Source organism: Bacteroidota bacterium (assembly GCA_016714535.1).
Lineage (GTDB): Bacteria > Bacteroidota > Bacteroidia > AKYH767-A > OLB10 > JADKFV01.
In genome coordinates, this window is record JADKDR010000009.1 from 115,343 (window position 1) to 173,013 (window position 57,671).

Sequence of the window (57,671 nt, forward strand, 5' to 3'; positions counted from 1 at the left end):
ATCGGTATGCTGAACTTTGCATCGAATGGTTAGTGTTCTTTGCTCCTCAACAGGATTTGGAAATACTTCCCAAGATTCATCAGTCTTAGTTTCTAGTATTGCACTCGAATTGCAATTAATCGGGTTGCCGTTTTGTGAGTTGAAAGCTCCTGCGTTTACACTCCAGTTAAGCCAGGTACCACCGGCACCTGTTTTCCAATCGTTTAAATCAAAAGTATTTTGGCCTGAGGCATTGCCCTTTACTTGATAAACTCTCAATGCTTCGCCACCAAGATTCCATGTTAGCGGGTTTCCACTACTACAATTTTCAGGCGCCTGATTTGTAAGTTCACAATTGGTTTGAATAAAATATGCGTTATCGTCATAGGCAGGATATCCTCCAAATACTTTTGCATTTCCGGTGGTGTCTATACACACTGCCGTATATTCATCGCAAGCTATAGCTTTGCCATATATGCCGTAGTCAGAAAAAATGCGTGCAAGAAAAACACACAACCTGCCTCTTCGGTCTGGATTATCAAAGTGTGTGTCGGTGACAACATTATTTAATATTGCATGTGAAATAAATGCTGCAGAATCAACCGTAACCATACTATTAAATGGATTGGCAAGTGCTGCTGTTGATGTAACTGTTCCATTTTGTGCAGAAAAATAATACTTCCCTTCAATGGCCATACCTGCACTAGTGCCACCAATAACTATATGACGTTGCTTTATGCCATCATTTATTAAACTATCAACGGGAGTGTTGCGCCAATAGCTAATATATTTCCATTGATCGCCACCGGCAAACCATATTGCTTCGGCTTGCTGTATACGTTGTTGCACATACGCATCATTACTTGCGGCTGCACTATTGCAAACGATAGTTTCAACAGAATTAACCGGAATACCTAAACCGGAGTACAAGTAATTATTGTATCCATTGGTTCCCGAAGTGCGCAATACCAAAACATCTCCTCCATTGGTATTTTGCAGAAACCATTTCATTGCATTATCGTCTTCAGTTGCTCCTCCCATCAGGCAAATTCCCCCCGAAGGCATGGTTACCGTATCGACTATATTGCCTGTAAAATACGATGTGTAATTTTGTGCTATTACAATCAACGGAAAAAAGAGAATAAGCACAGCTAAGCGTTTCATTTTTCTTGCTATTAGTTTTTAACTTGCATAAATACGTAAGGGCAATATTAATGCAAAAATCTCAATTATCTGTTTAATGATACTAATCTTACTATAACATTTTGTATAATTTGGCTTTAAAACTTTCACCTTAAATAACCAATTTTTCAATTTGCAGAACTGCAAACTGTTTCAGTCAATTTAATCACAATGATAATCACCCAAAAAATTAAGATAACCCACAACAATGCAAATCAACTGAAAATGGCTAAACTGATATTCCACTTAATCCAAAAAAAGTGCCTTACTGGAATTTTATTACGTTTTGATATGAATACAAAATTACTTGCATTGGTAGATTGAATAGACTACCTCTCTATTGCCATCATGTGCTTTTAAAACATGAAGATTAATAATCGAAGTATCCTTATCCAACATCTCCTTAGTTAAGCCGCATTCAACTATCGAAAACCAATTTTCCCAAATTATTATATCGCCCGATTGAATATGCTTTTTATAAAATGTATTTAGCTCTAAATGCTTTGTTGTATCAAAATGATCTAACATTAGTGATTCGCTTAAATATGGATGCGTATAAAAAAACCGGGCACCGGAGTTAGCTTTTGTTTTAACTAGTAATGCAGCTTGCTTTGCAAGCTGCTGATCTGCACTAAGTGACATATCTTTCTGCCAATTAATTGCTGCCCTATTAGGTGTAAATGGAAACACAACGATATAGCTAAGAAGTAAAATGGTAATAATAAGAAGTAACGTTTTTTTCTTTTGAAAAAAACCAAGAAGGAAATTGTATCCAGCTAAAGCAATTATAGAAGACAAAGGCGCCACACAAATCAGAACCCTTTTTAATCCCATCGAATTGAAAATTCCATAATACCAGAAAACAGTATGTGCAATAAAGAATGTAAAGAAGCCCATGAAAATAAAAACAGCGAATTTGATATTAATTTGCCTTCTTACTGCATGTATTATGGTTGCCAGCACACCAATCCAGAAAAGAATATAAATGGGAACACCTACTACGTAAATCATCTGATCAACAAAATGCATCAGTTTTCCACTTCCGTAATTGCTGCTAAATCGCGCATACGGAATTTTATTAACTACCCACAGCAAATTACCATAAACAAAGTAACCGGCTATCGAGTACAACACATGCCCAACAAGTAATAGCGGAAGCATTTTCCATTTTTTTGCAATAAGAAAATAGAAGGCAAAAATAAATAGGTAGAATAAGCCTTCGGTTCTAACAAATGGCAGAAAAGAAATTAGCAAACTTGATGCAACTGTTTTGTCAGAAACCAAAAGATAGATGCTACCTATCAGCACTAATGCAAACAATGGCTCGGTAAGTCCCGAAAAAGTAAGCACAAAAACGAGGGGCGAAAAAATTAATATGACTGCACCAATTAGGGGGTTGTTAAATTTTAATTTCGCGCACGTTTTGAAAGTAAAGTATGCAGTGAGTAGCATGACTAACACATTGAACCACTTTATTCCATTCGTACCAAACTGTGCAAAGGGACTTGCCAATAACACATAAACCGGTTTGGCCCAATGATTAAAAAACAATTCAGGATGATGAAAGGAGTACTTTGCATACATGTAATGCATTACACTATCGCCCTCATAGCCTATGCCATCAAATTGACAAATGATAAAAAGTGAAACTATAAGTTGACAAAACAATAGAAAATATAAGCCTGATTTTGCGCTTGCAAACAAATTAAAATGCTTCAATCTATTTGAAAGTTAAAAATTTGAAATTAACACAATGAACCATTTTTATTTAGTTGTTATACTTCCAATTTGAATACCTAGCTTTTCAAACTCAACATCGTTTGGCTCCCACAATTCAATTTTATTTCCTTCCACATCCATTATATGTACAAACTTGCCATAGTCGTATGTCTCGATGGTATCAGTTACGGTTACACCTTCCTTTTTTAATGTTTCAACAAGAGCTGTTAAATTATCGACCCGATAGTTAATCATAAACTCTTTAGTGGATGGCGCAAAATAAGTTGTGGTTTCTTTAAACGGGCTCCATTGCGAAAAGCCTTTGCGCGAGCTATCGGCCCCTTGATACCATTCGAATACACAACCATATTCGTTTGTACTTAGACCAAGATGCTTATGATACCATTCGCGTACTTTTGCAGGGTCTTTACATTTGAAAAATATTCCTCCTATACCTGTAACTCTTTTCAATCGATCCGGTTCTTCGCCCTTATTATCTAAAAAAGATTTAAAGGTAAAGCCAAAGCAAAATGATGCACCAAGTGCCAAGGCGATTAAAGATAGTCTTTGCATAAAATATTAGTTTTAATGAATTACTTTATTTGAAATAAATTAGGAATAACTGTTGGATATAGCTGCGAAATTAAAATAAGTAATCGTTTTCAATATATTCTTTTGAAAGAAATTTAAACAGAGCTAAGCGTTTGGTTGAGCTTTTAATAAAAACCCTATTTTTTTATTTAAGTGTTCAAGAAGAATAAAACTTCTGATTACACTGCATTAGTTGCAACGAGAAACAGAAGCTCTGCAAACTTTTGTAGTTGCTTGTATTACCAATAACATAAATTGCAAAAGGCACTGTAATTAATACAATGCCTTTATTACTGTTGGAACACTTTTTATAGCTAAGTGTACTTTATTAATCTAACTAAGCAGTTTGTTGTACAAAATGCTCATTGCAAAAAATAATCACAATGCAGACCGATTAATATTGCTCAAGCATATACTTGATAACATCGGTAGTGGTTACTATGCCTCTGAGTGTGTTGCCTTCAACTACTGGTAGCGCATGAAATTGCTCGGTTGCAAATATTTCGGCTATTTCTCTGATAGCATCTTCAGGATGCACAGTGCGTGGATTGGGAGTCATCACTTGTGGTACTGTAAGCATATCAAGTACTGCCTCATCTGAATGCGCCTGATTGTCGAACAATGCACCAAAGGTCAATCGGTTTAAATCTGTAGCGCTAATTATCCCAATCACCGTTTCGCCTTTTGTTACAGGCATATGCCTTATTCTTTTATCCCTAAATGTTGCCATAACATCTTTTAACGAAGCCAATTCATTAACTGAGCTCACATCTGAAATCATAATCTTACTTACCGGTTCTCTTTTTTTCATAATTTGTTTTTTTTATATTACGTTTTTGGCAAAGCTAAAAGCACCCTGCTATTAAAATCATGACAATTATCATCTTTTGAAGAGATATTTGTTATTCGTTATAAATGGAATTCGTTGCTGCTATGCAAGATTGCATATTTTAATTTTGTTCTAGTGGTCTTTTTGCTTAACAAACTCGTCTAATTCAATTGTGCGAAACATCCATAGGGACATAACTATGCGCCATTTTACTTCCAACTGCATGCGGCACAAATCCTTTAGGAGCATGGATGTGCGGTATTTTTTTTTCAAAACAATAGTTGTTATTAAGTTTCGCAATACAAACGCGCATTAGGCATTTTGCTAAATCAATACACTTTTTTTAAAGTAAGTAAGGGTACCGAAGTTTGAAAAGCCATTTGACGGGTAACGCTATCAGCAAAAAGCCTGTCGATAAAAGTAGTGTTGTGGGTAAACATCGCCAGCATATCTGCTTTTATAAAAGCCATGTAAGCTTCAAGTGCAGCTAAAATATCATCATCCACAGATACACGAAATGTAATTTTATCATAGTTCATTTCTTTAATAATATCCTGAGTTATCTGTTTAGCATCCATCTTTGTTTGCGAACTTGGCGAAACAACATGTATAATATTCAGTGTTGCATCAAATAGTTCAGCCAAAGGCACAAGTACTTTCATTTCATCGCTCATGTTTGCCAAGTCTGTTGCATACACGATATGCTTCATACTGCTTACATGAGCAAACTCCGGCACTGTAATCACAGGTATTTCGCTTTTGTTAATTACGGCAGCTGCATTACTTCCCATAAAAATTTTCTGCAACCCGCTTGCTCCTTTGGTGCCAAGCACAATTAACGACACATTATTTTCCTTTGCAAAATCAGTGACTTCAGCTTCTAAAGGGTATCCTTTTTTTACATAATAGGAAATGCTCAGGCTTTCGTTACCCTGCGATTTAATTTCATTGATTAGTTCTTTACAATCATGTTCAGCATTTTCAACTAAGGTATCTTCGAGGCTATTGATTTTTTACGGCAAGACTTGCGTGGGCTGAATCTACATGCACTAAATGTATCAAGGTAAGTTCGGCATTAAGTTTATTGGCAAGACTTACTGCATAGGAAACAGCTACTCTTGATAAGGGAGAAAAATCGGTTGGTGCTAGAATTTTCATAGGTATTATTTTCAGTTAGATTTTACAGTAGATTTCCTGATAGAAAGCAATGGTACATTTAGCTGATAGGCAAGTTCTTCGGTTTTGCTGCCAAACAAAAACTTTTCGAACCATGATTGTTTGGTTGGAAACATGGCAATAATGTCCGGCTTATGCTTTTCTACATATGTTTTAATTAGATTTAACATGGGTTCGTCTATGCTTGCCTTTTGCTCAATGACTTTAATGTTCTTATATGTCCAGGATTTTATCTGCTTTTCAAATGCCTTTTTTACTTTGGTATTTTCATGCCAACCATAATCTATGAATAAGATTTGCACAGTTGCATTGAGCGCTTTGGCTAAAGGAAGCAAAAGCTTTAACTCATTGGCAGGATTTTTAAGGTCGGTTGAATAAAGAATGGTTTTAATTTCCTGCAAGTGAAATCCTTGCGGGACAGCCAACACAGGCAATTCAGACTTTGCAATTACTTTTGCAGTATTGCTGCCAAAAAGCACTTTTCGCAATCCACTTGCACCATGTGTTCCCATCACTATGAGATCTGCATTACAATTTTGAGCTCCACGCAGAATTTCTTCAATCGTATCACCCACTGCTACTGATTCAACAATCTGTAAGGTATCCAACTTCTTGCTTAAAGCGTTTAATTTCTTAATGTTCTCATTTGTCGCGTCTGCATTCTCTTCGGCAACCAAGCCGGGTATACTGTTATAGCTACCTATCAATGGTTTGTGAGCGTGAAACAAAACAAGTTTACAATCGGCTGCCTCTGCAATACTTGTGGCAAATTTTAGTGCATGATTTGCATTCACTGAAAAATCAGTAGGAAAAAAAATTGTCTTCATATTTTAAAGATAGTTTAAGAGGTTATTCTAAATCATGTAAGTCCATAGCATCAATTCTATCTTCGCCATTGCTTGCGGTTTTCTCCATTCCTTCCTTATTCTGCTCTGCAAGCGTCCAGCTATCGGTGGCGGTAGTTTGTAACCATAATGTGCCTGACTTTCTAAAAACCTGAGCCGATAATCTAAAGGTTTGACCAAAGGCATTTTCCAACTCAGCTACGGTCATTAATCCATGCACTTTAAACACTTCTGTTACATTACTTCCACCCACCTCTCCTATTGTTTGCTCTGTGTTTAGTGTGCTATTTTTCGTTGAGCCTTCGCCTTGTGCATGTCCCTTTTTATAAAATTCAATTTTCAAAAATGGAAATCGCTTTTGAAATTCTGCCTGTATTTCGATTAGCTTTTTCGATTTGTCTATTAAAATATCCATAATTGTTTTTATAACATTTATTATACTGACAAAACAATTCATTTATGCATTTCAAAAAAATGACAAATGCTTGTAAAAAACATGATAAAAATTAGTTTTTACCAGATATATATAATTTGAATTGATGCTTAACCAAACACTTGGCTCCTTCTTAGTTCCGCCCATATTAACTATGTGGCCAATTGCGTGCTATAAAATTATAGCTCATCAAAATGGTATTTATCCTGCATCTATCAGTCACTCAGACTATAATAATAATTCAACGAAATGCCTTATAAAATTATAATAGGCTATCCAAAACGTTTGAAAATTTCGCGGTCAAGTTCTTCGCGGTTATCGGGATGCGCTATCTGCAGTAAGGCTTTGGCTCGCTGTTGCAAATTTTTTCCAAATAAATAAGCTACACCATATTCAGAAACTACATATAGTGTACATGTGCTCTGGTGGTGAAACCACTCCGGCACCTTGCTTTAAGAAAGGTACAATTTTAGAAAATCCTTCTTTAGTAGATGACTTAAGCGCAATTATTGGTTTTCCACCGGGAGAAAGTGCAGCCCCACGAATAAAATCCATTTGCCCTCCCACACCTGAATATTGATACGTGCCTATTGAATCGGAGCATACTTGTCCGGTTATATCAATTTCAATAGCCGCATTAATGGCTACCACCTTTGGATTATTTCGTATCACATTCGTGTCGTTTACATAATCAATATCTAAAAAAGCTACTTCCGGATTATCGTCTACAAAATCATATAGCTCTCTGGTACCTAAGACAAAACTGGTTACTATTTTTCCACGATGTCTGGTCTTGTATTTATTGGTGATAACTCCATTCTTAACCAGAGGTATAACACCATTCGAAAACATTTCGGTATGTATTCCGAGGTCTTTGTGATTATTAAGGCAAGTGAGCACAGCATCTGGTATAGCACCTATGCCCATTTGAATAGTTGATCTGTCTTCTATCAAGTTTGCAATATTCCTTCCTATGGTCAAGGATTTCTCGTCCATTTTATTCAGATAACTAACCTCGGGCAAATGTTGGTCTACTTCAACAAGCGTATCAATTTTATTAATGGAAATTATACCATCGCCCAATGTGCGCGGCATGTGTTTGTTAACTTGTGCAATAACATGCTTTGCATTTTCCAGAGCCGAGCGCGCTATATCTACCGATGTGCCTAACGAGCAATAGCCATGCTTATCGGGGGGCGATACATGAATGAATGCAACATCTATCGGCAAAATGTTATTTCTGAAAAGAAGGGGGATTTCACTTAGAAAAACCGGAACATATTCTCCAAACTCAGAATTAACAATTTCGCGCACATTATTCGAAACGAATAATGAATTAACAAAAAAACTACCGCCAATATCTGCAGGTTTAAACAGGTCTTCACCCAAAGTGGTAATGCTTACCAACTCTACATTTTTTAATTCCTGTTTGCGCTTGAACAATGCCTTGAGCAAAACCGAAGGAGTGGCTGCACTGCCTTGTATAAAAACACGGTTACCACTTTGTACCACTTTCACCGCTTCATCTGCTGATAGATAATTCATATAAAATAAAAATTTTAAGATGGCTCCCGTTTTTTTCCAACCCTCTTCCTTGTCGCTTAAACTAAGAATTATGAGGATGCAACTGCACCAGCCTGTTTGAAAAAAAAGATTTTTTCTCTTGCGCAAAAGTAAAAGGAATTATGATGCTAGTAATCTATATTATAATGGATAAAATAAATTCTGTAAACTGTGCTATTTGTAAATCCACATAAGCACTGGTTTAGCGCTTTCTTTTAGCATCGGGTCTAAAATACGAAAACTATTATTTGAAATAGTTGGGCATCCCCATCCTTCAGGAGTTCCGTCAGGAAAAACTTCCTCATCAGCGACTACCTCCCAGGAATGAAAAACAATATAACGCTTGCAGGCATTATTGTTAGTGCTTTCAAGACCATGCAATAGATATTTTATATTGACGCCCCAATCGCTATTTCCCCTTTCGCCAATTTTATACTTGCCTAAGGATGAGCAATGACTTCCATCTATATTGCTGAATGATGGATTATCCTTTGAATCGTCTTCGTTCCATGGATTTTTGCAACAGCCGTGCCCAACTAAAAAACGGTGTGTTATACTATCAGTTTCAAAATTCCATACCACAAACCTGTTAACACCTGAGTGCAAACTAATATCAATTAATATGCAGAAGTCGGTATTGAATTTATTAGCTCTGCAATATTGCAAAGCCTGTTCGGCCTTTATTCGGGCTGTTGTAAGGTTTAAGGCCGGCTTGTTTTTTTTTACTTCTTCTGCAAATGGATTACTACACGATACTAAGCTTGCAGCAATAATTAATGTGATGTTTTGAATGAGGGTCATGCTAAATATTCCTTCTGTTTTTTATAATGCTACAATTAGTGTATGCTTTGTATTGCAAACATGGCGACTACACAAATCAATGAAAATAATGTTCTTAGTAATAGCCTATACGATACTTACACTTGTTTATTTCGTTTAACGAAATAAAATTTTCTTGAAATGGCTCCGATTATAGCGGCTGACACTACTGTCACAATAGATTTTTAGCTTCGACATTAACTGAAAAGTAGAACCGATTATAAGGAGTAGTAATTGGTGTTGGGATTCGAATAAGGGTTGGTTACATGTTGCGATGTGCCCTTTCGTTTTCCGCGAGCTGACATTGGTCAATTCCATTTATGATACAAGTCAGTTTTTTACAAGATTAAATGTCAGAGTTTTGGCTCATGTTTAAATCTATCAGTGTTATGCTGTTTGCCTGCCTTATAATTTCCTGCAACAGCAAGGTTAAAAAATTAAAACCCGCCTTTCAATCAATAACAGAGTCTATCTATGCATCGGGCGTGGTGAAGAGTGAAAATCAATATCAGGCATTTTCTACAGTAAACGGAATAATCAATCAAGTATTTGTGTCAGAAGGTGATACCGTAAAAGTGGGCACACCCATACTATCCATCGCAAATGATATACAGCGCATAAATAAAGATAACGCGGAACTTACTGCGGCATTTGCTGACATTAAAGCTAATCAGGGCAAGTTGAGCGAAGCAAAATTGATGGTTGATTTTGCATTCAAGAAAATGAAAAGCGACTCGCTTATGTACTACCGACAAAAGGCATTGTGGGAACAGCAAGTAGGTACACGCATTGAACTCGAACAAAAGGAGCTTGCATTTCAAAATGCGGTAAACACATATTACTCATCAATTGTAAAACTTAAAGACCTTGAGAGACAATTAAATTTTAACTCAAATCAGTCGAAAAAAAATCTCGCTATATCCAACAAAATTACCGATGACTATATAGTACGAAGCGAAATTGAAGGAGTTATATACAGCCTTACAAAAACCAAAGGCGAAATGGTAGGTATTCAATCACCTTTATGTGTAATTGGAAATGCAAGCGAATTTATACTTGAGATGCAGGTTGATGAATTTGATATTTTTAAAATTCAAACAGGTATGGAAGTAGCTGTAACCTTAGATAGTTATAAAGGAAAGGCATTTAAAGCCAAGGTAACAAAGGTAAACCCGCTTATGAATGAGCGTAGCAAAACTTTTTTGGTAGAAGCTGAATTTATTGAGCAACCCGCATTACTCTATCCAAACATTTCGTTTGAAGCCAATATTGTACTTGCTTCCAAAGAGAAGGCATTACTAATTCCACGAAACTATCTGATAAACGATTCTATGGTTATTAAGGGTAATGGAGATAAAGTAGCTGTTAAAACTGGATTAATGGATTATCAAAAGGCAGAAATTATATCAGGCATTACAGCTGACGACTATCTTATAGAGCCCACACAGTGAAGTACAAACTGATATATCGCATTTCTTTTTCGCTATTAATGGCAAGATGGAGACAAACTATGGTGGCAGCCATTGGGGTAACATTTAGTATTACCATGTTTATAAGCCTGCTAAGTTTTATGGCCGGCTTAAATGATTTACTTGATGGTCTTATTCTTAATCGAACTCCACACATACGTTTGTACAATGAAATAAAACCATCCGAAGAACAGCCCATTGATAGAGTACCTGCTTTTAGAGGAGCCTATCATTTTATCAATTCGGTAAAACCAAGAACACAACGCTTAGAAATATATAATAGCGCAGCCATTACATCGGCATTAACAAAAGATGCGCGCGTGTTGGGAGTAGCACCAAAAATTACTACGCAAATATTTTATAATGTTGGAATGGCTGACCTCAATGGAGTAATTAATGGTATAGATGTGGAGGCTGAGAACAAATTATTTTTATTTGAAGATTATGTAGTTGCGGGCAGTTATATCGATTTAAAAAACACACCCAACAGCATAATTCTTGGTAGCGGTATAGCTGAAAAAATGTTGGTTCAGTTAGGCGATGCCGTGCAAGTGACTACCTCTCGTGGCGAACAGTTCAAGTTAAAAGTAGTGGGCTTTTTTCAATCAGGGCTTCGCGATCTTGATAATGTGCAGAGCTATTGTTCAATAACTACTACACAAAAACTAATTGGAGAGTCGTCAAATTATGTTACCGATATTCAGATTAAACTGAAGGATATAAATACGGCCCCAGCCGTTTCAAAAGAATTTGAGAAGATATTTGATGTGAATGCAATAGACATTCAAACAGCAAATTCGCAATTTGAAACCGGAAGCTTTGTGCGAACATTGATATCCTATGCTGTTGGTATAACGTTACTCATAGTTGCCGGTTTTGGAATTTACAATATCCTGAATATGATGATTTACGAAAAAATGGATTCAATTGCCATTTTGAAAGCCACCGGATTTTCGGGAAGCGATGTAAACAAGATTTTCATAACCATAGCTGCTTCTATAGGTATAGCAGGTGGTGCTGCAGGGTTGCTTTTTGGTCTTGGTGTTTCTTACATGATTGACCTTATACCTTTTAATACGGCTTCATTACCCTCGATAAAAACGTATCCCATCAATTACAATCCAAAGTTTTATATAATTGGTGCAACATTTTCCATTGTTACTACGTATCTGGCAGGATATTTTCCTTCGCGCAAGGCAAGTAAGATTGATCCTGTCATAATTATTCGCGGCAAATAATATGAGTGGGCCAATACTTGAAGCGCGAAACATTACCAAATACTTTCACGACCCTGTTTCGGTAAAAGTGCTGAAAGAAATTTCTTTCAGCATAAACAAAGGCGACTTTGTTTCAATCATTGGCAAATCGGGTTGCGGCAAATCAACCTTACTCTATATCCTCTCTACTATGGATACAGCCTACGAAGGTGAGCTATACATTGATGGCATTGCCATGCGTAATAAAAAAGAAAGCGAACTTGCCATGGTGAGGAATCAAAAAATTGGTTTTGTATTCCAGTTCCATTACCTACTAAATGAGTTTTCGGTATTGCACAATGTAATGTTGCCCGGCTTAAAATTTGGAAACATAACCGAACAAGAAGTAGAACACCATGCTTACGAAAAGCTTAAAATACTTGGGATTGAAAATGAAGCGCTTAAAAAGCCTAACCAATTATCAGGAGGTCAAAAACAACGTGTAGCCATTGCGCGAGCGCTAATCAATAATCCAATTATTATAATGGGCGATGAACCAACAGGTAACCTGGATAAAAAAAATAGTCAAATTGTTTTTAATATTTTTGAGGAGATATGTGCCGAACTTCAGCAATCATTATTGATAGTAACACATGATATGGAATTTGCTGAGCGCACAAATCGTATTATCGAAATGGAAGATGGCAATATAATTAAGCATTAATAGCAAGTGCAATGCTACTACCTTAGTTGGCAAGTATTGAATCTAGCGGGCAACCATCGCTTGCAATTATTTTTATTTAGGTAGTAAGAGCTTAGCAAATTATTTTTCTAAATAATTATGCAGCTCAGTTTTTATTCAATCTATCTGTTCTGCAATTGTAATTTACAAGGAAAGCTTGATTGAAAAAAAAATGTGATATTAAATGTTTCAATTGAAAAAATCCGCTAACACTGAGCGAAAAACAACCAAACTAAAATAAAACGAGAAATCATGCGAGCCGCAAAAAATATTTTTCGACAAATTATTATACTTCGTAGATAAGCCAATATTTTACCTGCATCTATAAATTAAACCCAACCCTTATAATCGGATTGTTATACAAAGAAGGACGTGTACCATCCTGCAATACATTCCAAAGTATCATCACATTTACAGACGATCGGTTTCCTATTTGTTGCGAATACCCTCCACCTACCAGCAGTGCCGGAACCCACTGCCGGCTGGTATTATCGGCATACAAGGGAAAATTAAGCACCTCATATTCTCCATGCAAAAACAGATTACTAATCACCATATATCTGGCAAATAATCGTCCTCCATAAACGCTAATCTGACTTCTATTACCATCAAAGTCGCGCCACGAGTTGTAAATATACGTTGCCCCTATACCGGGCATAAACTTTTCATTTACCCTATACCCCAACGTTGGCGATACATCAATCAATGTTGGGTTTCCAAACTGCAAACCCAAATTACCACCTACGCTAATTTTGTCCTTCCATGGCGATTTGGTTTTTTCCTTTTTTTCTTGTGCCGCACACACTTGCATCAGTACAACCAAAAATGCTATCCCTATTAAATGTTTCATTCAATTATAAATTAATTTTTATACAACACATTTCTTGCCTTATCTAAAATCACATTCAGCATGTTTACATCCGCAGCATTTAATTTAAGCAACTCACCTTCCATACGCCTCATTGCTTTACTCGCCTGATCAATCTTCAACATACCTGATGCCGTAATACACACAGCAATATTTCTTTTATCTGTACTATCCTTTTTCCTGTACACCAGGCTCTTGGTTTCAAGCCGGTCAACTATGCGCGAGCAATTACTGCTTCGCTCAATCATCCTGTTCTGTATTTCGGTTATACTAAGTGGATGACCATATTGCCCATTTAAAATACGCAGAATATTAAATTGCTCCAGCGTAAGTCCATGCAATTTTAATTCCGTTTTCATACGCAATTTCAATTCGTAATTCAATTGCATTAAATTTACAATCGCACGGTGATGGTCATTCTCAAAACCGCGTGTCTTTATTATGTCTTCCAGTTGCATAGGAGCGCAAAAGTAGTACTATAATCACGCTGATTAAAACGAAGCAAAAAAAATATGCCGCATACCAAATTAACAAATCCATTTTCAACCTTGTTTACTTTTACCCTGTATACAATCTCACATATCCCTTATTTGGGCGGCACACGGGCTTTACGTTCCTACTCCTCACATTTTTTTTATCGCTTTTTATTTTTTTTACACTAAGGCAAAAAAAAATGTTTGCGGGGTATCCACTACAATCCCTGCCGCAATGCCGCATGCTCACGTGCGTTTGCTATGGTTGTAATTTGTGTTATGCATGCAATCAGCTTCTTCAATTCATTGTAATTTATTTATCCAAAAAAAAACATCCATCTGCATTCGCAAATAGATGTTTTGTATATACTACAAGTTACAATTATTATACTAGAATAATTACTTTAATCATTTCTATTTCTAACCATTCATAGACACCAGAAACTCTTCGTTACTCTTGGTACCTCTCATACGATCGAGCAAAAATTCCATAGCCTCACTTGGGTTCATGTCAGAAAGATGATTACGTAGCACCCACATTTTTTGCAACATATCTCTTGGCATTAATAAATCTTCGCGTCTTGTGCTGCTTGCTACCAAATCAATAGCAGGATAAACCCTCTTGTTAGCTAACTTACGATCGAGCTGTAACTCCATGTTACCGGTTCCTTTAAACTCTTCAAAAATAACCTCATCCATTCTTCGAGCCTGTATCAATCAATGCAGTTGCCAGTATGGTTAGCGAGCCACCATTTTCTATCTTGCGTGCACTACCAAAAAATCTTTTAGGCTTATGCAGTGCATTCGCTTCTACCCCACCCGACAACACTTTTCCCGATGCAGGTGCAACCGTATTGTAAGCTCGCGCAAGGCGCGTAATACTGTCAAGCAATATGACCACATCATGACCGCACTCTACCAGGCGCTTGGCCTTTTCAAGGACAATGTTTGCAACCTTCACATGCCTATCCGCAGGCTCATCAAACGTGGATGCAATAACTTCGGCATTCACACTTCGCGCCATATCAGTAACTTCTTCGGGACGCTCGTCTATCAATAACACAATCATGTAGCACTCCGGATGATTTTTTGCAATAGCATTTGCTACATCTTTTAGTAGCACTGTTTTACCCGTTTTTGGTTGGGCCACTATCAATCCGCGTTGCCCCTTACCTATTGGAGTAAACATGTCCATCACACGTGTCGAGTTAGACTTTACTCCTGTACTTAAATCAAATTTTTCCTGCGGAAAAAGTGGTGTTAAATATTCAAAAGGCACCCTATCGCGTATAAACGCAGGCTCCTGTCCGTTGATATGCTCAATTTTAATAAGTGGAAAATATTTTTCGCCTTCGCGTGGTGGACGCACCATACCCGTTATGGTATCTCCCGTCTTTAACCCGAACAGTTTAATTTGCGATTGACTCACATAGATATCATCGGGCGATGCCAGATAATTATAATCGGAACTACGCAAAAATCCAAAGCCTTCGGGCATTATTTCGAGTGCTCCTTCGGCAGCTACCGCTCCATCTATATCTGTATTAATCTCATGAATTTTGCGCTCTCGCTGACTATTATAACCACCGCTGTTTGGCTGAAAATCAGAAGGTGGTCTTCGTGGCATTTCGGTTCGTGGCTGATTTAACTGAATCACAGGCTGCGAAAGCGATGGTGGCTTTATAAGCGAACGGCTGCTTTCTGCCGGTTTCGGCTCGTCATTATTTTGTACATTGTTTGTGGCTGTTGTTGCCGGGGGCGCATCATCCATATTTTCAAGCGCCACGCTTATGCGTTGGCGTTGTCTGGGTTTATTAGCATCTGTATTAGCATCTTCTGTTGATTCTACAGCCGGTGGTGGTGTATTGGCTATGGTCTCTTCTGTCTCAATAGTTGCCGTGGCAAATAAATCGGGCGCTGCCGCTTCTGCTTCCGGCTCACTCGCAGACTCTACCACTTTGCGGGTTCTTGGTTTTTTCTCTGAAGGATCCTTGGCTTCTTTTTTTGTAACACGCTTACGCTTTGGGGCTTCGTCTCCCTGAATTTCGTTTTCTAACATAATTCTTTTTTAATGTTTCTGATTATTTTTTTATTGCTGTGCTTAAACACAATAAAACGTTTATTTTTTACAGGATTAGCTTTTTAAGGCTATTGCTTACTACGCTGCTTTAGGCTGATAACTAATTGTCATGGATTTAATAGTTTAAAATTTGGCTAAGGTTTGAGTGGCTCCTGTACCACCCTCATGCTCACAATTTTATCAATAAATAACGCTTTGTTTTTAGTCCTTTAATGCAGGCTTAATTCGAGTTTTATTGTTTAGTAATTTTTCACTCATTAATTTACTTCGTACATCTTAAAAAAAATAAACTTTAAGATATAAAAACCCGAAACGAACTAAATAAATACTTTTTTGATTTATATTTTCAATAGGAATTGAATTTTGGATTTAGTTTCCTGCAGTTAAAATGTAATTAAAGGAAACCGAATTGAGAGTTAAATCGGTTGCAATAATAGTATATCATTTTAGAGTACCAAAACATTTTGCAATTTTTTTTGGGTAAATGCTGCTTAATTAAACTTTATGATATCCATAATCGCAGTATTGCCCTTTGTCAGGCTATTAATATCTAACGATCATACTGATCGTTTTTCTTTTCTAGCTTAAGGTCACGCAGCATGCTTGACTTAACATTGATAGAAAAAAAATAGCTTTGTTGAAAACCACTGGGCACCCAGTTAAATCGCATCTCCCAACAATGCAGGTCTTTTGCAAATCCAACCGAGGTATAGGTTAACCCTCTATTAATAAAATCATAGCCACTGCTTAAGTTTATTCGCCAAGTTGGAGTAAGACCTATATCGCTAGAGAAATTCAGCGTTTGTGTCAATTCTTTCTTTTTGCCACAACCACAATATCTAAGTTATAGTTAGTTGTAACACTCCAAATAATAGGTACTATGCCAACCGGTTTGTTTTTCTCCTGAGCTTTACGCTTCTCTTCGCTCTTAAATGATTGATTATTCAATGTAAAAGATAAGCCCATGCTGCTATTGGTAAAACGCAGCCATTGTTTGGTTACCTGACTGTGAAAGTATTTAATACGCCTGCCCAGAGAATCGGCACCGTAAAAATCATAATTTGCATTGGCATATAAATTAACCATTTGTTTAATGGTGGTGCGCGCAGTTATAGACAAGGGTGACCATTGCATGCTATCAAGTGCCATGTTATAGCCGGTATTAATTCCAAGGTTTTCAAGTATGCGAAACTTTTTATACTCCATGCCACTGCTATCGGTATAATAACGTGTTTTCATTTCAAAATTGTTATCAAGGCCCATACTTACAAAGCCATATTTACCTGCTTGCGGACTTCCATATGGACCGTTTTGATACTTGCTATATAACTGCGTATTTCCTATAGAATCTATTTGCACATATCTGTAAATACCATATTTATATTCTCCAAAGTCAGGGCGAAATGTGTATGCTACTGATGGTGTCATAATATGACGAATACCGGCAAACCAACCTTTTCTATGCATCAGCGTTCCATATATACGAGTGCTAAGGGCAGCACCTGCCTGATAACTGTGTGCTATGTTGAACCCTGCAATAGCTTTTTCATCAACCACTGCCGAATCTTTATTCCATGATTTTTCAAGCGATTTAAAATACCAATATTGAGTATAGTTAAACGAAGGATTCAGATTAAAATATTTCAAGAACTTAATGGTAGTAACAATAGGAATGCTGTGTTGCACTCCATTGCGCATCTGTTGCAATGTTTCCTTTTTAAACAAAAGCGAATCATAGGTATCGATTGAATTAATAGCGGCCGAAGTATAACTAAAATTTATTTTTTCATACCAACGCTCTCTGTCAATGGCATCATTACGTTTAAATGGATACGTAGCTCCTAAGGTAAGTGCAATTGTTGGCAGTGCAATATCAACCTTTTTTGTAATTGTATTTTGAGAGTGGTTGGCACCCAAAGCCAAACTGAGTGGCCTGCGTGAGCTAAATACCGAATAGTTGATAGATGAATTAAAGGTATTCTGCAAGAAGTTGGTAGGCGTAGAAATATTTACCTGATAAAAATTGCTACTGCCCGCCCGCACCGATGCACTGAAAGATGAGTTTGGTCTTGCCTTTCCATCCTGTCTATGCGTCCAGTTAACAAAGAAACTTTTGTTAAGCGAATAATCGGGCAACTCAGGCTCACTTACTCTTATGCGGCTGTAGCTAAAATCAAAGTTACCGCTGTATTTGTATTTAAGTGCATAATTGGTAGCAATGCTGCCGGCCCAACTGCCAAGCGTGTATATGTCCCCTGTTATGGCAAGATCAATGTAATCGCTTAATCCAAAATAAAAGCCACCTTCTTTAAAGAAAAATCCCAGTTCGTTCGATTCTCCGTATTTAGGAAAATCAAACCTGAACTTCTGCCCTTTTATTTGGAAAAAATCCGAAGGGAATTGCAAGCGGAGTGGGAATGCCTTCGATATACAAATTAGCAGGCCCTGTAACTACCTGCTTATTCTTTATCACTTTCAACTTATCTGATTTAATGTAAAAATGAGGCTCCTCGGCATCGCAGGTTGTATACCTACCCGACTTTATAAAGTAATCATCGCCCGCTGTTTTTATTACTGTATCGCCAAGTATATACCCTTCGCCCTGCCTGGTCACAATACCCGAAATCTCGCCCTTCTTAGATTCGAAGTTATATAAAATAGTAGCTGCTTTAACTTCATCTGTATTCTGTTTAAACACGGGTACTCCAACTATTTTACCACTGCTATCAGGCAATCCTTGGCATAGATGGTGCTTGTTTTCCAATTTATCTCTATCCAATCTGCATTAAGTGTAATGTCTTCGTAATCGATTTGCGCTTTACGATACAAGTATACCTTGTTATTTGCAATATCAAAGTCGATGGTATCGAATGAGGTATACTTTATTTTGGATTGCAAGTCACTCGACATATTTACTTGCATGCTATCTCCTTTGCTCACTGTATCTGCCTTAGCCGTTGCAGTGTCTTGTTGCGCATAGATTGTTCCCACAAAAAAAACATGGAATAATATTAACAAACATACCTTTAAAAACATATTGCTTTGTACTTGCCAAGTATGGAAAATGTAATAAAGATTCATCATATTTGCGATTCTCCGCTGAGCAATCGAATTGAAATTTTTGTCAAATTAAATTTAAATTATCCAAAACGTGAAAAAGACCTTAGTTATTATCTTAATGTTGGTGTCGCCCATGCTGTTATCTATGCAGCAAGTTGGACGGATAGGATATAAAATTAAAACGGTAGTTATTGATGCCGGGCACGGTGGACATGATCATGGGTGCAAAGGCGCTAGCAGTAAAGAAAAAGATGTGGCCCTTAAAATTGCTTTAAAGTTGGGCAAACTCATTGAAGATAATATTGATGATGTAAAAGTAATTTACACCCGCAAGACGGATGTATTTGTCGAATTGCATGAGCGTGCAGAAATTGCCAACCGTAATAAGGCCGATTTATTTATCTGTATACATTGTAATGGTGGCAGCAAAGTTGCCTATGGCACCGAAACCTTTGTGATGGGATTGCACAAGAGCGAAGATAACCTGGCAGTATCTAAACGTGAAAACGAATCGGTACTTTTAGAAAAAGATTACAAAACCAAATACGATGGCTTTGACCCTAATTCGCCTGAAAGCAATATTATTTTCAACCTGTATCAAAACACGTATCGCGACAAGAGCCTCATTTTTGCGAGCAAGGTACAGTATCAATTTACCGAAAAGGCCGGGCGTTTTGACCGGGGAGTAAAAGAAGCAGGCTTTGTTGTTCTATGGCGCACAGCTATGCCCAGCGTGCTTGTAGAAACCGGATTCCTTACCAACCCCCGCGAAGAAAAATTTATGATTAACGATAAGAATCAGCTCACGCTTGCTACCTGCTTATTCAATGCCTTTAAAGAATATAAAATTGACATGGAAGAAGGTGATGCTGCGGCAGGTAATAAGGTAACCGTTACAACTTATGAAAACAAAACACAAGACGAGCGCAACGAAGAAAAAAATGTGCAACCTAGTACCATAATTGCAAAAAAATCGGAAGAAACACCAACGAAGGTTATTGAAAAAAAAGCAATTGAAGATCAAAAAAAACTAACCGAAGAAAAAGTAGCTGCTGAAAAGAAAAAGGAAGAGGAAGCGCGCGTGAAATTGGCAAAAGAAAAAGCTGATAGTACCAAGGCGCATGATGCAATGATATCATGGAAGGCCAGGCAAAAAGCCACGCAGGACAGTCTCGACAAGCATAACATGCAAGTAAGTATTAACAGAAAAACTAAAGAAGATAGCCTTAAGTTGCATGAAGCCAAACAGTTAGCCGAACAAAAGAAAATTGAAGATACCAAAATCGAAAAGCTAAAAAAAGATAAGGAAGAAGCCGACCGCAAAGCTAAAGCTCAGGCAGACTTAAAGGTTAAAGACGAGGCTGACCGAAAATTAAAAGCTGCTGAAAAAGCTGCATCGGACAAAGCAAAAGAAGATGCTAAAAAGGCTGATAAGAATAAACATACCATTACTGCACCTATGAAGCCCCCTGTAGATTATATTGTAGAAGGCGTAGTAATGGATATGAACTTGTTCTACACCATTCAAATAGGTGCCAAAACAGAACCTACGGCAGAAGAGCTTGCACGTTTTAATTCAGTTCCTGACATGCGTATTATACTTGCCGACAATAATATGAAACGTTATACCCTTGGTCACTTTATTAAATTAAAAGATGCTCAAGACATGCTTAAGCAAATACATGACCTCGGTTTTGAAGACGCGTTTATAACTCCTTACGCCAAAGGACAGCGCATTACTTTAAAAGAGGCTGGTTTGCTTAAATAACTAATTTAACCGACAATTGCGCATTACGTAAATGTGCAAAGCCAATTGGGCATCATAGTCAAAATCAATATTTAAATTGTTGCTTCAAAAAAAAATCATTTAACTTGCATCATTAACCTTGGTAAGTGAATAATGTATCCATACATACTACTCAGCATGTGCCCTTAAGCTATGATGCAGCAAATTTAGGTTCTCGCATTGGTGCCTTTGTTCTTGACCTGTTGTTCTATGTTGCCTGGTTAATTCTTTATAATATTATTGAAGGACTTTTTGATAGCGACCTTAGCACTGCTTCGCAATTTGCATTGTGGCTGCCAGCCATGGTATACAGCCTTGTGTGCGAGGTACTCTTCGATGGACAAACATTAGGCAAAATGGTTGCGCGTATCAGAGTAATAAGCAAAGATGGTGTACCGGCAACCTTTGCAAATTTTTTTATGCGATGGATGTTCCGCATTATTGATATTTTTATGTCGGGAGGTTCAGTAGCGGTAGTAACGATACTGATGAATGGCAAAGGCCAACGGTTGGGCGATATTGCTGCAGGCACTGCCGTTATTAGTTTAAACAAGAAATATAATATTAATACTAACATAGCTGCCGAAATTGATTCCGACTATGATATTACGTATAAGGAAGTAGCAAATTTAACAGACTATGATATCTTGCTAATAAAAAAGATATTTAATTATGCATTTAAAAGAAGAAACTTCATACTGCTGGAGCAATTAAGCGAACAAGTAAGTTTGGTTTTAAATGTAAAAGTTGAAAACGACCGCGAAGAGTTTCTTCGTACGGTGGTTAAAGATTACCAGTTTATGATGAGTGTCTCAAACTAATAAAACTTATGACAGAAAAAGATACCGCTCACACAATAGCTGAACAGTTATTGCAAATTAAAGCCATTAAGCTACAGCCCGAAGATCCTTTTACGTGGGCATCCGGATGGAAATCGCCCATCTATTGTGATAATAGATTATCCTTAGGGTATCCACGAATTCGCACACATGTAAGGCAATCATTTGCAAAACTCATAGAAAGTAAATTTGGCAAACCTGACCTAATTGCCGGAGTAGCTACAGCAGCCATAGCACCGGGTGTGCTTGTTGCCGAAGCATTGGGCTTACCTTTCTGTTATGTGAGAAGTGCCAGTAAAGATCATGGCCTTAAAAATCTGATTGAAGGAGGCTATGAAAAAAATCAGTCGTGCGTGGTAGTTGAAGATTTGGTAAGCACAGGTAAAAGCAGCATAGCAGCAATAGAAGAGTTACGAAAAGCAGGTGTGGTTGTTAAAGGCCTGGTATCTATTTTTACGTATGGGTTTGAAGAAGCCAACGAAGCATTTAAAAATGCAAATTGTCAGTTTTACTCGCTTAGCAATTACGATGTTCTTATAGAAGAAGCCATAGCTAAAAAATATATCAAACCTAATCAGTTAACCATCTTACAGCAATGGCGCATTAATCCTCAGGAATGGGGTAGAAATCCTGTTTAATAATTATGACTAACATAACAAGTGATAGCGTGCTCATTGATGCCCCTGCAGCTCGGGTTTATGAGTTTTTATGTAATTTTAATAATTACCAGATGATAATGCCCGATCAGGTAGAAGATTGGCAATCGAACCATAATGAAGGTAGTTTCAGTATAAAAAACATGGCTAGTATAGGTTTGGTAATTACTGAACGTATGCCGTTCAATTTAATTAAGCTAGTTAAAACCAAAGCACCTTTTTACCTTGATCTTGATTGCAAAATTTCGGAAATGAGCGAAGGTATACAGTGTCAGTTACAACTTGTAATGCAAGCCGACCTGAACATGATGATGAAAATACTGGCAACGCAACCCCTTACTAATTTAGTAAACACATTAGCTTACAATTGCAAAAAGGTTATTGAAAACGGCACTGAATAATAGCAGTGCTACTATCACTCGACTACAAGACGATTTGATTATACCTTGCTCGTCCTCATTTGCAAGACGGATGTTCTACTTTTTATTCCACATGCTGCTTGTGGTTTGGTGTTTTCACCAACCACATATTCGTATCGGATAATTTCAAAAATTGCATTTGAAATATTGATTTTTCACTTTCAATTTGATTTTTCAAAACATTATTGCTCGGCCAATGCACCCGTAAATCCCCGCTACGGTAACTTGCGTTTTGTATGATGGGTTTTTCTTGTAGTTTCATTTTTTGGTTTAAAAGGTAAATAATTTTTTCGTCATCCACCTACCAACCCACGTTGCGTGTATTTTTCAAAGTGCATTAGTGAGCATTAAAACTAACTAAAAAGTACAAACTAACAAATCATGTTTTAGCAGTGCTAAAACATGTTCACCTCTAACTATGCTCAAACAGCAATTTGATGTAAGTTGCCAAGGCGATTTTTATCTGGTGAATATTATTTTATCGGTGTGAAACTATAATATTCTATAGCTTACAAAAACTTATGAAGACATTACATCTGTACTTCTATTAGTACCTACTCTAATTGTCATTTCAAACAATTAATCTAACCCAAAAAAAAGCCTGCATTTCTGCAGGCTTCGATAATATCAATTAAAGTTAGTCTTAGTTAATTACCAACTTCTTAGTTACAATACCATTTTTGCTTAAAACACGAATATAATAAATACCCTTAGGCTGATTGCTTAGGTCATAAACGTATTTGTTGCCATCAGACTCATTGGTTGTATGCAGCATGGCTCCTTTATTATCATATATAGCTATGGTTATATCAGTTGCATTGCCCGTTACATCGATGGTAAAAATCCCATCGGTAGGATTTGGGTACACATTCACTATATCTAGTTCCAAAATTTCGTTTACACCAACAAAGCACATAGTGCAAAAGTTGAAGCATATTTCCTGCAAGGTAATGTCAAACTCAGGTACTACAAGTTCTCGGTTGAAACCACCAAATCCATCTGGTACTCCACATTGACCGGGTACATTTTCAACAGCTCCAAAATTATTATCGCGCAGGTATTTGTACTGTATGGTTTGTGTGCTGTCCAGGCGTAACGTTACTGTGTAAATTGAATCGCTGTTTACATCAAACATTGGTGTGGCTGTTGGATCCCAATTATTAAATGTTCCTGCAATAAATACATTTACTATTTGGTTGCCCATAATTACCGCTCCATGCATATCTACCTGGAAGGTAACATTTACCGAGTCATCGGTGCAAGCACCGCACTGACTATAACAAACACAGTCAAGCGAATCGGAGATGGTTACAATTATTTCGCGATTATAACCACCAAGTCCATTTGGAACACCACAAAGTTGAGGTACTATTTCTTCACCCACAAAAGTTGAATCAATTAAAAACTTGTACTGATGGAAAACACCGGTATCAAGCACTACCTGACAAACCCACTTGGTGCCAAGAGGATTCCACATTTCGGTTGCAGTAGTATCCCATGCATTAAAACTACCAACTAAGTGAGGACTAACAGGCGTTTCATTTTTTAAATCTACCTGGAAGGTAATTACCGCTTTGTTGGTTGCCCCACAAGCACCACATTCGTTAAAACACACAATAGGTAAAATAGTAAAATTGTTGGGAACTACTAACTCACGATTATAAACTCCATTCACATCCTGAACACCGCAAGCCATAGGCACTGTTTCGCTTCCTGCCAACGAATTTTTGCTCAAAAATTTATATTGGAATATCTTACTTGAATCAAGCACTAAGGTGATACCGTAAATGTTGTTTCCTAAAGCAGTCATTGGTATGGGTGTCCAACTATTGAAACTTCCTGCTAAGTGCGGACCACCTTTTCCAATAGCAGTTTGGCTCATATCTACTCTGAAATTTACACTTACAAGTCCGATAGGAATACAACCGTTACATTCTGAAAAACAAACTTTGGCAAGTATGGTATCCGTTTCAGGAACTTGCAAAAATCGATTGTACCCGCCTACTCCATCAGGCACGCCACAAGCTTGTGGAACCGTCTCGTAGCCGCTAGTGTTGTTATCGTTCAGGAATTTGTATTCGATGCTAAGTGTAGTATCAAGCCATAATTCTATTTCGAAGCATCCGTTACCAATATCAGTTAAGGGATGAGATGATACATTCCAATTGTTGAATGTTCCCGCAATATGAGGGCCTCCCTGACCTAACGATGAATTACTCATATCTACCACAAACTTCACTTTTACAGAATCTGTTTTAGGACAATACGTACATTCAGAAAAACAAACAGTATCTATTATTGCATCCATTTCCGGCACTTCAAACTCGCGGTTAAATCCTCCAAAACCATCAGGCACTCCACATTGAGAAGGTACCGATTCAAACATGCTGTTGTTATCAGTTAAAAACTTATACTGAATAATTAAGGAGCTGTCAATCATTATTGTTGTTCCATATACATTGCCTGAAATTTGCGTTAGTTGTGTTTTTGTACTCCAGCCATTCCATGATCCTGCAATATGTGGCCCACCAATTCCAAACGTTTGACCTGTAACATCTACCAGGAACGTAACATTAACCGAATCAATACTTGAGCATGCAATACAACTTGAGAAACAAACAACATCTAGGGTTGTATCTGCTTCAGGCACGTTCAAGCCACGGTTTCCATTACTCAATGCACAAGCAAAAGGAACAGTTTCATAACCTGCAACATTATCACTCAGGAATTTATATTCGATATTATCCATCGTGTCTAACCACAATGAAACGCCATAAATATTACCCACAATTAAGTTCAGCGGTGTTGCAGTGGTGCTCCAGTTGTTGAACGTTCCGGCAACATGCGGCCCGCCAATTCCAATGGTTGTATTGGTCATATCTACTTGCAAAGTAACTAATACCGAGTCGTGAGCAATGCAGGTATCACATTCGTTAAAGCATACTTTTTGAAAAACAGAATCAACTTCAGGAATGTCAAGAGAACGGTTTCCATTACTGTTAAGACATGGTCCGGCAAAATTTTCATAACTTGGTACGTTATCATCACTCAGGAATTTATACTCAATACTTGAAGTGGTATCCAGACGCAACGTTATGCCATACACATTTCCGTTTATTAATGTAAGCGGATTTGCGGTTGTACTCCAGCTATTGAATGTACCGGCAATATGAGGCCCGTTAGGTCCGGGAGGTGTATTAGTAAAATCAACCTGTAGGGTAATATTTACCGAATCGGGAATTACACATTTTCCACACGTAGCAAAGCAAATGGTATCGAGCACTACGTCTGTTTCGGGAACCGCTAAAAAACGGTTTCCATTTATGTTTGAACACTGCTGAGGAACAAGTTCGTATGAACCTGCATCATCATTCGAAAGGAATTTGTATTCGATATTCAACATAGTATCGAGCGGAAGAACTATGGAATACAATGTACCTCCCACCAGGTTCATAGGTGTGGCTGTTGTGCTCCAGCCATTAAATGTGCCAGCCAGATGAACTCCGTTTGGACCGGGAGGTGTGTTTACCATATCTACCAAAAAGGTAACATCTACGGTATCCGGATACGGACATGCTGCACAATTGCTAAAGCATACAATATCTAGTATTGTATCAGTTTCAGGAACTATTAATGCGCGATTACCATTACCGTTGCTACACAATACAGGAACTATTTCGTAAGCTCCTGTACCAGTATCATTCAGGAATTTGTATTCCGCAATTTTAGTACTATCAAGCAACAAGGTAGCACCATAAGTGGTACCGCCTATCAGTTTCAATGTATCAGTAAATGTATTCCAGTTGTTAAACGATCCTGCAATGCGAGGTCCACCTTGACCAAGAATGGTTTGTGCCATATCAACTCTGAAGGTAACTTTTACTTTAGGTGTTGTAGTACAGGCTATGCAACTTGCAAAACAACGCGTGGCAAGCACACTGTCAACTTTAGGAACCTTTAGCGAGCGAACAAAACCATGGAATACGTTTGAAACACCGCAAAATGGCGGCACGGTTTCGCTCGTAATAATTGCAGATCCGGTTGAGAAACGATATTGTATGGTTTCCATGGTATCTAATCGTAACATAACACCCCAAACATTTCCGGCTATATACGTTAGTGGGAATTTGGTAGTATTAAAATTATTAGGATTGTAGCGAATTAAATGCGGGCCACCAACTCCCGGTTGTGTGTTTGATAAATCTACTTTGAAAACAACATCTACCGAGTCGGGGAATATACAAGGGCCGCATTCACTAAAGCATACCAATGGTAAAGCAACCGATGATTCGGGAACTTTTAAATTACGATTAAAGAAACCACCATTATTTACTCCGCATACCTGAGGCACAATTTCGTAAGCGGTAAGTAAGGTATCACTTAGAAATTTGTATTGATAGGTTTGTGTGCTATCAAGAAGCAAGGTCTTTTGCCATACCCCATTACCCATAGAGTCTAATGGAGTGGCAGTAAGCGACCAGCCATTAAATGCACCGGCTAAATGCGGTTTGCCCGGACCAATTGTAACTTTGCTGTAATCGCATTTAAAGGTTACACTGACTGCTGGCGAACAATTGATACACTCATTAAGACAAACTGCTGCCAGTGTTGAATCATTTTCGGGAACAGCAATTTCGCGACTGAGGCCACCCACAGTATCAGGTACAGCGCATGCAGGATTTACTGTTTCACTTCCGGCAAAAGTGTTTCCAACAAAAAATCTATATTGATGAACAGCGGTGGTATCAAGGCTAATTGTTTTTTTCCATATACCGTTTCCAAAGTTTACCATTTGCAGCGAAGTGGTATCCCAACTATTAAAAGTTCCGGCCAGGTACATAAAATTTGTGCCTATGTTAGTTTGCGATACATTAACCTGAAAAGTAACATTACTTAGAGGTGGTGGTGGGCACAAGATGCAATCGCTAAAACATACATCAGGCAATAAAAGCGCAGTGGTGGGAACAATAAGCTCTCGCACAAAGTTACCGTTACCATCAAGGACACCGCATTGTATAGGTACTATTTCCTGTCCTCCAAATCCAATATCGTTTAGGAAAAAATATTGAAGCGTATCGCCTTGAGGCAAGTTTAAGGTTAATGAAAAAAGTGTAGGTCCAATCTGATTCATTGGCACCGGGTTAAATCCATTTTTATTTGTAGCCAGATAAACTCCAGATTGAAACCCTGACTGGGCCACGTCTACCCTAAAAGTTACATCGGTAGAGTTGCTGTTTCCACAACTTGTACAACCTCCAAAGCAGACTATTGGCAGTATTACACTATTAGTGCCCATAGTGATTTGTCGGTTTCCATTCGCATTGTCGCAAGCTATGGGAACTACCTCTGCGTCTACATCATAAATACTTCGCAAAAATCTATATTCGATAACCGTAGCGGTATCAACAAATACCGAGACATAATAAATTCCATTTCCACCATTTATCATGGCTACTTTGTTGGAGGCCATACCGGCATAGTTCCAAACAACATGAGGACCAAAGGGGCCAATTGTTGTTTGACTCATATCAACTTTAAAAGTAAGTTCCTTTTGTCCAATAGCATTGCATGGAGTGTCACATTCGCTGTAGCACACTACCGGCAGTATGGTATCCTTTTGGCCCACATCCACTCTGCGTACATAGCCACCGTTACCATCAGGCCAACCACAAGCGGCTGGTACTATTTCGCCACCAATGAGGCTGCCATCACGCAAGAAACGATAGAAGTGTGTACTACCCTTTTCTAGCAAAAATATTTGAATATAAATATTGGGTAAGAAAGGATAGGTAATATCAGCAAGCGGATCCCAATTATTAAATGTTCCAATAATGTGCGCGTAGCTATTGCCAAGAGGTGTATTAGACATATCTACACGAAAACGAACCTTGACTTTGTTCGTATCTGAACATAGGCAATATGCAAAACAAACCGGCTGAAACACAGTTGATACATTTGGCAAATCGACCCAACGCGACTTCCATGGTTTACCATTACCTCCTACCGAACAAGAATTAGGTAATTCCTCATGAGCAGCATTTGTTGTGTCGCTAAAGAAATTATACTTTAAATATAATGAGGTATCAAGGTTCATGGTTACCTTGTAAATAACCTGACCATTTACAACAGGAAGTTCCTGCGTCATCCTATATTGAGTAAGATTCCAACCATTAAAATTACCTGCCAGCGTTGGACCTCCGGGACCTAGAGGCACACCTGTCATATTAACTTTAAAAGTGTACTCACGCAAAGGGGAAGGTTGGCAAGGGCCGCAAGAACTATAACAAACTACTGGAAGTGTTGTATCTATTTCGGGAACAATAATGCTCCTTACCGTATCAAATAGTATAGTACCATCGTATACACCACATGCACCTGGAACTTGCTCTGCACCATATAAGTTGGCATCGCGAATAAATTTGTATCGCAACACCTTGGTAGTATCTACCAAATATTTGTGCTGATAGATTCCATTTCCTATTGGCGTTAATAAATGCGAAAATGTATTGTAGTTATCATCATCAATAATTACGTGAGGTAAGCCCGGCCCAATGGGCGTATTGCTTAAATCAACTTTAAAAGTGATAGTAACTTTATTCTTTAAAGCACAGGTATAGCAACTGCTAAAACAAATCAATGGCAGGTTGGTATTGACTTCAGGAACAGGCAGGAAACGATAATTACCCATGCCCATATAGTTTTGGGTACAATTACCTTGCACCACCTCCGGAGTGGCGCCAATTTGAAAATAATAGTAAACATTGGTTGTGGTATCGAGCTTTACAGCTACCGAATAATTTGTGGCAGCATAATTAACCATTTGAATAGGCTGAAAATTATTCCATGAACCCACCAAAAACATTCCACCGGGTGCGGGGCCATTGGCGTTTACAAAAAAGGTAACGAATACAGAATCGGGATATACACAGGGACTGCAACTTGAAAAACAAACTACGGGCAACGTTGTATTTGCATTTGGAACTGCTAATTCTCTTCTACTGTTGAGATTAGCACAAGCTAACGGCACTGTGTCAGCACCGGTAGTGTCTTGCAAAAATGTGTATTCAACAACTTCATTGGTATCAAGATTTACATCTGCAAAGTACGTTGTGCCATTGAGCAGCGTCATGGGTGTTGCGGTGCTATCCCAGTTATTAAAAGTACCTACCAGGTGTGGACCATTGGGACCTAAGCTTGTATTCTTCATATCCATACGAAAACGTACAGTTACATTAAACAAAGGGTCGAAAACCTGAACAGAGTAAAAGTTTCCATTGTCCATACCTCTGTTAAGAGTAATTAAATCGTAATCACTGGCAACAAAGTTCCATGCATCAAAAGTTGAACTCAATGCATAATATTGAATAGTCTTTTGTCCCGGTGATTTAATAATTGTGGCATTACCTATGGTATCAGTTAGTCCGCTAAAAAACACCTGTAAAATATCGCTTGATGCCCAGTTATTATAGGTGAAACGCAAGAAGACAAACTCCTCAGGGCTGCGTGGGCCGGCCATATTCACCTCAAATTGTATGTTTTGATTGCTATAAACAGGGTCGGGCGTGATTTGCTTAATCGTATTTATAGGAGCGAACTCGGTCGGCTTATTGGTTGTCTCCATTACGATTGCATTCGTAGTATTGTACCCGTTATCCTTTAGTCTTGTGGTGTACCATTTACCAACGGTAGTTGAATTATTAAACAAATTATCAGAGGTAGGCACATTATACCATGCAAAAAGTGCAGGAACATTAAACTCGGTATTACCAAACTTACGCCAGATGTTTACGGTATCAGATATAATGGCATAATTATACCCTGCGCTATCTGATTGAATCTGCACAGATTGATAACCTGGAATATCTGAAGCCATTGTTTGTCCATTCCAAAAATAGCCGGTTCGGTACCCCGGATGCACGTAATATGTTTGCGCAAAGATTGCCTGAGAGAAACTAATTGCGCAAAGAATTAGTAATAATTTCATTGAAGTCGGAAATTTTTTCATTAAATATAAATTGTTTTTAATATCGATTCATTTATTCACAATGGTCAGATTATGAAGGTTATACTCTTCCTTCCTGTCTATAATCATGCCTTTTTAAATAACTCGCGAAGGTAAGTTTTAATAAAGTTGTTTCTTTTCATATGTAGAAAAACTTTTACACGATTAGTTGATAATCTTTCCATACCCATTTGACCAAAGCTGCCCCATGTTCCAGTTTTGCCTGAAAGGCATGTTACAATAGTCCTTTACGATTATTTCATGTGCTTTTATTTCAATTATTCTTAGTTGTTTTATATCGCGGAAGGCGGCCGAAGCCACAATGATATTTTTATCACAATATTCTAATCTTGCTTTTGCCTGCCGCATCATTTTAAAAAGGCCCTTTTTACCTTCATACCACCAGTTTTGTTCTTCGCCTTCTACCACCATTGTATTATGATTTTGTACCGAGCGAAAGGTGTTACGTTTTTCAGGCAATGGAGTGTAAATGTAGGTGCCTGGATCTACTAAAACATCTTTGCCATTCACTTGCAATTCAATGCTCAATTTATCACAATGCACATGCCCCCAACTATGATGAAACCCTTTACCATTACCACATACAAGACTAAGAAATAGATTTTCAGACTGCACCACCAATAGCCCAAAAGCCTCGTAATGCATAAACTGAATATCTTTAATCAAATCTTGTTCGAACTTGAATTGATGCTCATGATGATGTGAATAAACAGGATGTTCCAAAAATCTTTTATCGAAAGTGCTTGATTGATATTTATCAATTACAGCCGACTTTGTTTCTTTTAAAACAGGTTTTTTGCCATTAGCAAGGCTCTTGCTAAACGAATATTCCAAAGGACATTGGCCGGTGTGCTTACTGGTAATTCCATTTGTAAAGGATATAAAAGTCTGATGATTTAAATAATTCTCATCCCAAAATTGAACTTGATTTACCGGATTGCCGACAAGATTTGCATATTTAGCCTTAGCCTGAGAAAACTCCATTAAATATCCGGTTGGAGTTAGTTTAATAAAACGGCCGCTATCATTGTCGCCAATCTGGGTAATGTCGCCATTAGGTTTGGTTATGTCACTTGTAAACTGAGCAGCAGCTTGCATCCTATGAAAAACAATGGCAATCTTACCGGTCAATTTTTGCTCATTCCATAAATTGTGTAAGTCATTCTTCAGCAATGAAAAATAAGCGGCATCAAAAAGCGGTTCCATATCTCTTGAAATACTGTTTTGAGAAAAAAGTATTTTCATTTTTTCAGCCTTTTTACCTAATAATAAACTTAATGCAGATGCCAATGCCTCGGCACTTAAGCGATGATATGATGTTGAGCCTTCGAAGTTTGTTCCTTCGCTAAAAAATTGCCTTTCGCCTTCCTGCATCAGCTCTTGTAATGATAATACGAGCCAATCGTTAATTTCGTTAGTGCCTGAAAGAAAATTTGTGATAAAAAACAAACCTACCACATTGCATAAATAATGATTGCTGGTTAAGCCCTCCTGATATTCAAAATGGTTATAAATAAATTGCCCGTGCTGCAACAAATAGCTATGAAGCAGGCTGCTGAACTCCGCATTGAGAATTCCGGTTTTATCCAATTGTAAAAACAAGTCATGAGCCATGCAGATATTAGCTGCCCTAATGCCTATATCCATAGCGCAGCTCCAGTTAACTCCAATACCACATGGGTTAATGGCCATGAAATCGAGCAATTGCGCTTTATATTCTGTAACCGCCTTAACTTGATTGCCGGTTAGTTTACCAAATATTGCCAATTGCAATAGATGCTGCATTCTTCCAAGTTCCCATGGCACTTTAATATCGATACCACTTCCGCGAATTTGACTGAATTGCTGATTATACGGCAGGCATGAGTCGAAACGAAAGCCTGATTTATGATCCTTGCACCAATCAATAAGTTGATAGTCGGGTTTTGTTTTAAATGCTGATTGCAACAATTGAAATGAAAAGGGAATATATGCCGGTGGCAAAAGTTGTTGAAGAAAGCTTTCAAGATTGGATATATCCAATTTCAAATCTGATGAGTATTTGTTTCCCTCTACTCCCGGAGCCTGAGTTTGGTAATCAAGGTTAACCCAACCACTTCCTAACAAATCCATGTAATGTTGCCCATTGGCATTTGAATACATGTTCCAATGATAGATTGCTACTTCTTGATTAAGATTGGATAAGTCTAAAGCATCCAAATCAAGGTGCGAATTAAACTGCAGTTGTGTGGCGAAATTGTATCTGGGATCAACGGCTAATAGCCTTGCGTTTTTAGCAGGCATTTGCTTTTTCTCTTGAATATTACGCCAAACCTTCTTGACAAGGGTAACAAAAGGAAAATCAAATTTATTAAGCCAAAGCTGAATGGATTTCAAATTAGAAAAATTGGACTGTAAAAGTACGAAAAATAAAAAAAAACAATTTTTTCAATTATCAACCCTCGTTTATAAGCCAAGGAATAGCTAGTTATTAAATAGAAAACTTCGCTATTTTTTACTTCTGAAAAAGTGTATGTAGTGCATGCGATTCTATCTTCGAAAAAAAAATAAAGCCAGCACTACCGAAATAAAATTACCTTTGTGCGCCAATAAACAAAACCATGTTTTATGGCAAAAAAATCAGCAGAAAAATTTCTTGGCGAAGGGTTGACTTACGATGATGTTTTGTTAGTGCCGGCATATTCAGAAGTGCTGCCTCGCGAAACAGATATTACAACGCATTTTACCCAAAACATTATTCTCAATGCTCCTTTTATATCGGCTGCAATGGATACGGTTACTGAGAGCGCCTTAGCCATATCAATGGCTCAGGAAGGTGGTATAGGGGTGTTACACAAAAACATGAGCATAGAGTCGCAAGCGGCAGAGGTTCGCAAAGTAAAGCGCTCTGAAAGTGGGATGATTCTTGACCCGGTTACACTTACTACCAAAGCTACTATTGGCGATGCACTGCAAATGATGAAAGAAAATAAAATTGGTGGAATTCCGATAATTGATGCAGAAAAAAAACTGGTTGGTATATTAACCAACCGCGATTTAAGGTTCGAACGAAATTTAAAACGCAGCGTAACCGAAGTGATGACCAGCAAAAATCTGATTACAGTTACTGGCGTTGTCGATTTTCAAAAAGCAGAAGTGTTGCTGATGCAATATCGGATAGAAAAACTTCCGGTAGTTGATAAACATTACCGCCTAATTGGATTAATTACGTATAAAGACATTATGAAATTCCGCTCACGTCCCGACTCGTGCAAAGACAAACTTGGAAGATTGCGCGTAGCTGCAGCCGTAGGCATAACAGCCGATATGCTTGATCGGGTATCGGCCCTGGTAACTGTTGGGGTTGATGCCATAAGCATAGACACTGCACATGCGCATAGCAAGGGCGTAATTACAGCCTTGAAAACAGTAAAGAGTCGATATCCTAACCTGGATGTTGTTTGCGGAAATATTGGCACTGCCGATGCTGCACGTGCCCTGGTAAAGGCTGGTGCCGATGCAGTTAAAGTTGGTATTGGCCCCGGTTCTATTTGCACCACACGTATTGTTGCAGGTGTAGGTGTACCGCAGTTGTTTGCCGTTTACAATGTGGCACAAGCATTAAAAGGATCGGGAATTCCTGTTATTGCCGATGGTGGTATACGCTACTCCGGTGATGTTGCAAAGGCCATAGCTGCCGGTGCACATAGTGTTATGATTGGCGGCATGTTTGCTGGCGTAGAGGAATCGCCCGGAGAAACAATTATTTTTGAAGGAAGAAAATTTAAATCCTATAGAGGAATGGGAAGTATTGAAGCAATGCGCGAAGGAAGTAAAGACCGCTATTTTCAGGATGTTGAAGATGATATAAAAAAATTGGTTCCTGAGGGAATTGTTGGACGAGTACCCTATAAAGGAACGCTGGCCGAAGAAATGTATCAACTAAAAGGAGGGTTAAAAGCTAGCATGGGATATTGCGGAGCAAAAAATATTGAAACATTACAAAAGGCTCAGTTTGTGCGCATCACCAATTCCGGTATTAATGAAAGTCATCCGCATTCGATTCAAATAACAAAAGAAGCCCCTAATTATAAGCGATAATATCAGGGGCTTGTTTCTTTAATTGGTTGAAAGAAAAACTATTTTTCGAATCAGGCTTTGTTTTCTCCGCTTAAACTGTCTTTGGTATCTTTAATTTTTTGTTTTGCGGCTTCTCCTAAATCTTCAAATTTCTCTTCGGCTTTGTTTGCAAGGTCTGCAGCTTGTTTTTTTACATCATCAAACATAGCGCTAGCTTTTTCCTTTATACCCGACTCCTCCACTTTGTGCTTCAATTGTTCAATCTGATCTCCGGCCTTGTCGGCAAGGTCTTTTAAGTCACCTTTCAATTCTTCAGTCTTGGCAGCTATTTTTTCTTTAATGCCGCTTTCGTCCAGTTGCTGTTTAAACTCTGCTGCTTTTTGCTCTGCTTGCTCCGCAAGATCTTTTACCTTGTCTTCTAACTGATCTTTTAACTCGTCAGCCTTGTCAGCAAATTCGCTTACTTTTTTCCTTATGCTATCAAATAGCCCTTCTGATTTTTCTTGTTCACTCATTTTAATTGATATTAATTTAATAAATATTATTTTCCGAAGTTAGCACATTCTATACCATAGTTGTAACAAAAACAGAAAAAAAATATGAAAAATTTTAAGCAGCATCAGGCAATACAAATTCTTGAACTCACTCCGGCAGTTCTTCATACCCTATTAGGTGGTCTTGATAATGGATGGATAAACTGCAAAGAAGGTGAAAACACATGGATTTCATTTGATGTGGTAGGTCACCTTTTGCATGGAGAACAGACAGATTATATTGAGTGTTTAACTATTATTCTTTCAGAAAACACCGATAAAAAATTTTAAGCCATTGACCGCTTTGCACAGTTTGAAACAAGCCGTAGCAAAACCATTTTGCAATTACTCGATGAGTTTAAAAATGCAAGAATGTCTAATCTAAATTACTTTAGCAAAATAGATGTCACCGATAAAATGCTCAACAGCACCGGTAAACATCGGTGTTTTGCACCATGACCTAGCACTAATTGCTGACCACGAGGGTAGCGCATGATTTGGACCATAACAAGCAGATAGTTAGAGTAATGGCCAAAAAACACACTAAAACTGTAGGCCCGTGGGTTCAATATTTTAAAATATTAATTCAGAAATAATGGAAAAACTAAAAATTAACACCGTGGATGAGTATATAGCACAAATGCCTGAATCACAAAAGTTTATGCTTGAATCTATTCGAAGTATAATTAAGTCGGCTGCGCCAATGGCTACAGAAGTAATAAGTTACCAAATGCCTGCATATAAACTACATACAGTATTGGTATATTTTGCTTCAAATAAAAATCATGTAGGATTTTATCCAACCAACAAGCCTATCGAAATATTTAAAGAACAATTGAAAAATTATAAAACATCGAAGGGTGCTATTCAATTTCCATTAAATCAAAAATTACCGGTAACACTTATAAAAAAAATAGTTGCCTATAGGATAAAAATGGATCTGGAACAAGCGGCTTTAAAAAAGAAAAAGAAGTAACCTTTTTTATCTAAAGTAGAGTATACCTTTGCAGGCAAAAGTGTACCTTTCAATAAAGAGAAATGATAGAAATAAACGAGAACACCGAAGTTGTTATAAAAACTTTTCATGGCTTAGAAGAAGTATTAGCAAAAGAATGCGAAATGCTTGGTGCAACCAATGTTCAACCAAAAATAAGAGCAGTAAGCTGTAATGCTGATTTAGAATTAATTTATAAATTGAACTATTGCTGCAGAACCGCACTTCGTGTACTGATACCGATACACCAATTTGAATGCACCTTCGAGAATGACTTGTATGAGGGATGCCATCATTTTGAGTGGACCAATATATTTGATGTTAAAAACACATTTGCAATAAGTGCAACGTTGGTCAATTCGCATCTCACCCATACGCAATATGCTTCGCTAAAAGCGAAGGATGGAATAGTAGATTACTTTCGTAAAAAACTTAATTCCCGTCCTGATGTAGACCCCGATAAGCCGGATATCTTGATACAAATACATATTAGCCATAACAAATGCACCATTTATATTGATAGCAGCAATACTATTTTATACAAAAGAGGCTGGCGACTTGAGCAACACAAAGCACCGTTAAACGAAGTTCTTGCAGCAGGTATATTGCATCTTGCAGAATATAGCGGTCAAACTCCCCTGCTTGATTTTATGTGCGGCAGCGGAACAATTGCAATAGAAGCCTTGATGATGGCCAAGCAAATTCCTGCAGGTTATTACCGCAACGATTTCGGATTTATGAAATGGAACAATTATGATAAGGCGCTATGGGCAAAAGTGGTAGAAGAAGCGAATGCCAGAATACAAAAGGCTGCACAACCTGTATATGCTTCGGATATAAATTTTTATGCCATTGATGCGGCTTTAAAAAATGCGTATGATGCCAACCTTGACGACCAAATAATAATTGAGAAAAAAGATTTCAGAGAACTTTCGAAGCCACATGATAGTGGAATAATTGTAACCAACCCGCCTTATAATATTCGGATTGAAGAAGAGGAATTGATTGCTTTGTATAAGGATGTAGGCAACACGCTGAAAAGAAATTTTAGCGGTTGGAAAGCATTTATACTTGCCGGTGATTTGCATGCTGCCAAATTTATTGGTCTTAAACCATCGCGCAAGCAAATTGTATTTAACGGTCCTATAGAATGCCGTTTACTTACTTTTAATTTGTTTGAAGGAAAAAAATATCAGAAAAAACCGGAACCCGAAGTTTGAGAATCAAACTTCAATTTAGTACACCATAATTTTCTTTACAATTCTGCTGTACTCCGTATCGATGGTTAATAAATATACCGAAGGTGGAAGTGGAATATGGAAACTTTGGTATGCCTGCAGTTGGCCATTGGTGCAGTAAATTTGTTTTCCGAAATTATTAAAGATGCAAATTCTTGCCTTTGCCCCTACTAAATCTTCGCTTACTGCAAAATGCAAATACTCTTGATTGTAAGTATAGTTTAAAAGCAAGTCTTCGGTGCTGGCATTCAAAACAACTTCGATATTTGAATAATATGTCACACCAGAAATATCAATCATTTTTAAGCGATAATAACTCCGCCCCTTGTATGGCTGCAAATCTGTTGCTTCATAACTTGAATTATTTCCTTTAGCAGGAATTGTAACAACATCTGCAAACTCAAAATAATTATTTGCCCGCTGCACAACAAAACTTTGAGCATCTATTTCTTCAAGTGTTTGCCACTTACAATCCACATGACCTTTGGATAATACTGCATTAAAACTAAAAAGTCTTACCGGTAAAGGTGTAGGAACGGTGGCAATGGTGAAAGGTGAAAACGTATTAATTGGGCCCGAGCTTGTAATTGTACCTGCAGCAAGAGTTCCGGTGGTGCCACCATTTCCATGATCTTGCCAGGTATTGATACCATCGCAGCGCGCTACACGCAAATCTCCAACAACAAAAACATTACAACTTGGCGATGGGGTAACCCAAGATAATGTTACTGTGCGTCCGGTGCTGCCCGCCTGACGATCAATTTGCCAATACTCGCTGCAACTGATAGCACTTAGCGTAGGTACTCTGTTATTCAAACATGGCGCTAACGTTTGTGGATTAACCAAAAAATATTCGGCAGTAAAAATATCATCGGTGCCGGTAACAAATAAGCGTACACTATCTACAGCAAAAGATGGATCGGTGCCGGTGCCATCAATATTATTAACCCATCTAAAACCAATCTTTACATTCGGATTGTTGTTGGCAGCAGCCGGTAACACTGTTGTAAATTGTGTCCATCTCCCCTGCCCTCCACCACAAGTCGTAGTTTTAGCCATATCTGCAACTTGTATCCACGCAGTGCCATCAAAATACCAAAAGGTGGCATTATCCAAGGTGGTTTGACCACCTTCAATATATCTGAAGGCAACATTAATATTTGACTGACCAGTTAGGTTTATTAACGGTGACTCTATACGTTTGTCAGCAGCAGGACTTGATCCTCCACATAAATTAAAACTGCATGCATCATAAGCAGCACCACAATCACCATTTAATGCAGTACAAACAACGCACGTGCAATAGGATCCTGGATTTGCTCCTACATGCAAGGTGGCATCGCTACCACAACCGGAGCCGCAACTGCCCGATGTTTGGCCATTCTCGGCACAACTAACGAACCAATTATTAGGTGCTGCACCACCACCTAAAATAGTTTGTGTCCATGCCCCATTGGGTCCTACATAAGTATTGGCATAGCATCCTTCGGTGCATCCATTATTAAAATCTTCGCTCCATAACAAAGTGGTGCCAGCACCACCTCCAACACCAAGGCCGCATTGTCGGTACAAATTATTTTTACCAATTGGGAAGGTAAAAGCCGTATTACCATTTTTACGCAAAGGGCCATGAACAAAACTATTGTTGGATTGAGAAGTTGCTGAACTTGCATTACTCATTATGATTAATCCATTGGGCGATGCAGCAGTAAAAAATCGGCCTAGAACACAATTCAAATTGGCATCAATATTTATATCGCGTGTTACATTAACATCATTACTTGATTTTCGAATTTCACAACGGTTAATAATAATTGTTCCGGTACCCGAAACAGTTTGTGCAGCGCCACCTAAAAACTTTACAGCACGTTGCAAGGTTCCATTATGTGTAAGTAATCCATTCACTATCAGGTTGCCGAATACATTCACACTATCGCCTCGTATATTAAATGTGCAAAACTGATTAATGGTCATATTGCCCAATATGTTTAATGCGTTATTATAGACCGTATCAACAACGGTAATTGCATTTGCTGCAGATGGTCCTGCTATGTGTAAGTTACCTTTTACAGTGCAAGGATTTGCAGCAAAAAAATACGTACCCACAGCAGTTGCGTTATATGGTGACCCCGAAACATTTTCAAAACTAAGATTGGGATAAAACATATTAGCTGTAGTCATTGTAGGAAGAATGGCAGCAGCTGTTTTTCTTAATATCCACTGCCCGGTAGCAGGTATGGTAGCAATTCCTCCATTGTAATTATTTTGATATACACTAGAAACAGAATTCAGCGTTTTGATAAATGTGCCATTTGCACCCATGGTCCAGGTTGTTCCTGCAATCCAATTACTATTAAGATAATGTGTAGTGCTGGAAGGTAATGAGTCCATCCATGTGCCATTTATCGTAATATCTGTTGCTGCTCCGTTGTTCAAATGCAGATGCGAAAATTTCATATTCAACTGACCACCTGCATCTACAACTACTTCATCTATTCTAAGATTCGAATTATTGTTCCAATAATTTAGTGTATCAATATTTACTGTGTGGCCATTGCGAATGGTAATGGTTCGAGCACCATAAGTAGGAATGGTATCGGCAGCAATCCAGGTAATGTTATCAGCACTATATTGCCACACGGCTTTATTTTTCCAACTCCCCGATGCAATGGTTCGGTAATATCCACTCGGGTTGCAATTTACCACTAACTCATCTATACGACTTGTGCCACCTGCAGCAACCGCTGCACCCCCAACACTCGTATTGCTGGTCATAATCCAACGCAAATAAACCGAAGGTTGATTGTTGCACGCTGCCGGTAATGGCACCTGATTTACATATGCTGTTGTTGTTGTAAAATTGTCAGCATTTAGAATTCCAGAAGCTCCGGGTAAGTCAACATACACTCCTGCCAAACCAATTTTATATTGAATTTTCCAATCGCGAGGACCGGTATTTGAGCTGCGTTGCTTGCTTGATACATCCAGATTGCCAAGTCCGGTAGTATTAAATTCTATTTCCCAAAACTTGGTACCATTCCCATTATCCCATCCTGAGCACCAAGCGGCCTGATTATATGCTCCGGTGTTAGTTCCGTAGCCAACTGCTGCGGTACCTCCTGCGGTTATTAATGTTTTACCAATATTGTTTGGAGTGGTACTTGCATTATTTGCTGCCGAAGTTCCTATAGCTGGAAAATTCCATTCTACAACGGTTAATTGTGCATTAGCCTCTATGAAAACGGCAAGCAATAATATGAGTAATCGATATTTCATTAAGTGGATTTAATATTTATCCAAAGCAAGTTTTACAAATATAACAATAAATAAAAATAGCAATCAAGCAACCTGCAAATATTGCACCTAAGATACCAACAAAGCTGCCTGCACGCATAAATCTACCAAACGGAACCTAACAAGTTGATTGCCAAGGCACGATAAATTGCAAAAAAAATAATCTGGCTTGGGGGTATTCATCCATTTGGTTGTCTCTATGATATAAACCACTAATAAAACAGAAAAATGAAAAGAATACTTAGTTTATTAATCGCTTGCTATTGTATAGCCATTGTATCAAGCTCATGTCGTAAAAATTTTGAAAAGGGTGAAGGCAGCATACGCACCGAAACAAGAGTGCTATCGGCATTTAACAAAATAGAAGTTGAACTAAGTGCCGAGGTATACATATATAATTCAACCAAGTATGAGGTAGTTGTTAGCGACTATCAAAACCTGATTCCGCTAATTAAAACTGAAGTAAACGGAACTAAATTATGCATTGATGCCAAAAATTTCACTTACCTGCGAAACAGCAAATTACGTATTGACATATATACCCCTGCCGCTAATCAAATCAACATAAATGGCTCTGCAACGTTAGTGTATGATGAGGTGCCCGGTCTTAGCTCGCTTGACATTACCATTAATGGCAATGGCGATATCAGTCTTAGTAAAGGAAGTGCAACCAATGCCACCTATAAAATAAATGGAAGTGGAAACATAAAAGCAGCGATGATGAAAGCTACCTATGTGAAGGTGGATATAAGCGGTAGTGGCGATGTAAGATGCTATGCCGAAAGAGAGCTTGATATAGAAATTAGCGGAAGTGGCGATGTATACTATCTTGGCAATCCTGTAGTACATACAAGCATTAGTGGCTCGGGCAATATTCATAAGATGTAATGAATTAATCTAACTTTGCATGATTCTACCTCTTGTGCATAACGCCCCATCACATACTAATAACATCATTTCTCTCGCTGAAGAATATCAATTTGAAAAATTTTTCAAATTGTATTATGGCAAGTTGTGTGCTTTTGCCTTCAGCTATACCAAGGATAAGGATGATGCCGAAGAGGTGGTACAACAACTATTTACTGAGTTGTGGAGCAGCAGGCAAACGGTACAAATGGAACGTATACAATCATATTTATACAGCAGTGTTCGCAACAAATGTTTAAATCAAATTAAACATGAAAGGATAAAGCAACAACATGCAATGTATGTGATAAATAGTAGCGAAGAAGCCTCAGGAGGAATGCAGAAACTTGAAGTGAAAGAATTGCAGAAAAAAATAAACGAAGCCATCGAATCGCTCCCTGACCAGTGCAAACTCGTTTTTAAAATGAACCGCATAGAAGGAATGCGCTATGGCGAAATTGCGCTTGCCACCAACCTAAGTCCTAAAACGGTAGAAAACCATATTGGCAGAGCTTTAAAAATACTGCGTACCAACCTTAAAGATTTTATGATATTGATAATGATTTATAAACTTTATATGTAAATAAATTGAAACCAACTGAAGACATAGATATACTGCTGGCAAAATATTTTGCTGCTGAAACGAACGCTGAACAGGAAAGTTATATTGAAAAGTGGCGTTCGCTTTCAGAAGAAAATGAGTTGCTGTTTGTTCAGAGTGCACAAGTGTTTGCAATGGCAGACACTTCATTTGGCACAAATGAATTTGACACTAATCCAGCCTGGAATAAAATTAAGGAAAAGAAAACAGGTCGTACTATTCCGTTTAATTCATTTAGATTCAACTTTGTAAACATAGCTGCCTCCATTTTACTTGTTGCGGGACTTTCTTTTGTTTGGTTTAAATATAAATCAACAGATAGTGAGACACACCTGTATACCTTAAAAACAACTGATAAAATTCTTAATGGCACCTTGCCCGATGGGAGCACGTTTACCTTAAATCGTCATAGTGCTATAACCTATGATACGGTATTGTTCTCTAAAAATCGCACCTTAGCCATGCAAGGCGAAGGATTTTTTACAGTTGTACATAATGATCGTAATCCTTTTAAAATAGAAACCAACGGTTTAATTATTACAGATATAGGCACCTCCTTTAATGTAAAGTCACTTAACAACGGACTTGTGCAGGTAAACGTAAAAGAAGGCATAGTAGAACTTGATAACGAATCCATAGAGTCACAACAGATTAAAGCTGGCGAACAAGCAAATTATCTGTTAGCAAATCATTCATTAACAAAAACAGAAATTACCGATAAGAACTACACCGCATACATGGATAAGGTATTAATATTTGATAATGTTCCATTAGTAGAAATAACACGCACTTTGGCCGATGTGTATGCATGCACATTTGAGTATGCAAACAAGGAGTTGATGAATTGTCGATTTACAGGAACATTTAATAACGAGTCGCTTGATGATATATTGAAGATAATTACTGAAACATTAAAACTTACCGAAACTAAAAACGAGAGCAATTATGTTATCAATGGACCGGGCTGTAACTAACACCATATTAGTTCTGTTAATCATGCTGATTAACTTATCGACTAAGGCGCAAGAGTCCAACTTGCTTGAGCAGTCAATTACGCTGGATGTAAGAGAACAAACTGTAGCAAACATACTTCGCCTTATAGAAGAACAGGCTAAATTTACTTTCGTATACAGTACCAATCAGGTCAATGTGAGTAGTATTAAAACTTTAAAAGTTTCCAATTCGCGAATTCGTGAGGTGCTGAATATGCTGTTCGAAAACAAGGTTGTATATAAGCAACGGGGTAATCATATTATTTTGCAACCATCACCAACTGCATCGAGAATTAGAATTGATGGATATATCATAGATGGGATTACAAATAAAAAAATTTCGCAAGCAAGTATTTTCGATAAAGTGCGCAGAGTATCAGCAATAAGTAATAAATACGGATATTATGTTTTGCAGCTAGAACCCGGCAAAGACAAACTCAAACTATTTGTAAACAAGCAGAACTATAAAGACACTGTAGTTTATGTTGCTTACCAAAACAACAAATCAATAAATATAGAAATTTATCCGGCACAGGAATCACAAGATAGCACCGGGTCAATAGATACAACTCGAATTACAATTGATAGCGCGCAGAATAGCATTGATAACTTTGCTTTGGTAAAGTTGCTTACCAGCGAACTCGAGCAGGTGCATTCTCAAAATATTAAAGACACCATGCATCGCAGGTTTCAGGTATCCTTCTTGCCTTATATTGGTACCAACATGCATCTTAGTGGGCAGGTTGTAAACGATGTTTCTCTAAATATTCTAGGAGGCTACAATATGGGAGTGACCGGTACCGAAGTTGGTTTGTTTATGAATATGAATCGTGGTGATGTTAAAAAAATTCAAGTGGCGGGCTTTGGCAATATTAATGGAGGCCATACATCCGGATTTCAGGCAGCAGGTTTTTTAACTTTAATAAAAGAACAACCAAGGGAGTACAACTTGCAGGATTTACAAATATTAACGGTGACAGTACACGTGGACTGTCAATTAGTGGATTTGCCAATTACTACAGGTTACCTGTGCATGGCTTGATCTTAGCAGGATTTAGCAACACCTGCTACGATGATAATCATGCATTATCGTTAGCGGGGTTTATGAATTTAAATAATGGCTATGCATCGCATTGGCAAATAGCGGGAGGCGTAAACGCCTCCCGCAAAAAAGCGCGCGGATTACAATTAGCCGGTATTGCTAATATAAATGCGGATACGTTGCATGGCTCTCAAATAGCAGGTGTACTTAATGTTGCACGCAGAACTGTAGGTTTACAGATAGGGTTAATAAATGTAGCTGATAGTGTAACCAAGGGTTCCTTTGGCTTCCTTAGTTTTGTAAGAAAGGGGGTGCATCAACTTGAGATAAGCACCAACGAAACCTTTGCCTATAATGCAGTATTGCGCACAGGTTCTCACAAATTTTACACCGCCTTGTATGCCGGCATGCAACCTTATAGTGGAGCATCAGCAATTCAATACTACGGATATGGTATTGGTTACAATGTGAAGCTTTCAAAAAAGTCTAATCTTAATCTCGATTTAAGCTCGCATCAATTGGTTCGTGATTTTAATTTTAATAGTTATAATCCGTATGCACGGTTTGATGTAACTTACGAATATTTTATCGGGAAGAAAATTGCCATTACCGCAGGACCATCAATTGCAGCACTTGGCAACAGTTTGTCAACATGGAATACGGTACCCAGCTACGAGGCAGTATTACCAAATATAAATACGTATCAGCAAAACATTGGAAATTATAATTATACTTATTGGTTTGGAGCTAAAGCAGGAATCCGATTTTTCTAAAGTATAACATGGAGATTTCAAATGAAATGTTGTTTAATCTCCTCCACAGCCAGAACTGCAACTACTGCAGCTATTGGAGTCGCCAGCCGAATCCGAAGATGAACTATCAGTACCCATATCGTCCCAACTTGCTCCGGCACCACCACCACCGAATTCGCCATTACCAAATTCCACCTCGCCCATATCTATACCCGGAAACATAGATATTAAAGGAGCCACATATTCACTTGTTCCTGAGCTATCAGAGCTAATTGAGCTTCCATACTCTTTGTGCTTTAAAGGAGCACCCTTGAACTTTGTTTCATCCCAAATATCGGAAGGAGGTTCCATTCCAAATTCAACTTTGTAAAGTTGAATTGTTTGGAAATATTGCGCTTGAAATGCTTCTGTTTGACTTTCCAAAGAAACTAACTCGGGGCTATGATCAAAGTTATGATGAATTACTTCTGTACAAAAATTACGATAACCTGCACTAAACAATAAGTGCTCGTGCCACACCTGATCGATTGCCTTGGATGGGGTCACACTAAAATCACTCACTACACCCAGGTAAACAAACTTCTTGTACTCCCAAATTGCCTTTCGTGTAAATCCCTTTGCCCATTTTAATTTACGCGAAAGTTTATGTGCAAAGGATTTAGCCGAAGGATGCTGTCCTCCGAATTTCGCAACAATCTCATCCCATAAGTGCGTTGGTACCAGATGATCAAATTGGTAATTCGCAATGTTTAACCACAGCGCCTTTTTGTTCATGTTATGCTTGTTTAATTATTTGCTCTCTGTTGAATGATGATGTTTCTTTTCCAACACCGAAACCAATTTCTCTGCAGCAATAAAAGACATACTTTTTGTTAAGTGTATATCAAACTTTTCCTTAATAACGATGGCCATCGATTCGTCTAATATTCTTAACACCAGTCGAATATTGGGTTGAAAATAACGTGCATTCAAGCCAATCTCAAGGTTTCCATAGTCATCATCAATAGCCGAAATCAAAGCGCGACAATGTTCTGCACCAACATCTTCTAATACATAAGGTAAGCGGGCATCTCCGTTATATACATCCACATCAAGGTTTCTAAAATACTCGATATTAGGCGAATCCTGATTTGATTCAACTATAATTATTTTCTCACCTTTCTTTATTAGCTCATCAGCTATAAAATAACCAAGGCGGCCAAGCCCACAAAGTATAATATGATTCTTGTAGTTATATTTTTTTCTGCCCATCAAGCGTTGAGCTCTGCTTTTTAATACTCTGTCAAGTATCAATGAAAATATCAACCATAAAAAGATGGATGAACTAAGTATTACGATTATTCCAACAATCTTGCTTAAAGCTGCAGTTTTAATAAGATTAAAATCGCCATAGCCAACAGTTGACATCGTTACCACAATAAAATAAAGCGAATCTAGCCAGGATAAGTGCTCAACAAAATGAAAATAGGATACAGCAGCAAAAGTGAGCAACCCAAATAACGAAATCAAGATAATTAGTAACAAGTTATTTGAGAACTTTGTCTTTCTCAATCGGGATGGTTTGTTCTTAAGCTTTTGGTTGACTGAATACTGTCCCTCTAACGCCTCCACAAAAGCGGGTGCTACTATTTTTGCAGGATTTAGTATGGTGAGATTGGCATGCGCCATTTTTAAGTGTGGCCTAATATTTTCATTGAAAAGCGAAGCGGTTATTGGCATATCAGGGTAAAGAGCAATTAAAGCAATAACTACTTCAAAGCTATCTTCGTCTTTTTCAAAGAGGACATAAATCATTGCAAATGACTTCATATCCAAATCCGAAAAATAATTATTTATCTCACTAATAGTAGATGATTCGCTGCCGGGCAAATGCGTATTTAAATTAGTTAAGTGGGTTACCTTATAACCCTTTTCAGTTAATCGTTGTTTGGTAGGCTTGGTAAAGTGTCCGTTACCTAACAATAATACAGCTCCCTTATACATTGATCCGGTAATCTTATACGTTATTTTATAATTTGCCTAATATTTTGCAATACTAGTAATATGATTTATATATCATCCATTTCACACTTAATTTAGCAATTTACCAATGTAAAATTGCTTAGCATTAAAACATGTTCGCTGGAAAACAGTTATTTCCCTCGATGCATTTTTTGCGTCACTGTTTTAATAAATATACATTTACCAGCAAAAATAGACTTAACCAGAATCTCTTACCCTGCTTATTGCTTATGCGCATCATTGGGTTTTTATTAATTTCAGTAGCAACCATCATCCTGTTGCTATGCATGTTTTATCTAGATGATACTGAAAACAACTTCATACGTGCTCTACTAACCGTAGTGCCTTCTGTATGTTTACCTTTAGGCTTAAGCTTTTTATTTTTTAACAGCGAAACAAAATTATTTGATTTAGTCCTGCGTATATTTCAGGCTGTATCGCTCCTCTTAATACTTGGTGGAATTGCTTTACAATTAGTGAGAAATGGTAATGCATTTATTTTTATGCTAACCGGGGCACTTGGTTACACATTTGCCTACGCTCCATTGCAACTGAAAAAAGATTATAATCAATGGCAAAGCCTAAGTCAAAGCAAGTTTTATAGCGCATTGCTAAGCATAATAAATTTTTATGGAGTAAGTGCATTGGTAATCGGCACTTTGTTTAAACTAATGCATTGGCGTGGCGCCAATTTTATGCTTATATCAGGCATGGTGGTTGCTATTGCTTCACTTTGGTTTTGGAATTATCTGTATAAAAAAGTTATGCTTGAAAAAATTGAAATCGAAAAAAACATCAAGTACGCATTTGACGAATTAGACAAGAGCATAACCTATGCCACCCGCATACAGAAAGCGAAATTACCACGCACCGAAGTTATTTACAAAAAATTTCAGCAATCGTTTGTTCTTTACAAACCAAAAGAAAAAATGAGTGGCGATTTTTACTTTTACAGCGAACCGGGCTCCAACGCTTGCTTTATAGCTGCTGCCGACTGCACAGGCCATGGTATACCTGGGGCTATTTTAAGTATGGTAGGTTCCGAAAAATTATTTGAACACTCGCGACCACATGCTACTGCCGGGCAGGTTCTCATGAATCTGAATAATGGACTGCGTGCATCCCTGCGCCTGCGCGATAATAATTCCGGTATCAATGATGGTATGGACATAGCCATTTGTCGGTTTAACGAAATAGATAATCAACTTACTACCATAGAATTTGCAGGAGCCAAAAGGCCACTGCTTATTGTACGTAAAGACAGTACCGAAATTGAAGAAATAAAAGGCAACAAAACTTCTATAGGAGAGCAGGAAGCCGATGAATCTACTTTTACTACGCATACCATTAACCTAAATAAGGGTGACACCATTTACCTTACTTCGGATGGGTATGCCGATACTTTTAGCGCAGCTGATAAAAAACTTACTACCAAGAAGTTTAAGCAAATGTTGATTGATATTCAGACTATGACGATGGATGAGCAGGCAAAACACTTAGATGACTTTATCGAAAAATGGAAAGGCGGATGCGAACAAACCGATGATATACTCGTAATTGGTGTAAGGGTATAAGGTAACCGTTACAATCAAAACCTTCCAATTAAACGGAGATTAATTTGACGATTGGTTAGATAATTAGGAATTGCATATTGTCTGCCAGTAACATCAGTAATCCAGAGATACGAAATGGTATTGTTTACTTGTAATAAATTAAATACCTCGAGGCTTACAGATAATGCACTAATCCGGTTGGCTAGTTTAAGTCGGTAATTATGCGGCTCATCAGGGTCTATTAACACACGCGAAAATCCAATATCTACTCTTCTATAAAAGGGATATCGCAGGCGGTCGGTATAGCGATTGTTGCCCGGAGGGCCAAATGGCATTCCGCTACCAAATAATAAATTCAGGTACACTTTATATTTTGGAAACTTTGGAATATAATCCGAAAACAAAATACTTGCTGTAACACGCTGATCGGTAGGGCGCGCAAGATTTCCAGGATTAATGCGGACGCTATCAGTAGCTACATTATCAAAGGTGTATCCGCGGATAATTTTTTCTCCAGAAGCATTGTAATAGTCATAGTAAAAATCATCAGCAATGTCTTCTATCGATTTCATATAATTAATGGTAAACCAGGATTCGGTTCCTTCAACAAATTCGCCATTCAACCTGAAATCGATACCATACGTATATCCTTTGCTTTGGTCATTTGGAAAATAGCGTAAACGCACATCTTCTGTTTTAAATGGAATTATGTTTGACAGACTTTTGTAATATGCTTCGGTAACAAATTTAAACTGACGGCCCTGCCACAAAAATGATTGCTCGGCCCCCGCCAATAACTGAAAGGACTTTTGTGCCCTGATATTCAAATTAAGATTACCCTGGTAATCTCGCATTTCACGATAAAAAGGTGGTTGGTAATAATACCCTGCAGCAAATTTCAACAGCAATCGCTTCTCATATTTTTTTGGGAAATAACTTAACGACACCCTTGGGCTTATTGCCGTTTGCTTGCTAATACTCCAATAATTGGCACGAATGCCATAATTGATTCGTAATAGTTGATTAGTATCGAGGTATGTACTTGCATCGGCATATCCCATTACACGATATGAACTAAGCGTATTGGCTGCACGCACTACATCGTTTAATAAGATTATCTCATCATTAGGATTGGGAATGGAATAGCCTGCGCTATCAATGTAATACCACTCGCGCAGTTGATCTGTAATTTGTTCGGTTTGAAAACGCAAGCCACCAAAAAAAGTAGTACGGCTGCCTATGTAGCGCGTTTTAAGTTCGCTATTGTAAACTTTTGCCTTCAGCTTATTGCGTGCATGATTAAGAAAGGAGCCTATGCCGCGGTTAAAGGCTGAATCACCAAAATCGCTCGAGCCAAAATCATTTTCCAACTGATCTAGAAAGTACTGCCCGAGGATATCATAACTTTCGGTTTCGCGTGTTTCAAAATAGGAACCAATTAGTTTTATGTTTAACGAACTATCGAAACGATGTTCGTATATAAATGCACCTGTACCGTTTACAAACTTATTGCTTTCCTGCCCTTCGAAAAAAACCTTAAAGCGCAATGCTTCATTCACAGTACCAAAGTCTGTTTCGCGGTCGGTAGGTATTACCCTGTAATTAGTTTCCGAAAAATTTCCCAGCAAGGTGATGGTGTTGCGCTGTGCGCTATCTAAATCGAATGTTAGTTTGGTTTGTACATCGCTCGCAGTAGGGCGATACTCCCCTTGCGTATCAAGCGATCGCAACAGGTATTGGTTGGTTTTGTGCCTTGCACCAAACAGGTAGGTAATACGTTTGTTCTTACTCAATCCTTCGAAATGAATACCACCTCCTAAAAAACTTGCATTAACGGAACCATGAAAAGCCCTCGGTTTTTTATACTTCACATCAAGTACGGATGATAGTTTATCACCATATCTTGCATTAAAACCTCCGGCACTAAAAGAAATATTTTCAGTAAGCTCTGGATTGATAAAAGATAATCCCTCTTGTTGACCGCTTCGCACCAATAAAGGTCTGTAAATTTCTACCTCATCCACATAGATAAGGTTTTCGTCAAAGTTGCCTCCCCTAACATTGTACTGGCTACTTGTTTCGTTAGTGGTAAAAGCGCCACCACTCATTATCACCAATCGTTCTACTCCCCCACCCGGCCCGCTAATTTTGTCGGTAAGGCGCACATCTAGTGGTTTCATAAAATCATTGGCTTCCTTTTTTCCGGTTACATCCACCATTGCAATATTTCCCGAAAGCTGCTTTAGTCGTGGGTTGTACTCCTTCTTCATGCCGGACTTTAAATTTACAAACAGCGTGTCACTCTTATAGCTGCCCAAAAAATAAACAATCGTTACCGGAGTATTAGCCGGTATCTTTATGGTATAATTCCCATACTGATCGGCAAATTCAGAATTGCCAGAACCTAGCTGAGCAACGGTAGCCGACAATGGTTGCAATTTTTCGTCAGTCACTTTACCGGTAATAATTGCGGTGCCATCCTGCGCCAAAATGGTTGTAGCAGATATAAGCAGATAAACGAAACCAAAAATTAATTTGTTATGCAAGCGCATATAAATGGTATAAGGTGGTAGTTATTTTTTCTTCCTTTTAAAAGCACCTTTTTTCCAGGCATCAATAAACTTAGCCCAGGCAATCGGATTCGTAATGCTATAGCTAGGATACAAGTTTGAGTTATACAATCGCGATTGCTGTTGTTCAACGGCATATTTAAAATTCAGACTTCCGTCTGGTGCAACAAACTGACTAAGCTCTTGCAGGGTTTCGATATCCATATTTCGGTTAGCGCGCGAAAGGTCGTTATCGTTAACTTGAAAGTCGACAAAGGCTTGCCTGAATGACTCTATGGTGGGCCATGGTGTTACCATGATGGTTGGTAAATTAACCGTATCGCCAATCAACACCTGAATTAGCGAATATTTATCTTCGCTAAGTGTATCAGCAATAACGAAATCGGCCTGTCTAAATCCAAGGCAGGCAAAGTCAATGGTATCGCCTTTGCGTGCAACAAAGGAGAAAAATCCATAAAATCGGAAACCGTACCGCTCGATCTTCCGCGTACCATAACTGTTGCAAAAGGTACTGGCTGCAAACTATCGCCCGTAACCACAACGCCTGTAAACTGCACCAAATGCTGATTTGTTTGCGCCAATACAGGTAGTATGCCCATAACTACCAGCACAATTAAAATGTTTTTCTTTATCATCCCAAAAATTTTCCCTGCAATGTTAAGCAAAATAAAGCAAGGTATAAAACTGATAAAACCCTGCAATATTGTGCAAGGATATGTGCTGATAGCATAACCCATAATTTTCGAAAATTTGAATGTGATCCCTGTTGTTTTTTACTGAGTATTCTATTCTCTCATTGTAAAACAATATCGAAAAATTCAAAATTGCGGCACAAACTAATAAGGCAGGTCAGTCTAATTTTTTTGCCGATATGGATGATATAGGGTATTTTTATGCTACAAAATTCGTTTCGCTTTTTTACTTACGCTCTGTGCAAGGTTTCAAAATTGATACCCCTAACCGTTTATATATAACAATACAAGGATTGAGCACCCTTCATATTGCAAGGTTTAATTAAACTGTAACAAGCCGCAAATTAAAAGTAGTGAATGGGAGTTTAGCAGCTAACGTTGACAATAATAACAGCCAAAGTGTAAAACTAAAAGGGAGTCTTTCTTATAATGATTTGTTATTCACACAACATGCGATATACATTGCTAGTAATATAAATAGTATGTGTGCTCATAGAGTACTTCTGAAATTAGATAATAAATTGATAGTTGTTTTAGCAACATCTGACAACTACTTAAAACAATCACAAAATGTCAGCAGGCAAATTGTTTAATTTAATAGAATATTTCGATGGTATTGATTTGTCGTGTCCGTAACAAAAATCAATCACTGCTTTTATTTTCTATTTTGCTGTAAAAAGCAGATAATACTGAATGTTTGAATTTTTTTGCCAATGTTTGTGTCTCCTTTGGTCATTGTTTGTGCCTTCACAAACAATGCTCACTGTCTAATCCTCGTTTGTGGGGGCACAATCGAGGGCTTACACATTTCCCCCAGGGCAACCACCAATTACCGCGCCCTCCTCGATTGTGGCTTGCGGAAACTTTTGTTGCGGCCAGTAAAAGTTTTTGGCCTTCTTATTAATGGTTCATAAGCCAGGGCATCTCCAAATTGTTGTGGCATGGGCAATTTTGTAACCTCGTAGCCTATAAGGTTTTCTATGCGCAAAAATTTACCCTGATCCATTTCGCTGATAAAAGTAATGGCCTCTCCTTTCGAAGCTGCGCGGGCTGTACGTCCTATGCGGTGTATATAATCTTCGGCATCGCCAGGCACATCGTAATTTATTACCAGCGATATATCTTCAATATCAATTCCACGCGAAAGAATATCGGTAGCTACAAGTATTTGTACATTGCGACTACGAAAATCATTCAACGCTTTTTCACGTTCATTCTGCATCAAATCCGAGTGTATTGCCTTAACATTCAACCCACCCTTTATTAAGTCGCGCTCAAGGTCTTTCACTTTTATTTTTGCTGAAAGAAAAATCAACACACTTCTATACACATCGTCTTTACCTTTTAATAAAAACTTTGTTAACTCGTTTTTTTGCTTTTCAAAAAGTACATAAGCAGATTGTGTAACACCTTCGGCAGGCTTAGATAGCGAGATATTTAACTGCTCGGGATGATGCAATAATTTTACTGCAAGGGAGCGAATCTTAGGTGGCATCGTTGCCGAAAACATAAGCGTTTGCCTCTGCTTTGGAAGAAAAGTAGATATTTTCATAATATCATCCACAAAACCCATATCGAGCATACGGTCGGCTTCGTCAAGAATTAAATGTTGCAAGTGTTGTAGCTTTACGTAACCCAAATTTAAATGTGCCATCAAACGGCCTGGAGTAGCAATAATAATATTTGCACCTTGACTTAGCGCACGCCTTTCGGTTTCGAATGCTGTACCATCGTTGCCTCCATATATTGCCATACTACTTGTACCTGTAAAATACGAAAAACCCTGCAAGGCTTGGTCTATTTGTATGGCAAGTTCGCGAGTGGGCACAATTATAAGTGTATTGGTAACATTACTTGGTTCGAGCGAAAGTTTATGCAATATGGGCAACAGGAATGCAGCAGTTTTTCCCGTGCCTGTTTGTGCACATGCTATTAAATCTTTACCGTCTAGTATTAATGGTATCGCCTGTGATTGTATTGGTGTTGCATTTTCAAATCCCATGGTATCTAATCCATCCTGCAAGTGATAATCAAAATTAAAATCTACGAATTTCAAACTGTTTTTTTTTACGAAGATATAAAATGTTTTGGAACGAATGATTTCGATAGGATTGAAAGCTATCTATCAACATTGTTAATTGAAACATTTCGTTCTCAAGCTTATTCATGCTACAACTGTTTAAAGAAATAAATTTACTAAAATGTTTTATGAACCTGACATAAAATATGGATGCCTGTAGCACAAATGTCTCCCTTACAGTTGCCAAAGGAAAACAGACAAATCACTCAATGGCGCATTAGATTTCGCGTTTTTTTCGATAGATGAGGGCTTACAACTTTTTGAATATGCGCCTACAAGTGCAAATGTTTTGTAGCAAATGATCTGCGTAAAATACAAGTGCCCGGCAACAGGGTTATATGGATTATAGACCACAATGTAAACACCACCAATGTATGTATTGCCAAATGCAAGTTTTGCTATTTCGCTCGCATACTGGGCCATGCAATCATAAGGGCAGGCACCGCGGTAATCGAGGCCTGTTTCTAAATCGCGCTTGTGATGAGTGATGAAGTATTTTTTTTGTGGGCGTTGCACATACTCGCACATTATTTTGCCATATGTGAAGCAGTCGAATAAACCGTTAATCTTTAATTGCAACCCACCATTTGTAACGTTAGGTGTATACGTTATTCACGTGTTGCCAAGGTGGTCATAAACACATTAGGCATTTTCGTTATTACTAAGAGTGGTGTAAACAGTATACGGTTCATAAAATGGGTCGTTGGTGCCTGTGCAGTTGTATGAAGATAAGAGGTTATCTTCGCGCATCATTTGGTCTACAACTTTAATATAACTTTAATTGTAAATCAATTTTCATTTTTCAAGAATAGGAAAAAATAAATTATACACGGTTTATGTCAAATGTTGAAATGAGACAATTGAAAAAACAAGCTTACTATTTTAAAGTTGATTATTTTTCTGCAAAATGTAATCGGCATTTAGTGCATAGAGCTTTTATTGTCGTACAACTTTTACGAGCCACAAGCGAAGATGCTTGCCTGAGAGAGGACATTTCGATTTCAGTCTTGTTTTCTGGAACAAAAATTATACTTTCACGCGCATTCACTATTTCTAGCTCGAAATTATGTACACCATTTTAAAAAATATAATGGTATTATATCAATGGCTGTGTTTGGTAAAATTGTGAATGTCTGTAAATTTTAAACCGAATTATTTTTACTTATTATTTTTACTTATGCAGTTTGCCAATACACATCTGATTGTTGCAGTTACTTGTAACTTAATCATATGTTGGGGATTTGGAATAATACGATTGACCCACAGCAAGAAGCCTATATGGAGCACAGAGGCACAAAGAGGCGCTGTGTGGCATACACTTGGCGCATAGAGAATACCGCAATTAATACAACAAGAGTGCAGCTTGTATTTGGCAAAGTTAGGAATACGATTGGCACTAGGATGCACAAAGAACCGATGGTTCAACTAGTTATAGTAATGTGCATTGGATGCCTTTTGACAACATTTTTATAGAAATTATTTCCTTCTAACATAATGATATTAAAAAAAATAATGGCTACTACCCTTTATGTTAAAGAACAACTAAAATCAAAAAGTCTATTAAATACAGAATATTATCATTTTCGCTGCTTACTTTTGCCTTCGTAATAAAAATTAAAGAGAAACAAAAATTGAATATAGCATTACAAGATATTAAAAACAGGTTTGGCATTATAGGCAACTCAGCTGCACTTGAATATGCCATAGATACCGCCCGACAGGTTGCTCCCACCGAAATAAGTATTTTAATAACCGGTGAAAGTGGAGTGGGCAAAGAAGTTTTTCCACAGATAATACATAACCTAAGTCCGCGTAAGCATGGCCCATACATAGCGGTTAATTGTGGAGCAATACCCGAAGGCACCATCGATTCTGAATTATTTGGGCATGAAAAAGGTTCGTTTACGGGGGCACATGAGTCTCGCAAAGGCTATTTTGAAGTAGCAAATGGAGGCACCATCTTCCTTGATGAGGTGGGAGATCTGCCACTTGGCACCCAAGTGCGGCTGCTTCGGGTGCTTGAAACCGGTGAGTTTATAAAAGTAGGTTCTTCAAAGGTAGTTAAAACCAATGTACGTGTGGTAGCAGCTACTAATGTAAATATGATGGAAGCGATGGGCAAAGGACGTTTCCGCGAAGACTTGTATTATCGGCTATGCACCATACCGATTTTTGTGCCATCGTTGAAACAACGCAAAGAAGATATTGCCTTGCTTTTCAGAAAATTTGCTGCAGATTTTAGCGAAAAATACCGCATGCCTGCGCTTAGCCTTAGTGACGAAGGATATTCGCTTCTGATGAACTACGATTGGCCGGGTAACATCCGACAATTAAAAAACATGACCGAGCAAATATCAATTCTCGAAAAGGATAAAAATATTACAGGCGAAACGTTGTTACGCTATTTACCCAAGGATCGCATTTCAAACTTGCCCATGCTTTTGCGTGATGAAAAATCTTCAGGAGATTTTTCCAATGAACGTGAACTTATTTATAAAATACTTTTTGATATGCGTAAGGAAATAAATGAGTTGAAGCGTATAGTATTTGAAAATGGTGCTGGACCGGATAGTCAGCAAGAAAATGATTTATTGCCGACACGCTTACAACCTATTCGCGAATTTACTCATGATTTAGCCAGCAACGATGGGTTTACCATACACAATTCTGGCGACAGAGTAACACCACATGTAGAAGTTCAAGAGTCATTATCAATTATGGATAAAGAAAAAGAACTCATAATAAAAGCATTGCAAAAGCATCGTAATCGCAGGAAAAATGCAGCTCGCGAATTGGGTATAAGTGAACGCACCTTATATCGCAAGATAAATGAGTATAACATCAAATCTTAGTGCACTGCTGCTTTACGAATAAACTAAATTTTAGGTTGTTACAAAAAATGGACTTAGCTTTCGATTGATGTTCAACATTGTGAATTATTAGCATGTTCTATCATTATTTTATATGGCTTCCACTATAACTAAGAAACAGATTTCGCTCATAGATACGTTGAAATATGAGTCGCTACGCGAGCATTTGCAAACAGGCGACTTGGTTTTTTGTTCGGGCAATTATCAATTCAGCAAAGCGATACAATACTTTACAAAATCTGTTTGGAGTCATGTGGGAGTAATTTACAAAGACGAAAATCTTGGTCGCATGCTAGTACTTGAAAGTGAAGCCGGCATTGGAGTCAGGCTTTGTCCCTTATCAAAGTACTTAAAAGATTATCATGGCAAAAACAAGCCCTATAAAGGTTTTGTGGTGATAGCACGCGTTGATCCTGCTGTAAATAGTGACAGGGTAAAAAAAATTATCAGCTATGGTCTGGATGAGTTAACCAAGCCTTATGATAATTGGGAGATAATTAGAATCATGATTCGTATCCTTTTTAAAATTACACGCAAAACCAAAGACCGCAAATACATTTGTAGCGAACTTATTGATGAATGCTACAAACAAGCAGGGGTTAAATTCCGATTACTCAATGAATTTATAAGTCCTGATGATATATGGAATGACGATAAAGTGGTAAAACTAGGACGAGTGTTGTGATTCCATTTTGATTGCAACAGTCTTTTGTTTACCCGATGAATGGTTTAATGCGGATTAGCTTA

Annotated in this window: 47 protein-coding genes and 2 pseudogenes (1 of these 49 cut by a window edge); 19 read left to right on the forward strand and 30 right to left on the reverse strand. The window is 38.0% G+C overall.

Features of this window, described 5'->3' with window-relative positions:
- The 11 genes and pseudogenes from IPO27_13070 to IPO27_13120 form a co-directional block, all read right to left on the reverse strand.
- On the reverse strand, positions 1-1,143 hold the 5' portion of the coding sequence (locus IPO27_13070; protein ID MBK8847417.1) for a T9SS type A sorting domain-containing protein. Its footprint begins 174 nt before the window's first position; only the first 1,143 of its 1,317 coding nucleotides appear in the window; the start codon lies at positions 1,141-1,143; its stop codon lies beyond the left edge, outside the window.
- Positions 1,144-1,464: 321 nt separating this feature from the next.
- Positions 1,465-2,880, reverse strand: coding sequence for a hypothetical protein (locus tag IPO27_13075; GenBank protein ID MBK8847418.1), 1,416 nt, complete (start codon positions 2,878-2,880; stop codon positions 1,465-1,467).
- Between the two features lie 45 nt (positions 2,881-2,925).
- Positions 2,926-3,351: a VOC family protein gene (locus IPO27_13080; GenBank protein MBK8847419.1), complete on the reverse strand. Its 426-nt coding sequence runs from the start codon at positions 3,349-3,351 to the stop codon at positions 2,926-2,928.
- 514 nt (positions 3,352-3,865) lie between these two features.
- The gene (locus IPO27_13085; GenBank protein MBK8847420.1) at positions 3,866-4,282 is read right to left on the reverse strand and encodes a CBS domain-containing protein; all 417 of its coding nucleotides are present in this window, start codon (positions 4,280-4,282) and stop codon (positions 3,866-3,868) included.
- Between the two features lie 150 nt (positions 4,283-4,432).
- Positions 4,433-4,573, reverse strand: a complete 141-nt coding sequence (locus tag IPO27_13090; protein ID MBK8847421.1) for a hypothetical protein — start codon at positions 4,571-4,573, stop codon at positions 4,433-4,435.
- A 56-nt stretch (positions 4,574-4,629) separates the two neighbouring features.
- Positions 4,630-5,310 carry a universal stress protein gene (locus tag IPO27_13095; protein ID MBK8847422.1) on the reverse strand — a complete coding sequence of 227 codons (681 nt, stop codon included), beginning with the start codon at positions 5,308-5,310 and terminating at the stop codon, positions 4,630-4,632.
- Positions 5,303-5,458 (reverse strand): universal stress protein, encoded by a 156-nt coding sequence (locus IPO27_13100; GenBank protein MBK8847423.1) that lies wholly within the window; start codon positions 5,456-5,458, stop codon positions 5,303-5,305. Before IPO27_13100 ends, IPO27_13095 begins: the two co-directional genes overlap by 8 nt.
- Before the next feature lie 11 nt (positions 5,459-5,469).
- Positions 5,470-6,303 (reverse strand): universal stress protein, encoded by an 834-nt coding sequence (locus IPO27_13105; protein ID MBK8847424.1) that lies wholly within the window; start codon positions 6,301-6,303, stop codon positions 5,470-5,472.
- 22 nt (positions 6,304-6,325) lie between these two features.
- Positions 6,326-6,736, reverse strand: a complete 411-nt coding sequence (locus tag IPO27_13110; GenBank protein ID MBK8847425.1) for a hypothetical protein — start codon at positions 6,734-6,736, stop codon at positions 6,326-6,328.
- A 290-nt stretch (positions 6,737-7,026) separates the two neighbouring features.
- Positions 7,027-8,299 (reverse strand): annotated as a pseudogene (locus tag IPO27_13115) (acetyl-CoA hydrolase/transferase family protein).
- Between the two features lie 192 nt (positions 8,300-8,491).
- Positions 8,492-9,118 carry a murein L,D-transpeptidase catalytic domain family protein gene (locus IPO27_13120; GenBank protein ID MBK8847426.1) on the reverse strand — a complete coding sequence of 209 codons (627 nt, stop codon included), beginning with the start codon at positions 9,116-9,118 and terminating at the stop codon, positions 8,492-8,494.
- 386 nt (positions 9,119-9,504) lie between these two features.
- Between IPO27_13120 and IPO27_13125 the strand changes: the two genes are divergently transcribed.
- Genes IPO27_13125 through IPO27_13135 form a run of 3 tightly spaced genes read left to right on the forward strand, consistent with a single transcriptional unit; the run spans position 9,505 to position 12,525 of the window.
- The gene (locus IPO27_13125; protein MBK8847427.1) at positions 9,505-10,587 is read left to right on the forward strand and encodes an efflux RND transporter periplasmic adaptor subunit; all 1,083 of its coding nucleotides are present in this window, start codon (positions 9,505-9,507) and stop codon (positions 10,585-10,587) included.
- The gene (locus IPO27_13130) at positions 10,584-11,843 is read left to right on the forward strand and encodes an ABC transporter permease (GenBank protein MBK8847428.1); all 1,260 of its coding nucleotides are present in this window, start codon (positions 10,584-10,586) and stop codon (positions 11,841-11,843) included. The genes IPO27_13125 and IPO27_13130 overlap by 4 nt, the downstream gene beginning before the upstream one ends.
- Position 11,844: 1 nt before the next feature.
- A complete protein-coding gene (locus tag IPO27_13135; protein MBK8847429.1) occupies positions 11,845-12,525 on the forward strand; it encodes an ABC transporter ATP-binding protein in 681 nt (226 codons plus the stop codon).
- A 340-nt stretch (positions 12,526-12,865) separates the two neighbouring features.
- Here IPO27_13135 and IPO27_13140 read toward each other — a convergent pair whose 3' ends face one another.
- The 7 genes and pseudogenes from IPO27_13140 to IPO27_13170 all read right to left on the reverse strand — a co-directional run bounded on the left by IPO27_13140 (position 12,866) and on the right by IPO27_13170 (position 18,955).
- Complete coding sequence (locus IPO27_13140; GenBank protein ID MBK8847430.1) at positions 12,866-13,393, reverse strand: hypothetical protein; 528 nt, start codon at positions 13,391-13,393, stop codon at positions 12,866-12,868.
- 11 nt (positions 13,394-13,404) lie between these two features.
- Positions 13,405-13,869: a MarR family transcriptional regulator gene (locus tag IPO27_13145; GenBank protein ID MBK8847431.1), complete on the reverse strand. Its 465-nt coding sequence runs from the start codon at positions 13,867-13,869 to the stop codon at positions 13,405-13,407.
- 435 nt (positions 13,870-14,304) lie between these two features.
- Positions 14,305-15,943: pseudogene (gene rho, locus IPO27_13150) on the reverse strand (transcription termination factor Rho).
- Between the two features lie 571 nt (positions 15,944-16,514).
- Entirely contained in the window at positions 16,515-16,775 is a 261-nt protein-coding gene (locus IPO27_13155) for a hypothetical protein (protein ID MBK8847432.1), read from the reverse strand.
- Positions 16,772-18,370, reverse strand: coding sequence for a hypothetical protein (locus tag IPO27_13160; protein ID MBK8847433.1), 1,599 nt, complete (start codon positions 18,368-18,370; stop codon positions 16,772-16,774). The genes IPO27_13155 and IPO27_13160 overlap by 4 nt, the downstream gene beginning before the upstream one ends.
- On the reverse strand, positions 18,318-18,728 hold the full coding sequence (locus IPO27_13165; GenBank protein MBK8847434.1) for a hypothetical protein: 411 nt from the start codon (positions 18,726-18,728) through the stop codon (positions 18,318-18,320). Before IPO27_13165 ends, IPO27_13160 begins: the two co-directional genes overlap by 53 nt.
- Positions 18,674-18,955: a hypothetical protein gene (locus tag IPO27_13170; protein MBK8847435.1), complete on the reverse strand. Its 282-nt coding sequence runs from the start codon at positions 18,953-18,955 to the stop codon at positions 18,674-18,676. Before IPO27_13170 ends, IPO27_13165 begins: the two co-directional genes overlap by 55 nt.
- A 187-nt stretch (positions 18,956-19,142) precedes the next feature.
- Here IPO27_13170 and IPO27_13175 point away from each other — a divergent pair, with 187 nt between their 5' ends.
- From IPO27_13175 to IPO27_13190, 4 genes are all read left to right on the forward strand, one after another.
- The gene (locus IPO27_13175) at positions 19,143-20,792 is read left to right on the forward strand and encodes an N-acetylmuramoyl-L-alanine amidase (GenBank protein MBK8847436.1); all 1,650 of its coding nucleotides are present in this window, start codon (positions 19,143-19,145) and stop codon (positions 20,790-20,792) included.
- A 125-nt stretch (positions 20,793-20,917) separates the two neighbouring features.
- Positions 20,918-21,631 (forward strand): RDD family protein, encoded by a 714-nt coding sequence (locus IPO27_13180; GenBank protein MBK8847437.1) that lies wholly within the window; start codon positions 20,918-20,920, stop codon positions 21,629-21,631.
- 8 nt (positions 21,632-21,639) lie between these two features.
- Positions 21,640-22,287: an orotate phosphoribosyltransferase gene (locus tag IPO27_13185; protein MBK8847438.1), complete on the forward strand. Its 648-nt coding sequence runs from the start codon at positions 21,640-21,642 to the stop codon at positions 22,285-22,287.
- Between the two features lie 5 nt (positions 22,288-22,292).
- On the forward strand, positions 22,293-22,706 hold the full coding sequence (locus tag IPO27_13190; GenBank protein MBK8847439.1) for a hypothetical protein: 414 nt from the start codon (positions 22,293-22,295) through the stop codon (positions 22,704-22,706).
- Positions 22,707-22,788: 82 nt separating this feature from the next.
- Here IPO27_13190 and IPO27_13195 read toward each other — a convergent pair whose 3' ends face one another.
- The 3 genes from IPO27_13195 to IPO27_13205 form a co-directional block, all read right to left on the reverse strand.
- A complete protein-coding gene (locus IPO27_13195; protein ID MBK8847440.1) occupies positions 22,789-23,025 on the reverse strand; it encodes a hypothetical protein in 237 nt (78 codons plus the stop codon).
- 342 nt (positions 23,026-23,367) lie between these two features.
- Positions 23,368-30,708 carry a T9SS type A sorting domain-containing protein gene (locus IPO27_13200; protein ID MBK8847441.1) on the reverse strand — a complete coding sequence of 2,447 codons (7,341 nt, stop codon included), beginning with the start codon at positions 30,706-30,708 and terminating at the stop codon, positions 23,368-23,370.
- 183 nt (positions 30,709-30,891) lie between these two features.
- On the reverse strand, positions 30,892-33,030 hold the full coding sequence (locus tag IPO27_13205; protein MBK8847442.1) for an alginate lyase family protein: 2,139 nt from the start codon (positions 33,028-33,030) through the stop codon (positions 30,892-30,894).
- 324 nt (positions 33,031-33,354) lie between these two features.
- Between IPO27_13205 and guaB the strand changes: the two genes are divergently transcribed.
- The gene (gene guaB, locus IPO27_13210; protein ID MBK8847443.1) at positions 33,355-34,827 is read left to right on the forward strand and encodes an IMP dehydrogenase; all 1,473 of its coding nucleotides are present in this window, start codon (positions 33,355-33,357) and stop codon (positions 34,825-34,827) included.
- Between the two features lie 50 nt (positions 34,828-34,877).
- Here the strand turns inward: guaB and IPO27_13215 are convergent, their stop codons facing one another.
- Positions 34,878-35,321: a hypothetical protein gene (locus tag IPO27_13215; protein MBK8847444.1), complete on the reverse strand. Its 444-nt coding sequence runs from the start codon at positions 35,319-35,321 to the stop codon at positions 34,878-34,880.
- An 84-nt stretch (positions 35,322-35,405) separates the two neighbouring features.
- On the opposite strand from IPO27_13215, the gene IPO27_13220 reads away from it, so the two are divergent.
- From IPO27_13220 to IPO27_13230, 3 genes are all read left to right on the forward strand, one after another.
- Positions 35,406-35,630, forward strand: a complete 225-nt coding sequence (locus IPO27_13220; protein ID MBK8847445.1) for a hypothetical protein — start codon at positions 35,406-35,408, stop codon at positions 35,628-35,630.
- 304 nt (positions 35,631-35,934) lie between these two features.
- The gene (locus IPO27_13225) at positions 35,935-36,315 is read left to right on the forward strand and encodes a DUF1801 domain-containing protein (GenBank protein MBK8847446.1); all 381 of its coding nucleotides are present in this window, start codon (positions 35,935-35,937) and stop codon (positions 36,313-36,315) included.
- Positions 36,316-36,377: 62 nt separating this feature from the next.
- A complete protein-coding gene (locus tag IPO27_13230) occupies positions 36,378-37,553 on the forward strand; it encodes a class I SAM-dependent RNA methyltransferase (protein ID MBK8847447.1) in 1,176 nt (391 codons plus the stop codon).
- A gap of 15 nt (positions 37,554-37,568) precedes the next feature.
- On the opposite strand, the gene IPO27_13235 is transcribed toward IPO27_13230, so the two are convergent.
- Positions 37,569-40,847 carry a hypothetical protein gene (locus IPO27_13235; GenBank protein ID MBK8847448.1) on the reverse strand — a complete coding sequence of 1,093 codons (3,279 nt, stop codon included), beginning with the start codon at positions 40,845-40,847 and terminating at the stop codon, positions 37,569-37,571.
- A 246-nt stretch (positions 40,848-41,093) separates the two neighbouring features.
- Here IPO27_13235 and IPO27_13240 point away from each other — a divergent pair, with 246 nt between their 5' ends.
- From IPO27_13240 to IPO27_13260, 5 genes are read left to right on the forward strand one after another with little or no spacing between them, the layout of a single operon-like run.
- Entirely contained in the window at positions 41,094-41,753 is a 660-nt protein-coding gene (locus tag IPO27_13240) for a DUF2807 domain-containing protein (GenBank protein MBK8847449.1), read from the forward strand.
- Positions 41,754-41,772: 19 nt separating this feature from the next.
- Entirely contained in the window at positions 41,773-42,354 is a 582-nt protein-coding gene (locus IPO27_13245) for an RNA polymerase sigma-70 factor (protein ID MBK8847450.1), read from the forward strand.
- A gap of 5 nt (positions 42,355-42,359) precedes the next feature.
- Entirely contained in the window at positions 42,360-43,346 is a 987-nt protein-coding gene (locus IPO27_13250) for a DUF4974 domain-containing protein (GenBank protein MBK8847451.1), read from the forward strand.
- Positions 43,347-43,368: 22 nt separating this feature from the next.
- The gene (locus tag IPO27_13255; GenBank protein MBK8847452.1) at positions 43,369-44,406 is read left to right on the forward strand and encodes an STN domain-containing protein; all 1,038 of its coding nucleotides are present in this window, start codon (positions 43,369-43,371) and stop codon (positions 44,404-44,406) included.
- Positions 44,394-45,179, forward strand: coding sequence for a hypothetical protein (locus tag IPO27_13260; GenBank protein MBK8847453.1), 786 nt, complete (start codon positions 44,394-44,396; stop codon positions 45,177-45,179). Before IPO27_13255 ends, IPO27_13260 begins: the two co-directional genes overlap by 13 nt.
- A gap of 33 nt (positions 45,180-45,212) precedes the next feature.
- Here the strand turns inward: IPO27_13260 and IPO27_13265 are convergent, their stop codons facing one another.
- Both IPO27_13265 and IPO27_13270 read right to left on the reverse strand, forming a co-directional pair.
- On the reverse strand, positions 45,213-45,932 hold the full coding sequence (locus IPO27_13265) for a hypothetical protein (protein ID MBK8847454.1): 720 nt from the start codon (positions 45,930-45,932) through the stop codon (positions 45,213-45,215).
- 15 nt (positions 45,933-45,947) lie between these two features.
- Positions 45,948-47,141 carry a potassium channel family protein gene (locus IPO27_13270; GenBank protein ID MBK8847455.1) on the reverse strand — a complete coding sequence of 398 codons (1,194 nt, stop codon included), beginning with the start codon at positions 47,139-47,141 and terminating at the stop codon, positions 45,948-45,950.
- A gap of 248 nt (positions 47,142-47,389) precedes the next feature.
- Here IPO27_13270 and IPO27_13275 point away from each other — a divergent pair, with 248 nt between their 5' ends.
- Positions 47,390-48,733 (forward strand): SpoIIE family protein phosphatase, encoded by a 1,344-nt coding sequence (locus tag IPO27_13275; protein ID MBK8847456.1) that lies wholly within the window; start codon positions 47,390-47,392, stop codon positions 48,731-48,733.
- A gap of 14 nt (positions 48,734-48,747) precedes the next feature.
- On the opposite strand, the gene IPO27_13280 is transcribed toward IPO27_13275, so the two are convergent.
- The 5 genes from IPO27_13280 to IPO27_13300 all read right to left on the reverse strand — a co-directional run bounded on the left by IPO27_13280 (position 48,748) and on the right by IPO27_13300 (position 54,582).
- Positions 48,748-51,264 (reverse strand): TonB-dependent receptor plug domain-containing protein, encoded by a 2,517-nt coding sequence (locus IPO27_13280; protein ID MBK8847457.1) that lies wholly within the window; start codon positions 51,262-51,264, stop codon positions 48,748-48,750.
- 21 nt (positions 51,265-51,285) lie between these two features.
- Positions 51,286-51,612 (reverse strand): hypothetical protein, encoded by a 327-nt coding sequence (locus IPO27_13285; protein ID MBK8847458.1) that lies wholly within the window; start codon positions 51,610-51,612, stop codon positions 51,286-51,288.
- Positions 51,613-51,620: 8 nt separating this feature from the next.
- Entirely contained in the window at positions 51,621-51,917 is a 297-nt protein-coding gene (locus tag IPO27_13290; protein MBK8847459.1) for a hypothetical protein, read from the reverse strand.
- A gap of 886 nt (positions 51,918-52,803) precedes the next feature.
- Positions 52,804-54,030 (reverse strand): DEAD/DEAH box helicase, encoded by a 1,227-nt coding sequence (locus IPO27_13295; GenBank protein MBK8847460.1) that lies wholly within the window; start codon positions 54,028-54,030, stop codon positions 52,804-52,806.
- A gap of 198 nt (positions 54,031-54,228) precedes the next feature.
- The gene (locus IPO27_13300) at positions 54,229-54,582 is read right to left on the reverse strand and encodes a hypothetical protein (protein MBK8847461.1); all 354 of its coding nucleotides are present in this window, start codon (positions 54,580-54,582) and stop codon (positions 54,229-54,231) included.
- A 1,109-nt stretch (positions 54,583-55,691) separates the two neighbouring features.
- Between IPO27_13300 and IPO27_13305 the strand changes: the two genes are divergently transcribed.
- Positions 55,692-56,906, forward strand: coding sequence for a sigma-54-dependent Fis family transcriptional regulator (locus tag IPO27_13305; protein ID MBK8847462.1), 1,215 nt, complete (start codon positions 55,692-55,694; stop codon positions 56,904-56,906).
- Positions 56,907-57,018: 112 nt separating this feature from the next.
- Positions 57,019-57,609 carry a hypothetical protein gene (locus tag IPO27_13310; protein ID MBK8847463.1) on the forward strand — a complete coding sequence of 197 codons (591 nt, stop codon included), beginning with the start codon at positions 57,019-57,021 and terminating at the stop codon, positions 57,607-57,609.
- Positions 57,610-57,671: the final 62 nt, after the last annotated feature.

Bases quoted from the DNA above. Each gene is read 5' to 3' on its own strand.
- IPO27_13300 (MBK8847461.1), bottom strand. From the start codon at position 54,582: ATGTGCGAGTATGTGCAACGCCCACAAAAAAAATACTTCATCACTCAT.
- guaB (MBK8847443.1), top strand. From the start codon at position 33,355: ATGGCAAAAAAATCAGCAGAAAAATTTCTTGGCGAAGGGTTGACTTAC.
- IPO27_13110 (MBK8847425.1), bottom strand. From the start codon at position 6,736: ATGGATATTTTAATAGACAAATCGAAAAAGCTAATCGAAATACAGGCA.
- IPO27_13280 (MBK8847457.1), bottom strand. From the start codon at position 51,264: ATGCGCTTGCATAACAAATTAATTTTTGGTTTCGTTTATCTGCTTATA.
- IPO27_13200 (MBK8847441.1), bottom strand. From the start codon at position 30,708: ATGAAATTATTACTAATTCTTTGCGCAATTAGTTTCTCTCAGGCAATC.
- IPO27_13240 (MBK8847449.1), top strand. From the start codon at position 41,094: ATGAAAAGAATACTTAGTTTATTAATCGCTTGCTATTGTATAGCCATT.
- IPO27_13135 (MBK8847429.1), top strand. From the start codon at position 11,845: ATGAGTGGGCCAATACTTGAAGCGCGAAACATTACCAAATACTTTCAC.
- IPO27_13085 (MBK8847420.1), bottom strand. From the start codon at position 4,282: ATGAAAAAAAGAGAACCGGTAAGTAAGATTATGATTTCAGATGTGAGC.
- IPO27_13205 (MBK8847442.1), bottom strand. From the start codon at position 33,030: ATGCCTGCTAAAAACGCAAGGCTATTAGCCGTTGATCCCAGATACAAT.
- IPO27_13145 (MBK8847431.1), bottom strand. From the start codon at position 13,869: ATGCAACTGGAAGACATAATAAAGACACGCGGTTTTGAGAATGACCAT.
- IPO27_13245 (MBK8847450.1), top strand. From the start codon at position 41,773: ATGATTCTACCTCTTGTGCATAACGCCCCATCACATACTAATAACATC.
- IPO27_13120 (MBK8847426.1), bottom strand. From the start codon at position 9,118: ATGACCCTCATTCAAAACATCACATTAATTATTGCTGCAAGCTTAGTA.
- IPO27_13310 (MBK8847463.1), top strand. From the start codon at position 57,019: ATGGCTTCCACTATAACTAAGAAACAGATTTCGCTCATAGATACGTTG.
- IPO27_13230 (MBK8847447.1), top strand. From the start codon at position 36,378: ATGATAGAAATAAACGAGAACACCGAAGTTGTTATAAAAACTTTTCAT.
- IPO27_13290 (MBK8847459.1), bottom strand. From the start codon at position 51,917: ATGATAAAGAAAAACATTTTAATTGTGCTGGTAGTTATGGGCATACTA.
- IPO27_13270 (MBK8847455.1), bottom strand. From the start codon at position 47,141: ATGTATAAGGGAGCTGTATTATTGTTAGGTAACGGACACTTTACCAAG.
- IPO27_13220 (MBK8847445.1), top strand. From the start codon at position 35,406: ATGAAAAATTTTAAGCAGCATCAGGCAATACAAATTCTTGAACTCACT.
- IPO27_13215 (MBK8847444.1), bottom strand. From the start codon at position 35,321: ATGAGTGAACAAGAAAAATCAGAAGGGCTATTTGATAGCATAAGGAAA.
- IPO27_13275 (MBK8847456.1), top strand. From the start codon at position 47,390: ATGCGCATCATTGGGTTTTTATTAATTTCAGTAGCAACCATCATCCTG.
- IPO27_13255 (MBK8847452.1), top strand. From the start codon at position 43,369: ATGCTGATTAACTTATCGACTAAGGCGCAAGAGTCCAACTTGCTTGAG.
- IPO27_13125 (MBK8847427.1), top strand. From the start codon at position 9,505: ATGTTTAAATCTATCAGTGTTATGCTGTTTGCCTGCCTTATAATTTCC.
- IPO27_13225 (MBK8847446.1), top strand. From the start codon at position 35,935: ATGGAAAAACTAAAAATTAACACCGTGGATGAGTATATAGCACAAATG.
- IPO27_13190 (MBK8847439.1), top strand. From the start codon at position 22,293: ATGACTAACATAACAAGTGATAGCGTGCTCATTGATGCCCCTGCAGCT.
- IPO27_13235 (MBK8847448.1), bottom strand. From the start codon at position 40,847: ATGAAATATCGATTACTCATATTATTGCTTGCCGTTTTCATAGAGGCT.
- IPO27_13175 (MBK8847436.1), top strand. From the start codon at position 19,143: ATGTTGGTGTCGCCCATGCTGTTATCTATGCAGCAAGTTGGACGGATA.
- IPO27_13185 (MBK8847438.1), top strand. From the start codon at position 21,640: ATGACAGAAAAAGATACCGCTCACACAATAGCTGAACAGTTATTGCAA.
- IPO27_13105 (MBK8847424.1), bottom strand. From the start codon at position 6,303: ATGAAGACAATTTTTTTTCCTACTGATTTTTCAGTGAATGCAAATCAT.
- IPO27_13100 (MBK8847423.1), bottom strand. From the start codon at position 5,458: ATGAAAATTCTAGCACCAACCGATTTTTCTCCCTTATCAAGAGTAGCT.
- IPO27_13140 (MBK8847430.1), bottom strand. From the start codon at position 13,393: ATGAAACATTTAATAGGGATAGCATTTTTGGTTGTACTGATGCAAGTG.
- IPO27_13265 (MBK8847454.1), bottom strand. From the start codon at position 45,932: ATGAACAAAAAGGCGCTGTGGTTAAACATTGCGAATTACCAATTTGAT.